Here is a 57,671-nt window from a genome sequence, read left to right on the forward strand (position 1 = left end):
TTAGGGGCCTTTTGGCTTTATTTGATACTAATCTTTTATATAAAGTATCTATAGAGGCTTTTAAGTAAATTGATGTCACATGATCTCCTTTTAATAATTCATGATTATTGGCATAACAAGGAGTTCCTCCTCCTAAACCAATAATTATCTCCTCTGGAAGGTTCAATAATTCGACAAAATGAGTGTGCTCTAATTTTCTAAAATAGATCTCTCCATGGTTCTCGAAAATTTGATTTATGGTCAAATTTGTTTTTTTTTCTATAAATTCATCCAAATCAACATACGGAATTTGAATCTTTCCTGATAGCTTATTGGCAATTGTCGACTTCCCGCAACCCATATACCCTAATAATATGATTTTTTTCATTTGAATAAGCCTCTACAAATTAAGGCGTTAAGATTATTTGATTAAAAAAGACAAATTTATAATAAAAATGCTTGGAAACTTCGAAAAAAAGTCCTTATATTTGCACCCGCATTCAAGGAAAGAATATGACTCGATAGCTCAGTTGGTAGAGCACATCACTTTTAATGATGGGGTCCTGGGTTCGAGCCCCAGTCGGGTCACAATTTTAGTGATCAACACATAATTTTCTTGAAGCATTGACTCGATAGCTCAGTTGGTAGAGCACATCACTTTTAATGATGGGGTCCTGGGTTCGAGCCCCAGTCGGGTCACAAAAGGTCGAGTAATTTATTACTTGACCTTTTTTTTTTAAAGGCCACGTGGAGAAACGGTAGACTTGCCAGCTTGAGGGGCTGGTGCTCGCAAGGGCGTGTGGGTTCAAATCCCACCGTGGTCACTAGATGGGACAAAGAAGAAATATTCTTCTTTGTCCCATTTTTATTTGGGTCTAAACTGTTATTAATTATAGGGTTAACATTTTTTTTTCAGAATCTAGATACTTTTAATAATAATTTGAAGAGTACAATATTACTGGAATAAAAACGTTAATAGTCAAAAATACATTGTGTTGTAAATTTGGTTCTGTCGAAAAAGTAGCCCATGAAAAATTTTGTAAAAACTTCATCTATTAAACTGATTTTATTTTTTTGTTTTAGCTTTTTGTTTTTAGGAATCACAAATGCCAATTCTCAGACTGTGCGTTATGATAGTGTAAGCAAACAAAAATACATACTTGTTGATGTTGACAAAACATACGAACGCATAGTCGATAAAGGATACGAATCCCTTGAATTGTTCGAATCGCTTGGCAATTATTATTATGAAAATAAAAATTTTAAAAAATCAAAGCTCTATTTCGACAAACTTTTCGTTAAATACAAACTTTCCCAAATTTCGAAAAAAAGTATTGAGCGATATCATAGTATAAGTAAATAACATTTTAAACAAGACTTTCAATAAGACTCAATTAACAGTAACCAAATTTCAGTTACTGTTTTTTTTTTTTTTGTAAAAAAAAGCAATACCCAAAATCCTAATTTAAAACCTAGTGTAAAGTTTAAAAATAATAGTAACTTTCAGCTTCTTAATTGCAAAAATCACATTCAAATGATTACACTTATTATCAATAAAAAGAAATACAGTCTCGATGTAGATCCCGATATGCCATTGCTTTGGGCTATTCGAGACAGTATTGGACTTACAGGAACTAAATTTGGATGCGGAATTGGTGCCTGTGGTGCTTGCAAAGTATTGATTGATAATGTGGCGACTTATTCATGTCTGACTCCTGTTTCAACCGTTATTGGGAAAAGCATAACTACTATTGAAGGGACCTCTGAAAATTTACAATTATTGCAAAAAGCGTGGGAAGAATTTAATGTTCCTCAATGCGGCTATTGCCAACCAGGGCAATTGATAACCGCTACTTCTTTACTTAATTCCAATAAAAATCCGTCGGATATAGATATTGACGATGCCATGAGTGGGAATATTTGCCGTTGTGGAACGTACCAACGCATCAAAAGTGCCATTAAGCATACAGTTTCTCTTAAAAAACAACGATAGGCATGGGTGAAATTCAAAACATAAGTAGAAGAACCTTTATAAAAAATGTTGGATTAGCTTCAGGCGGCTTAATCTTAGCTTGTAATTATACTTTATTTTCTAATGAAACCGAAGATGGAAACATAGCTGAATTCAATCCCAATCTATTCGTTCAATTAAATTCGGATGGAAGTCTTTTTATAGTTTGCTCGCGATCCGAGATGGGGAATGGAGTACGAACTTCCATGACATCTATCGTTGCTGATGAAATGGAAGCTGATTGGAAAAGAGTTGTAGTTAAACAAGCAGTCGGAGATGCTAAATATGGAGATCAAAATACAGATGGTTCCAGAAGTGTAACTGATTTTTACGAAACCATGCGTACAATGGGGGCAATGACCCGAATGATGTTGATTACTGCTGCTGCAAAAACATGGCAAGTTCCTGAAAGTGAATGTACCGCCCAAAATCACTTTATTATTCATACTAGTGGAAAAAAAATAGGATTTGGAGAATTAGTAGATTTAGTAAAAACATTACCCGTTCCAACAAATATCACTTACAAAAACCCAAAAGATTTCAAATACATTGGCAAAACCCTAAAAAGTATCGACGTTAAAGAATTTTCAAACGGAAGTGCCATTTACGGTCTTGATAAACGCTTACCCAACATGAAAGTTGTGGCTATTGCCAGATGTCCCGTTACCTTTGGAACCGTCAAATCTTTTAACAAAACTGCTGCCATGAAAATTCGCGGTGTTGAGGATGTAATCGAATTTCCAAGAATCGAAAGACCTTTTGGACCATTAGGAGGTGTTGCTGTAATCGCTTCAAATACTTGGGCAGCATTTAAAGGAAAAGAAGCGCTCGAAATACAATGGAATTACGGCAAAAACGAAAGTTATGATTCGGATGCCTATAGAACCGAATTGACAGAAAGGGTACATAAATCGGGAAAGGTTGAAAAAGAAACGGGGGATATAAGTAAAGCTTTTAAGGAAGCAGCAAAAGTGGTTGAAAGTACTTTTCAATTACCACATCTAGCACATGCACCTATGGAGGTTCCCAATGCTGTGGCGTGGGTGCAAGGAGATACGTGCGAAGTTTGGGCTCCAACCCAATCTCCACAAACAGCAAGAGAAGAAGTTTTTACATATCTAGGAACTACAATTGATAAAGTCACTATAAATGTAACGTTTCTTGGAGGTGGCTTTGGTCGTAAATCAAAACCAGATTATATTGTAGAAGCTGTCATGGTTTCTAAAGCAATTAATGCTCCAGTTCAAGTTGTTTGGACACGGGAAGATGACATAAAACATGGTTACTATCACACAGTGAGTTCTCAATATATGAAAGCATCGCTAGACAATCAAGGTAATGTTACCGGTTGGTTACACCGTTCTGCTTTTCCTTCGATTGCATCAACCTTTCAGCCTGGAACTGAATATCCTGCAGGTTGGGAAATTGCCACAGCTGCAGATGTTCCTTTTGATATAAAAAACATGAAAATTGAATCGGCAAAAGCTCCTGCAATGGTTCGAATTGGCTGGATGCGATCGGTAATCAATATTCTACACGGATTTTCTATCAATGTTTTTGCCGATGAATTGGCACATGCAGCCAAACAAGATCCTTTGGAATTCCGATTGAAATTAATTGGAGCGGATCGTATCGAAGACACTAAAGATCCTATTAAATACAATACGGCTCGCCTCAAAAATGTTTTAAAGAAGGCAGCCAAAAATGCCAACTGGGGAAGACCATTACCCAAAGGACATGCATACGGACTTGCGGTTCAATATAGTTTTTATTCCTACGTTGCCTCGGTAGTCGAAGTTTCTATGATTGATGATAAAGTAAAAGTTCATAACATTTATACGGTTATTGATTGCGGAACGGCTGTCAATAGAGATACCATAAAAGCCCAATTAGAAGGAGCTGCTATCTTTGGGATGTCATTAGCATACTACGGGAAAATTACGGCTAAGGATGGCGCTATCGAACAAAATAGCTATAGTGATTATCGAATGATTCGAATGAACGAAGCCCCCAAAGTACATGTCGAAATTGTTGATAGCACCGAAAAACCAACTGGAGTAGGGGAGCCAGGTGTTCCTGTTATTGCCCCTGCTATAATCAATGCGATATTTAAACTAACAGGAAAACGATATTACAATTTACCGTTAAGCGATTACGATCTAGTTTAATAGGCCTAACCAAAGCAATACTAAATCAATAAAATTAGCCACAGATTAAATCGATTTTCACAGATTCCTTTCTGACACTACAAAAATCTGTGAAATCTGTGAAATCTTTGGCAAAAAATACGGGATAAGTTTTGCGGACAATTCTATTGTTTAATTTAGTTATAAATAAAAAATCCTCAACGAATACCTATTCTTAATGAACAATTGGATTGAACTATTACACGATTTTAAAAGCAAAAAGAAACCCGTTGCACTCGTTACTGTAACCAAAATTTTGGGTTCGGCTCCTTGCAGAGTAGCTTCTAAAATGATTGTTACCCTTCAAAAAGAAATCTATGGAACCATTGGCGGAGGAAAATTAGAATTTCAAGTAATCGATGAAGCGGTTCGTGCTATACAAGAAAATAAAATCTTAGAATGTTCGTATACTTTAGGCCCCGAATTTGAACAATGTTGCGGCGGAAAAGTAGAATTAATTATTGAACCCATGAATCAATCCCCAGAATTATACTTATTTGGTGCAGGTCATATAGGTGTTGCTATTTGCAATGTTCTAAAAGATACGCCATTCTCTATTACACTTCTGGATACTCGAGAAAATTGGAAAAACACCATCGAAATTGATCAAACTGTCACTTACAGTTCAGTTCCTTTCGACCTTTATAAACAAAACATAAACTGGGGATCCAATTGTTATGTGGTTATTTTGACGCACGATCATAAACTCGATTTTGAAATTACGGCTTTGGCTTTGCATCAACCAACCAAATACATTGGATTGATTGGCAGCAAAACCAAGAAAAACAAATTCAATAACTTACTGATCAATGAATTGAATTACAAAGCTGGAATTTCCACAGTTCATTGCCCAATTGGATTGGATTTGGGAGGTAATTCCCCTAAAGAAATCGCCATTAGTGTTGCCTCTGAATTATTGAAAGTCTATTATGGAAAATAATACCGTATTTGTATTGTTGGCTGGTGGAAAATCTGAACGAATGGGTATGGCAAAAGGCTTGCTACTATACAAGGAAAATTTTTGGATTTTGGAACAATTAAACCGAATTGCAATTTCAACTATTACCGAAGTTTTTATAGGGCTTGGGCATAATTACGAAGAATATTTAAACAAAATCCCTTCGTTTTCAGAAGCGAAATTGCATTTTGTTCTTTATAAAAATTTAAAAATAAGAGTTGTAATAAATAAGAAACCAGAACAAGGTTCTTTCTCCACTCTTCAGACTGTTTTACAGCAAATACCCAAAAACAAATCAGTTCTGATTAATCCCATTGATATTCCAATATTGAATCCAGCCGAACTACAAAACATAATCGATGCGCAAAATCAAATTGTTCTTCCTAATTTTAAAGGCAAGAATGGTCATCCGATAAAGCTAGATTCTGAATTTTGGAAACCCTTACTTCTCTTAAACCCAACCGATGAAAGTAGCCGATTGGATTTGGAAATCAAAAAAACAATTCCTTCCCAAATAACAAGAATAGCAGTTACCGATTCCTGTATTCTAAAAAATTTAAACACTCCAAACGATTGGGCAGAGTTTACAAATTCAGATCAAAAATTACCATAAAAAAAGAGCTCCGAAATCAATCGAAACGCTTTTTTAAAATTAAATTCAAACCCAAATATAAATTAACCCAAATACTTTTCTGGTTTGAAGTTTTTCTCCCAAGGGTAAATAGGGTTAAGCTTTTTTCTCGCTAATGCGCTAAGGTCGGACGAATCACTTTGCGCCTTTGCGCCTTTGCGAGAGTTTTAATTTAAAATATATGCGAGAATTTCTGACGCTTATTAATGTATAAGCTTATTGGACTAAAATAGATGTAACTGTTATTACATCATGATTTTGCAAATTCAATCAAAGATTCAATTTTATTTGCATCTGCCAATTTAATAGCCATTATATAATTTAATATTGAATCCGTTTGATTTACTAAATTATTTCCTCCCCAAGAAAAGAAAGAACCAACAAATAATTTCTCCATTATTAAGTCTGCTATAAGTCTAGAATGCCTCCCATTACCATTTGCAAAACAATGGATACTTACCAATCTGTGTTTAAAACGAACTGCTATTTCTTCTTGTTGGTAAACATTATTATCAATCCAAAACAAGCAGTCATCTAATAGTATTCTTAATTCAGTAGCAATTAAATAACTTTTTACTCCAATATTTTTTTCTGATTTTCTAAATTCCCCTGCCCATTTCCAAACATCGCCATACATTTTCTTATGAAGTTCTTTTATGAATTTCTCTGAAAGCAATTGTTCTTTTTTCAATTTCCGACCAAATGTCCATTGAATTGCTTTCTCTATATTTTGTTGCTCAAACTCATTCAACTCTTCACGTATTGTAATGGATTTAATTAAAAGCCCATCTTTTTCGTCCTCATCGAGTTCTGTTTGACCTTGAATGTAGTTAATCTTTAATCCCATAAATACTTTGGCATTTCATTTTTAATCTCAACCGTTTTTTGGGCAATAGCTTTTTTGATGCGTTCCTCAGAATTTTGCTGGTCCTCCAATGTCATGGAATTATTTGTTCGCATTACAATTTCACGAGCAATTTCATTAGCTCTTTTCTCAATCATTTGTTCCAAACTTTCGTGTTTTGACACAAAACCGTAAACCAATTTCATATCCAAAGCACGAGCCACTTGCTGCAAAGAATTAACAGAAATAGTCCCATTTACCTCACGCTCTTCCATTTGTTTAATGTTTTGAGCGGTGAAATTCATTCTATTTCCCAATTGCCGCAATGACATTTTCAAGGCAGTCCGAAAAGTATTAATCCAACCTTTTGGTGGTATAATAACCGATTGAAGCGAACGAAAAGTAATTAATTTTCTATCCGTTTGATCTAATATTAATTGTTGCTTTGTATTTTTCATCAACCTATAGGTTTAAAATATTACAACAAATTTAAACATATAAATTTAAAAATACAACATTTTTTTAAATCTTAAGATTGAAAAAAAATGAAGTGAGTATTGATATGCCATAAAAAAAGCGTCTCGAAATCAATCGAAACGCTTTTTTAAAATTAAATTCAAACCTATTTTTTTATCAATTCCTGCAAGGGTTTCAATTGTTCCAAATCTATTTTGGATTCTTGCAAAACCGAAATCATATTCATAATATTCGTTGGGTTCATATCTTTTCCTAAAACTCTCACGACAGCAAAACCAGCATCTTTTTTATTAGCAAAAAAGACAAATTCATTGATGTGATCGTCTGATCCTACATAACTTACAGAAGCTCCTTCTTTTCCAGAACCAAATTTAATTAATTGTTGATAAACGGTGTCTTTCAGAATCAAATTAACCTTTGCACGTTCTGTTTCAAATTGCGCTTTGTTTTTGTCATTTAATTTGAAAGCCAAAACATTCATTTTGTCAAAAGATCGCAAGGCTTCCTTTTGGGCCACCGTTAATTTTGCTTTGTCAAGATTCAAAATGTTTGAGGAAATATCCAAGGCAATAAAGTCCTTGTTCTCTGTATTTTCTACAAAATATTTTTGCAAAGTAGGCTCCGAGTTGCAACTTCCCAAAATCAAACTGAGTAACAGTGTGATTAAAAATAATAGGATTCTCATTTTACTTTTTACCTTTTGTTGCTTTTTTCAAATCATCACCGCCTGGTATTCTCATTTTATCTGTTAGAACCGAAATTTCATTCAAATCGAAATCTCCCGTCAACGACATCAAAACAGTATCATCTTCTTTTCCGCCTTCTATAAACATCAACAACTCTTTTATTTGGGTGTCTTTGGCTCCAGATTTCACCATGATTTTGATATTTCTGCCTTTGTCATTCACACGCATCAATTCTTCCAAACCTGCAGTTTTAATGTATTTGTCGGCAGTTGCTTTCATTTCGCCTTCAACACGGACACTTTGAGTAGTAAACACTTTCAAATTATCCAATTTCTTGATCAAGTTCATGTATTGTTGCGCCTCTTTATCCGAAGTGTCTACTTTTACTTTACTCATCAATTCGAACATTTTTTTATTTACAACTATTGACGTTACATCATCTTGTCCGTCAAATTTATCAAATGCTCCTTGTGCAAAAAACGGACTTGATACCAATACTACTACTAATGTGATTATTAACTTCTTCATTTTATTTTGATTTAATGATTATTTTTAAAATTTCAATTCAACTTACTCGGCTTGAATGCTCTAGAATCACTCTCGCTTTATTTTTTAATATTTTTATTTTCTTCAACTACTTTTTAAAATCTTTTGGGCGTGTCCCTGCGTAAAAACTTCGGGTCGGGCTGTACATTCCCGCTTTTTTTGAGAGACAAAAAAGTCTCCCAAAAAAGAGCTCCACTGCCATCCCTCACGCAAAAACATAATTGGTGAATGATGACATTTATCCTTTTCATTCAATAAATACTTTTTCTTTAGTTACTTCATAAACTTGAAGATATTGTACACCTTCAATACCAACATTCACATTGTCAGACAACATCGCCAATGCTTTTTGGGTTGCCTGTAAAGCCTCTTCTGGATTATCATAAGTTCCTAATTCCTTACTTTCTTTAGCAATATGCATATTGTTATAGGTGTACGTTCCAATTCCCAGTAACACAACAATAGATGCTGCTATTGCTAGCCAATTTATTTTTCGTTTTCTTGAAACAAAAAGCGGTTTTTTAGTAAGCTTTTGTGCTTTTGAAACTTCAAAATACCCAAATATGGCTTTGTATTGTTCTAAATGAGGCGCTACATTGGCTGATGAAAAATAGTTTTTCAACTCTGTTTCTTCTGCAATACTGGTTTCTCCTTCAAAGTATTTTTCTAAAAGTACTTCTATTTTATTGAACTCCATAACGATGTGTTTTTAACATGTATTCTCTAATTGTTTTTCTTGCTCTTGAAAGTGCTACGCGTACAGCAGTTTCATTCATTTCTAGTATTTTAGCGATTTCTTCAAATTCGCATTGCTCTACATCACGCAATTGTATTATTAACCGCTGTTGTTCAGGCAATTGGTTGATGTATTTTTCTACCCAATCCAAACTATCTGTATCTTCTACTTTTTTTTCTAAACTAGGTTCCCTGTCTGTAAAATTAGTATGCACAATTTTAAGATTACTGGCCCGTTTTGATTTTAATTGATCCAAACAATAATTTTTTGTCATTGTCATTGCCATTGCTTCAACACTGTTGTATGAATCTAAGTTCTCATTTTTACTCCATAATTTCACCAAAATTTCTTGAGTAGCATCTTCTGCTTCCTCTGTGCTCACGAGTAATCGCTTTGCCAATCGAAAGAGCTTATCTTTGAATGGATTGATTAAATGCACAAATTCGTTTTGGTTCATAAAAATGGTTTCATTAACTCGGTTATACAATCAAGACGAGGCACAATTATATTTGTTACAAAAAAAATAAAATTAAACTAAAGTTAGTATTTTTGCGTTGTATACTTACAACCAAAACCAATATGAAGACAACTTTCAAAATTACGCTTTTAGCATTCATAGCTCTCATTACTTTTCAGAGTTGTGAAGACATGGATGATGTAGCACCACCAGCTTCATTAGAAGTGAATGATTTCATTTGGAAAGGTCTTAATTTGTATTATTTGTGGCAAGCTGAGGTGCCAAATTTGGCCGACAAAAGATTTGCTAATCAATCGGAATTAAATACTTTTTTGAGTGGATATCCAAAACCGGAAACATTATTCCAAAGTTTGTTAAACAAGCCAGTAAGTTTATATCCTAAAAAAGGGGAGGCGGTTGACCGTTTCAGTTGGATTGTTAGTGATTATCTAGAACTGGAAGGAATGCTTCAAGGAACTACAAAAAATGACGGAGTAGATTTTGCTCTTTACCGTAAAGAATCAAATCCGGAAGAAATCTATGGTTCAGTACGTTATATTATCTCCAATTCAGATGCATCAACCAAAGCTATTAAGCGTGGTGATATCTTTTATGGTGTAAACGGAACCCAACTTACTGTCAGCAATCGCTACACTTTATTATTAAATGCAGAAAATTACACCTTGAATTTAGCTGATTATGATAATGGTAAAATCACGCCAAACGGAAAATCAGTTCAATTAACAAAAACGGAGCTTGCCGAGAATCCAATATTGGTAAATAGTGTAATAGAAACAGGAGGTCACAAAATAGGGTATTTAATGTACAATGGCTTTTATCCCAATTATGACATTCCACTTAATGATGCTTTTGGTGCATTAAAATCACAAGGTATAACAGACTTTGTTTTAGACCTCAGATACAATTCCGGTGGTTCTGTTCAATCTGCTACACGATTAGCGAGTATGATAACGGGACAATTTACAGACAAAGTATTTTCTAAACAGAGATGGAATAACAAGATCAATGCATTTTATGAGTCAGAAGATCCAGAAGCATTAAAAAATTTGTTTACAAACGCTATTGATGGCATTCCTATAAACAGTTTAAATCGTACTAAAATATACATATTGACTTCCAAAAGTACTGCTTCGGCTAGCGAGTTGGTGATAAACGGTTTGAAACCTTATATAGATGTGGTTCAAATTGGAGATAAAACAACAGGAAAAAATGTGGGATCTATTACTATTTATGATTCGCCAACTTTTGGTAAAACCAAACGTAATCCGAATCATCGATATGCGATGCAACCACTAGTTTTGAAAATAGTAAATGCAAATGATTTTGGGGATTATGTTAATGGCTTAGATCCCGATTATGTACTCCTAGAAAATGTTGCCAATATGGGTGTATTAGGTACTATATCAGATCCATTATTGAGTACAGCCATTGGTAAAATTACAGGAACAGCCAAAATGATTAAAAAGAGTTCAGGTAAAATATTTCCTCATTTTGAAGATTCAAAATCAATAAATGGCGTACAAAATCAAATGTATATTGAAAAAGTGCCAGAAGGGCTTTTAAAATCTTTGGAATAAATAAAACAAATACTAAATAACTCAAAAAAGGCTTTCATCACTGAAAGCCTCTTTTTTTTCATAACTAAAACCTAATACCATCATTAATTTCAAATTAGTTTCACAATCCTAAAACTATCGAGAGATCCAAATGAAAGTTACAACGGCATTATATCAAAACGATCAGCTAAAATATTTAACTAATAGTATCTCAACTTAATCATTAAAATAAAAACCCGCTGGAATAACTCCAACTGTCAATGTTTTTTCTAATGTACCAATTGATGGTGTTGTTAATGCATAAACGTATACTTTTCCATTATGTGTGTAATCGCCTGCGTCACCCACATAAATATGGTTTCCATGAACTGCAAAACTATACACACCATAAACTCCTTGTGCTGTAGTACTAAATGCCGAAGTTATAGGCAATGCAGTTGCTGAAGTACTCATTTTATAAATATCAGAATCGATGGTATAATAGGCATCACTTCCGTTCAATACCAAATTCGATACATGTTTTGTAGCATCCGAATAGGCAATTGTACTTGCAACCTTATTGGTAGACAAATTCACTTTCACAATTTGACCCGCAGTTTCTACCAATGGAGCTTTAACATAACTTGGATTACCAGAGCAAGCAACCCATAATGTGCCATCTTTTATCTCCAAGCTCTCAGGGACATCCCCTACGGTAATAGTGGTAGAAATAGCATTTGTAGTTACATCTATAACCGAAATTTTATTTCCATAACTAAACCCTCCCTTATGAGCAACATATAATTTTCCTGAATTCGAAAGAATCTTCTCAGGCCCCTCTATAACAGGAATAGAACTAGCTACTTTATTTGTTGTTAAATCGATTACAGCTACAAAATCATCGGTAGCAACGCTTCCGTCACCCCAATTGGTAACATATCCTTTGCCATTTGCAAAAGCAATATATCTTGGATTCTTCAATCCTGAATTAATGCTTCCAACACTTTTTAAAGTATAACGATTTACAATTTCTATTTTATTGCTTCCGTTCAAAACGATATAGGCCAACTCATTGTAAAAACCAACAAATTGTCCAGTATCTCCTAAAGTTTTAGCAGGATTTACTACCGAAAAAATATCATTCTGCGCAATTGAAAAATCAGAGGAAACATAAGAAACTGAAGCATCATTATTCAGGAATAATCCTTGATTTAAAATCAAAAGACCATTATCATAACTTCCTAATGGAATATCTTGTTTTGTGTCATCATCGGTACATGATGCAAAAAATATGGAAAAGATTAGCGTTGTTAAAACTAGTTTACTGAATTTCATTTTATTAAAATTTAAAGGTTAGGTTGATTATAAAATTTCTTCCTGGCATATAATGCTGAGAAATACTTTGGTAATTTTGATTAAAAAGGTTCAAAGCCTGAAAACCGATTTTGCAGGTATTTTTAGTTCCCAGATCGTAATAGACTCCCAAATTGGAAACCCAATATTCTTTGACTAAATGGTATTTTTGAGAAGGTGTTGTAACCGCTCCATTAAATAGAAACTGATAGGTTGCTGCTATTTTTTTATAGGAATAAGAAACATTCGAATTGAATTTATGATACGGAACATAAATTAGCTGTTCTCCTGTTGCTACATTTTTGGAAACGGTGAAGGCGTAACTGGCATTAAGCGCTAAATTATTTTTTCCATAAGAACTAGACCACCCCAAATTCGTTTCAGAACCATAACTATTCACACGATCTATATTTTCAGGCGACCAATTACTGCCATCCATAGGTGCCCAACGAATTAAATCACTTATTTTTATGAAATAAACTGTTTCGGATAAAGTGAATTTTTCATACGTAAAAACATTTCCAACCTCAGCCTGATAGGAACTCTCGGGTTTCAAATCGGGATTACCGCCTGTTTCCCAATACAAATCATTAAATGTCGGAATCCTAAAGTTTCTCGATAGATTAATTTTTAGATTGTAAAAAGAATTGAACTTATAAGAGGAACCCAATGAAAATAAGAATGGACTGTCATAATCTGAGCTTACTTCTTTCCTAAAGCCCAATTCATTTTGCCATTTTTCATTATACTTTTCTACCGCTTTAATTGCAATTGCTCCAATTTGTCTCGAATTATCACCAAAACTAGTACCAAAACCTTTCGTACGATTGTAATCCAAAATTCCATTCAGTTTGATGGATTCCGTCACTTTGTAACCCAAATCCATTTTTGCTATAAGCGATTCTGATTTTCCAAAACTAAAATCATCGCTGTCGATATTCTCAAAATATTGATATTGTTCTGTGAGATAAGCTACTTTATAATTGCTATTGAAACGCTCCTTGGTGGTTGAATATTCCAAAAGATTTCGACTAAAAGTGTTGACGTATTTTGTTTTCGAATCCGATTCTGAAATTAAAGAAAGATTTCGATCTGTGTTTGAACTCTGGCTATAAAAGGTAATAATCGAATTAGGATTAATTTTGTATCCTACATTGGCAAACAAATTGGTCGTAGCATATTGCCCATTTTCGTTTTTTCGTTGAATACCATCCCAAGTATATTGGTTGATGTAGGGATAATCATTATCCGAGCTGTTTCTGGAAAACCCAACCTGAGTACTCCATTTTTTGTTGGAAAGAACCATTTTATAATTGACACTAATGGTGTTGAAGCTACCATAGTCCAATCGCAAATCATTTTCGAATTTATTTTTAAAAACCAGATCATTGTTCAAATGAACGGTCCCGCCAATGGCACCACTTCCATAACTTACACTTCCTCCACCGGCTTTGATACTTATCGAATTGAAATCGGGAGCAGTGAATGTGTTGAAATCGGCACTACCATTGAGTTGCGAATTGACATTTATTCCGTTCCAAATCACGGCTGTTTGCGAGGCTGTCGTTCCTCTAAAAGAAACGGTAGACAACATTCCGCGTCCGTATTCCTTGAAATACAACACACTGTTATAGTTTAGTAAACTAGAAAGAGAAGATTGATTTTTGTTTATGACCGAATCATTCAGCACTTGAATCGATTGGGATTTATTGTTTGAATACAATGTGCGGTCGGAAACTATAACCTCTTTTAAATTGGTTATAGAGTCATTTTGTGCCGAAATGAATTGGCACACTAACACGAAAAGGCAAAGTAATAGTTTTCTTAAAGTCATAATTTCTGAACCTTTTTTCCCGAAAGTTCGATATTAGTTAAGAAAAAAGGCAGGTCTCCTGGCTTGCGTCTTGTTGTTCACCTTCCCATTTTAGGTTACAAGTAAGAAGAATGAAGTATTTAACTTCTAACTTCTAATTTCTAACTTCGAAACAGTGGTTTGTAGATAACAACAAGCTTGATAGCTTACAGTTGCGGGAACAGCTTAGGTTTTAAACCTAATTCCCTTTTAATGTGTTTTCTCAAAAAGTAAAACACAACCTTAATTCGGGTGCAAATATAAAGTTAAAAAAATCAAAAAATCAAATTTAAATTAAAATCGATGTTTTTTAACATTCAAAATACTCTTAAACAATGAGTTACAAAATGGAGTTTAACTGTCAATTTTTGAAGCAAAGGCAAAGGGCATTTTTAGGAAGAATGGTTCCCGCTATACCCTATATCTTTTATGCTGAACCCCAGCATAAAAGGATATCGTTTCTATCGGGGCTAAAATAAAAATTTGGCATTTTTGTTATTATTTATGGTTCTACCCTCAATTGTGTGGATTTTATCAAAAAAAGCTTCTACTAAAATAAAGTATTGAAAATAAAATAAAGCATTAAGAAATGAAGATTCATTAAGGTTACAGGCTTAATGAATCTTAATTTCTTAATGGTTTAGAATTTTAAATTTAATCTTAAATTTAAAAACCCCCACAATTCTTGGTAGAAACTTATTTACAAATGGATTTTAGATTTTTATTTTAATTACCACCCCATAATCCAATTGTGTTTTAAAAGCTTCTTGCAAAGGAAGATTATTTATTTTGCACAAAATGCTTCGGATAACTCCTGAGTGTGCAACAATTATAAGCGGTTTGGTATGCATTTTTGCAGTTTCAATTTCTAAAAAATCTCGAACTCTATTGTCCAAATCTATAAACGATTCACCATTAGGAACCGCAACAGAAACAAAATCTTCCATCCAAGGGTCTAAAACTTCACGAGGAATATCGTTCCAACTTTTTAATTCCCAATCCCCAAAATTCATTTCCATCAATCTTGAATCTTCAATAACGGAATCGATTTGAGTATTTTCTTTGATGTGATTTGCCAAAATAGCACAGCGTTGTAATGGACTGGAATACAAAACAGCCTCTTGTGGTAATTGGTTCAGAATGGATTCAAAAACAACATCATAAGGCTCCCGAATTCCGACATCACTCTGACCATAACAGATTCCTTTTTCACAAACCGTTTCGGTATGACGAACTAAATAAACTTCCATATCGCTATAATTGACAGATAAAAAATAACTTCACATACTTGTTGCGTTGCTCCTAAGCAATCTCCCGTATAACCATCAATCCATTTTTGAAAATAACGGGCAAGAAAAAATCGTGCTACAAAAACAGGGAGTAAAACCAACAATAATTGCCATTGAAAAAAAGACAAAATCACCAAAGGTAATAATCCAAAAAAGGAGGCTCCTACCACTTCTTTCCAAGTAAAATTTTGAGCAATCGGTTTGCTTTTGCTCGTTGCATCTTCTCTTGAATAGTGATGGGTAAAAACTATAGAAATAGCAGATAAACGACTGATGGAATGAGCAGAGACAAAAAGGAAAAAAATAGTGATTGGTGAATAGTGATTCGTAATTGCAGTACTCTGAACCAAATTCGATAAAGCTTTGAATTTTAGTAAAAAAAGCAAAACAATGCCAATAGCTCCATAAGCACCAATAGCGCTATCTTTCATTATCAGAAGAATTTTCTCTTTGGTCCAACCACCTCCAAAACCATCACAAACATCGGCAAAACCATCTTCGTGAAAAGCTCCTGTGATTAGAATTCCTGCTATCATCGATAGTATCAAAGCAATTTCAACAGAAAACACAAATGATGCCAGATAATAAATTCCAAAGCAAATTCCGCCAACGATCCAACCAATTAAAGGAAAATAGCGGGATGCTTTGTTTAAATAATCGGGATTGTGGTCGATGTTTTTGGGACATGGAATTCGGGTGTAAAACATCAAAGCGGTAAAAAATATATGTAACTGTTTCTTCATATTTATTTATTTATTGCTGATACCAGCAGATTCAAAACTCGCCATTTCATTTAAAAATGTCACTGCTGATTGAATAATCGGAAACGCAACCGCACAACCTGTACCTTCTCCCAATCGCAAATCGAGTTGCAACAACGCACGAACATCCAAATAATCTAATATTTTTTGATGTCCTTGCTCTGCAGAGGAATGACAGAATATCGCATTTTCCTTAACTGATGGATTCATTTTATAGGCTATTAAAAAAGCAACAGTGCAAATAAAACCATCCACCAAAATGAGCATATTGTTTTCTTTGGCTTGTAGCATTCCGCCTGCCATTTGCATAATTTCGAATCCGCCAAAGTAGGCTAACTTGCTTTGTAAATCATTTGAACCATTATAATTTTCCAGTGCTTTTTTGAGGATGTTTTGTTTCTGAAGTAGCTTTTCGTCAACAACTCCGGTTCCTTTACCCACACAATCTTCTATAGGGATTTCCAAAAGTACAGACATCAACACCGAAGCTGTAGACGTATTTCCAATTCCCATTTCGCCAAAACCAATGCAATTGCAACCTGTTTCAAAAATAGAATTTACAATTATTGCCCCTTTTGAAAAACACAAATCCAATTCGGTTTTACTCATTGCGGGACTTTGCAAAAATGACTGAGTTCCCTTCGCTATTTTCGCCGATACCAAATTGGCATTTGTTGGAAAATCATAATTTACTCCTGCGTCTACAATGGTTAATTCAATATTATTTTGCTTGCAAAAGACATTGATCCCTGCTCCACCTTCCAGAAAATTAGTTACCATTTGTCGTGTCACATCCTGTGGATAAGCACTCACACCATGATTGGCAATTCCGTGATCGGCAGCAAAAACGATTATATTTGGTTTAGTTATTTTGGGTTCTAAAGTCTGAAAAACAGTTCCAATTTGTTTCGCCAGACTTTCCAAAACGCCAAGAGAACCTGTTGGTTTGGTTTTGTTGTCTATTTTTTGTTGAAGAAGCCCCCTAACCCAGCCCCCCAACCCCCGAAGGGGGAGCACTGAGGGAACTTGGAGAATTTGTGAATTTAAAATTTGAGGTGAAATATTAGAATTTAGAGTAATATTACTTTCATTTAAAACCTTAATTTCTTCTATAAAAGGATTTTCTTGCTTTTGTTTCCAATTCAGTTGTTGCAACATGGGTTGGTTGTCGTAATTGGTAGCGGGTTTACCAATACAAAAATACCCCAGAGGTTCTATATTTTCTGGTAATCCCAAAAGCTGTTTGAATTGATAATAGTTTAGAATCGAAACCCAACCCATAGAATAGCCTTGTTCTGTCAATGAAAGCCAAATGTTTTGGGCAGCACAAACGGCACTAAACTTTATCGCTTCATTACTGCCGACAGTTCCAATCGTAAAATTATTCAAAACCGAACGGTCGTAACAAATCACCAATCCGAGTGGCGCTTCCTCGATTGCTTCCAGTTTTAAAGATTTGTATTGTGATTTTTGCCCTTCATCATCGGTTAAGTTTGTTGCCTTTAAATCATAATCTAAAAATAAATCCTTTATCGCTTTTTTAATTTCCGCCGATTTGATCAGGTAATATTTGGTAGCATCCGTCAAACCGACGGAGGGTGCGAAATGTCCTGCTTGTAGTGCTTTTTGAATCACTTGATCTGGAACTTCGTCTGGAGTAAAATGACGGGTGTCGCGACGTGATTTTATAATTTCATCTAATGTCATTGTTGTACTCTGTGTTTGCGTTAGGGATAAAAGCGGCATCTCCCGATCTAGAAAAACAAGGCTTTTTTGCCGTAGTTTTTGTTAATCGGGAATATAGCGGATAGCCCGACCCTTGTGGTAACGCCCATATTTAAAAACTTATTTTTATAAAATCTATCCTTTTATTTTTACTGGAATTCCGGACACCATTAACACAACCGTTTCGGCTTTTTGAGCAATGTATTGATTCATCCAACCTTGAAGTTCTGTAAATTTTCTGCCAATGTGTGTTTCGGCGTGAATACCCATTCCAATTTCGTTGGTTACAATAATAATCGTAGCATTTTCTTGTTGTGCAATGGCATCCAATTCGGCTTTCGCTTGTTCCAAACATAAAGCAACATCATTTTTGGTGTCCACAAAAAAGTTGGTCAACCAAAGCGTCACGCAATCCACAATAGCGACTTTTCCGGAGAAATCAATTTCACTCAAATGCTTTTCCTTTTCTATGTTGACCCAACGTTCATCACGATCTTTTTGATGACGGTCAATGCGTTTCTGGAAATCTTCATCCCACTTTCTGGCTGTGGCCACGTACATTGGTTTTTCAGATAATTCTTTGGCTAAATTTTCGGCATAACTACTCTTTCCGGAGCGTTCTCCACCTGTAATTAGGTATATCATTTTTGTTTCCCTTTCTTTTGTGTTTTCAATGTGTTTTCAATATGTTTTATAAAATCATTTTCTATAGGAGACAATTCATTTTTTGTTAACTCTTTATATTTATCATATTCGGATTTGGCTTTATCCAATGCATCCTGATGACTTACTTTTCCGGAATGTTGTAGTATTTCCTGCCCTGTCATTTTCAAAAAATCATCCAAACGACCAATCCAATCCTTCATATACATTGGTTTTTGATTTAACGCCTGTAATTCTGCTAACTCCAGATAAGCCGTTACTGTTCTGTTCAAGATATTCAATTCTTGCTCGCTGAGGTAATTTTTAGCGATTTCTACCTCTTGAAAAGTTGGTTTTTCTCCTTTAAAATGAGTTAATCCTAGATTAGGCAATCTGGAATCAATCCTACTATAAATAACTTCGGCAGCAGTTTGTCCATGAGCAGCCCAATGCATTTTATTTTGTATCGTCTTGAAAAAAAGTTTTGATTCATCTGTATTTGCATTATAATCAATACTAGTTGCATAAATATCTAACACTTTTCTCCAAAACACTTTTTCAGAAGAACGAATGTCACGAATTCGAGCTAATAATTCATCAAAATAATTACCTCCACCAGCTTGCTTGAGTAATTCGTCATTCATTGTAAAACCTTTTACAATGTATTCTCGCAAACGTTGAGTCGCCCAAATACGAAATTGAGTTCCTCTATTCGACTTTACACGATAACCCACCGAAATGATTACGTCTAAATTGTAAAATTCTATATCTCTTTCAACTTGTCTGTTTCCTTCAATTTGAACTGTTCGGAAATTCCGAACAGTTGAATTAAAATCTAATTCACCTTCTCCAAAAACGTTTTTTATATGTTCGCTAATCGTGGATTTCGACTTTTGAAAAAGTTCACATAGTTGCGCTTGAGTAAGCCAAACTGTTTCCTCAAGAAGACGCGTTTCAATCTTAGTAACTCCATCTTCAGTTTGGTAAATCAGTATATTGGATTGGTTTTCCATAGTGTTAGTTTTGTATTAATACGGACAATGCGTGCAATCGCTTTTGCAACAATATCCGCGTTTGAGATGAAACCAAGGTTTAAAAACATAGTTTCCGTCCTCAAAATAATAATCAATTCCTTCTATAATATTGGCGGTTTCGGGTAATAACGAAGCTTTATTTCCTATGGCGGTTTCTGGAGTTATTGTAGCCAAAAATTCGTCTATTTTGTTTGAACAAGCTTTAGTAAAACAACTTGGACAAAGACAATCTGCACTCTCCAAAGGGGCGAAAAGCGCAGGGAAATTATTGCACCAACATTTCTCTCCTTCCAATGTATCACCACAATTAAAAGGCATTTTACAAGCAGAACAATATTTCTCTTTTACAATATTCATTTGGTAAAGATAACGTTTGTCTTATTTTTTACTGTAAAAATTAAACAAGAAATTTATAAATTAATATACCTTTGCCGTTATTGTAAAAAATATATTATGCGATTTTCATTCTACAAAGTTCTTTTAGTCTGCATTCTCTTTTCTTTTATTGGATGCCAAAAAAATCAAAAAAAGGACACTCTAAATGATACCACTGCTTCAAATAGCATTCAATTTGCTAAAAATTTAGCCATCTATAAACAGGAAGGTTATACAGTAGTAACCGTAAAAAATCCTTGGCCGGATGCGGTAAAAAATTTCACTTACATTCTAAAAGAAAAAAACGGAATCGTTCCAGACAGCCTAAAAAAATATACTCAAATTCAAGTTCCATTGCAATCTATTGTTGTGACTTCGACCACTAATATTCCTTTTTTGGAAATGTTGGGCGTAGAAAAATCACTGATTGGTTTTCCTCATACCGACTATGTTTCATCCGAAAAAACGAGAGCCTTAATCGATGCCGGTTCTGTTAAAAATGTAGGTCAAAACGAAAAACTCAACAACGAACAGCTTATTGATTTGGCTCCGGAACTAATCGTGACTTTTGGTATTGACAACAACAATCCCACTCTTGAGAATTTACAAAAAAGCGGTTTAAAAGTACTCATTCAAGCCGATTGGATGGAGCAATCACCTCTTGGAAAAGCGGAGTGGTTAAAACTGTATGGTGCTTTATTTGGCAAAGAAAAAGAAGCTGATATTTTATTCGAGAATATTGTAAAAGAATACAATAACGCTCTGACTTTGGTTGCCACCAAAAAACCAACTTCAACAGTTTTGTATGGCTCGATGTACCAAGACCAATGGTTTGTAGCCAAAGGCAATAGCTGGGTTGCTCAATTTATGAGAGATGCCAAAGCCAATTATCTTTGGTCATCGCTTGAAGGCACAGGTAGTCTGGGATTGTCTTTTGAAAACATATTGGACAAAGGAAAAACAGCTAATTTTTGGATTGCAACAGGTTCCTTCAAATCATTATCGGAATTGGAAAAAGCAAACCCACATTACAGCCAGTTTGATGCTTTTACAAACAAAACTATTTATACTTTTGAAGGAAAATTGGGAGCTACTGGGGGAACTATTTTTTATGAATTATCACCATCCAGACCTGACTTGGTTTTGAAAGATTATATCAAAATTTTTCATCCTGAATTGCTTCCCGATTATAATTTTACTTTTGCTCAAAAACTGAATTAAATACAAATTGAATAATCCAAAACGAAATACGATCTTATTCTCATTGCTTTTTTTAGGGCTCATTTTTCTGTTTTTTGTCAACATCAGTTTGGGGTCTATTACAATTCCTTTCAAGGAAATTTACACGAGTTTAACAGGTGGTCAAGCCAGTAAATCGACTTGGGAATACATCATTATAAACTACCGTTTACCCAAAGCGATAACGGCAGTTTTGGTTGGAATGGGGTTGTCGATTAGCGGGCTTTTAATGCAAACTTTATTCCGAAATCCGCTTGCTGGTCCTTATGTTTTGGGACTCAGCTCGGGAGCGAGTTTGGGGGTAGCTTTTGTAATATTAGGAGCCAGTGTATTACCTTCCTTTTTGAGTGTTATTTTATTGTCGCCTTACGGAATCGTTTTGGCATCTACGCTTGGCAGCACCACGGTTTTGTTATTGGTGTTATTGGTTTCGCAACAACTACGCGACACTATGGCTATTTTGATTGTTGGGCTGATGTTTGGCAGTTTTACCAGTGCCATTGTGGGCGTTCTTACCTATTTCAGTTCGGCGGAACAATTGCAGAAATTTACTTTTTGGTCAATGGGAAATTTGGGGAATTTGTCTTGGTCATCCATTCTTATTTTAACAATTTGCGTACTATTTGGATTATTCCTCAGCTTGCTCAGCATCAAACCTTTGAACGCACTACTCCTTGGTGAAAATTACGCCAAAAGTATGGGGTTGAATTTCAATAAAGCAAGACTTATTATCATCTTGGCAACGAGTATTTTGGCAGGAAGTATAACGGCTTATGCGGGGCCTATCGCTTTTATTGGATTAGCAGTTCCTCATATCGCCAAATTGGTTTTTCAAACGAGTAATCATACTATTTTATTCTGGAGTACTTTGCTTTTTGGAGCGGCAATTATGTTGGTATGCGATGTGGTTTCTCAAATGCCTGGAATGGAAATTACGTTACCAATTAACGCTATTACCTCGATATTAGGTGCTCCGGTGGTGATTTGGTTGTTGGTTCGAAAGAGGAGTTTTAAGTGATTATACTATTTTTAAACACATAGAGACATAGAATTTATAGTCGCTCGTTAGAGTTAATATAGTCGTTTTACTTTTCACATAGATGGATACTCCAAAAAAAGATTATCCCTTTTTATGATTTAGTATTTTACGGTCAAAGAGTTAGAAAAAATAATTTTGAATACAATCAACATATATTTAAAACAAAAACAGAATTAAATGATTACTCAAAAATATTTAGATGAATTAACATATGAAATAATTGGTTCTGCTATTGAAGTGCAAAAAATTATTGGTAAAGGATTACTTGAAAGCGTATATCATCAATGTATGATAGAAGAACTATCCCAGAGGAAAATAAATTTTCACACAGAGATGAATGTACCAATACTTTATAAAACTAAAGAGCTAACAACTAATTTTAGATGTGATTTATTCATTGAAAATTGTATAGTCGTAGAATTAAAATCTGTATTAGAAATGAATTCTATATTTGAAGCACAACTTCTTACCTATATGCAACTTTTAAAGGCCCCTAAAGGAATAATCATAAATTTTAACTGTTATAATATTTTCAAAGAAGGACAAAAAACATTTGTAAATGATTTTTTTAAGCTTCTTCCAAAATAATAAATCTCTAGGTCCTTATGTGCTTATTTTTTTGTCTTTTAAATTAATTTATTTAAACACATAGAAATACAGAATTATACTACTGTAAATTAGATAATTAAAGAACAAACTTTTATACACATAGCACTATGAAAACTATCTTGAGCGAAGCGTCTTTCATTTTCTATATTAAATCTATGTTCCTATGTGTTTAATTCACTTTTCAATAAGTAAATAATTCATAATAAAGTATGACAACCAACATCCTAATAACACAAAATTTAAGTATTGGCTATTCCTCCAAAAAAGGAACTACAATCATTGCCGAAAACCTCAACTTGAACTTACAAGCAGGGAAACTGATTGCTTTGATTGGGGCAAATGGTATAGGTAAATCTACTTTGTTACGCACCATTACCGGAATCCAGAAACCTTTGCAGGGAACCGTTTTATTAAATGATAAAAAAATATCCAGCTTCGAACCTTTGACATTAGCCCAAAATTTAAGCATGGTTTTGACCGAAAAGTTACCTCCCAGTAATTTAACCGTTTTTGAATTGGTAGCGCTGGGACGTCAACCGTACACCAATTGGATTGGAACTTTATCAGATGCAGACATTCAAATTGTTGAAGAGGCAATTGAGTTGACGCAAATTGGTCACTTGTCCCAAAAAAAACATTACGAAATCAGTGACGGACAGTTGCAAAAGGTTTTGATTGCAAGAGCATTGGCACAAGACACTCCTTTGATTATTTTGGATGAACCTACTACTCATTTGGATTTATTACACAAAGTTTCGTTGCTTAAACTCTTAAAAAAACTGACTCACGAAACCGGAAAATGCATTTTATTTTCGACTCATGATATTGATATGGCCATACAATTAAGTGATGAAATGATTATCATGACACCCGAAACTGTCGTACAAGACGAACCTTGCAACTTAATCAGCAAAGGAAGTTTCAACACTTTATTCAAAGACGAACATATTGTTTTTGACAGCGAAAAAGGGAAGTTTATTATTACCTAAAAATCCCCTAACCCCGGAGGGAAACTAATATCCTTGAAAAAAAAAATAACCGCAAAGGGCGCAAAGATTTACGCAAGGGTCGCAAAACAACAAAATAACTTTATGTTTCTTTGTGGTAAAAAAATTAACCGCAAAGGGTGCATAGGTTTACGAAAAGAACACAAAGTATACTAGCTTATAAAAACTGAAACACTAACAACTGCAAACTGCCGACTAAAATTTAGCAACTGAAATCTGTCTCTTTGCTTCTCCAACCACAAAAGCAACCGAATTGGCAATATTAAAACTCCTGATTAATGGAGACATTGGGATTGTTAATTGATTATTAGAGTCGAACAAATCCAAAACAGCATCGCTCAATCCGACACTTTCTTTACCAAAAACCAACCAATCTCCGTCTTGGAATTGATTTTCCAAATACGATCTTTCGGCATGGGAACTCATCAGGAAAACTCTCGATTGGTCAGGGATTTGCGATATCCATTCGGCTACATTTTGATACTCTGTAACGTCAAGGTGTACCCAATAATCTAATCCAGAACGTTTTAAATTTTTATCATTAATCACAAATCCAAAAGGGTGAATTAAGTGCAAACGGCTTTCGGTGCCTACACACAAGCGACCAATATTTCCAGTATTATTAGGGATTTCGGGTTCTACGAGAACGATATTTAGCATAAAATAAGGTTAGAGGTTAGAAATTAGAGGTTAGAAGTTAGAGGTTAGAAGTTAGAGGTTAGAAATTAGAGGTTAGAAATTAGAGGTTGGAAAAAAAGCATCAACTTCTTTGACTTCACCAGCTTGCAAATCATTCAAATGTATATTTCCTATTCGTACACGTATTAATCGTAAGGTAGGGAAACCAACTGCTGCTGTCATTTTTCGCACTTGTCGAAACTTACCTTCATTGACCGTTATAGAAGCCCAAGAAGTGGGTCCGTGGCGTTCGTCCCTTATCTTTTTGCCCCTTACTCCAAAATTAGGAATTTCATTTACTATAAAAGCCTCGCAAGGTTTGGTTGTGTATTTTGTACCATTAAAACCAATTTCTACACCATTTTTCAATTTTTCTATAGCTTCTTGAGTTATAATCCCATCGACTTGTACGTAATATTCTTTATCGACTTTTTTGCTTCGAATGATTTCACTCATTTTGCCATCGGTTGTCAACAATAGCAAACCTTCAGAATCTTCGTCTAAGCGACCTATTGCCATCGTTCCTGCAGGAAAATCATAGAGTTCTCCTAAAAGGCGTTTTTTTCTTTTTAACTCATAAATGAATTGGCTTAAAAATCCGTAGGGCTTATTAAGTAGAAAATGATGGTGCATATTTTTTTGTTTTTCAAAAGCAAATATAGTTGGTTATTAAGTTTTAAAAAAAAGATACCATTTAATAAAAACCTTCATTATGACATATTTTTCTTATTTCGTAACATCAAATGGCTTCATTGTACCATTTTAATTATAGTTCAATTATTCTTCAACTAACTTTGGTATAGGTAATTAAGGTGATGATAACTTGATTTACAGCCCTCTATATCTATTAAATAAAATATTAACCTATAAAAATTAAAAAATCATGGATGACGAATTAATAGGAGCTATTAAACTTTTTGCAGGCAATTTTGCACCTATAGGCTATTTTACCTGTGAGGGGCAAACTTTAGCGGTCAATCAATACACCGCTTTATTTGCTATTCTGGGAACAACTTATGGTGGAAATGGAACAAACACATTCAAACTTCCCGACTTGCGAGGAGCATTTCCAACACAATGTACAAATATCTCTGGTTCGCATCCAGGAGGAACTTATACATTAGGACAAGTTGGAGGCTTACAAGCAACCCCAATTACAGCTGCGAATATGCCTCCTCATACGCATACAATAGTAAAAGGATCAGGATCGAACCTAACAGGTACAGTGTCAGTAAACACGGTACTACAAGCTAGCACAGGTTCGGGAGCTAATTCGACTCCTTCAGCAACCAATAATGCTTTGGGAAAAACAGTTGATACCAGTGGCGCTGGAGACCCTAATCTTTACACCAATACCGCACCAAATCAAAATTTAATAGGAGTTACTTCAACGGTAAACAATACTTTGAATTTTGACCCAACAGGTTTACAATTGACACCTTGGGGATCTGGACCAGCACCCTTGCCAACCGTACCGCCATTTGTTGCTATGCAATACATAATCTGCTATCAGGGAATCTTTCCTTCTAGACCGTAACGATTAAAATAAAAATGGACTATTGCAAAGTAGTCCATTTTTATTTTTATAACTTTTATAATAAATGTATTATGAAAATAAAATTACTATTAATCGGTTGTTTTTTTAGTCTAATATTTACTTTAAATGCTCAAACTACGTTATCACCTGGTGACATTGCTATTATTGGAGTAAATTATGATACTTCTCCTTACTATGAACTTACTATAGTGACTCTTGCTCCCATTGCCGCTAACACACAAATTAGAATTAGTGATTATTGGTATAATGAAAACACCCCAGACAAACTGACCAACGTTCAAGCTAGTTCAGGTAACGCAGTTCTGACATCAGAAGGGTCTATTTTATGGCAACCTCTCTCCGCTATTCCAGCAGGTACTGTATACAAAATAAGCATTTTGCAAGGGGGTAATACAGTTATCGGTTTACCAGGTAACGTTTCTGTGACTGGTTGGTCAACAGCTGCTGTTACTCCTTCATCTAGTGGAGGTGATAACTGGTTCATCTTTCAGGGCACTAGCGTAACAGATGTTACTACTTTTGTTTTTCTTTGGGGTAATGGTTCTAATGCTATAATAAATAATACTGCTATCGTTCCTGGCCAATTTGTAACTCCAGGAAGTACCAGTTCACTATGGGGAACTAGCGATTTAAGTAATAATAATGTCACTTATCTACCTCCAAGTTTAACATTAGGGACCAATGCCATTGCATTGACAGTTGATCCAAATATTAATGGTGGTATTGGTTTTCATGCAGACAACAATATCTACACAGGGATAAAATCAGGTACAAAAGCAGCATTACTATCTGCAATTTGTGATAAAGCTAATTGGGATAGCAATGAGACTACAACTTATGACATCGGTCCAGGGGGAGCAAACTTCTCTGGAATTAATCCAATATTCACTGTAACAGATGCCAATAGTGCTCCAACCGATTTAGCACTTTCGGCTTCGTCCATTAACGAAAATGTGGCTTCCAATTCAACTGTCGGAACTTTGTCTGCTACAGATGCAGATGCCGCCAACACCTTTACGTACACGCTTGTTGCAGGTACAGGAAGCACGGACAACGCTTCTTTTAATATCAGCGGTTCGAATTTGAGAATTACTGCTAGTCCTGATTTTGAAACTAAATCTTCGTATTCGGTTCGAATAAGAACCACTGATCAAGGGGCATTGTTTTTTGAAAAAGCATTTACCATCACCATCAATAATGTTAATGAAACGCCAACAGATCTAGCACTTTCGGCTTCGTCCATTAACGAAAATGTGGCTTCCAATTCAACTGTCGGAACTTTGTCTGCTACAGATGTCGATGCTGCCAACACCTTTACGTACACGCTTGTTGCAGGTACAGGTAGCACGGACAATGCTTCTTTCAATATTAGCGGTGGAAACTTACAAATCACCTCTAGCCCTGATTTTGAAACCAAATCTTCGTATTCCGTTCGAATAAGAACCACTGACCAAGGGGCATTGTTCTTTGAAAAAGCATTTACCATCACCATCAATAATGTTAATGAAACGCCAACAGACATAGCACTTTCGGCTACGTCCATTAACGAAAATGTGGCTTCCAATTCAACTGTCGGAACTTTGTCTGCTACAGATGTCGATGCTGCCAACACCTTTACGTACACGCTTGTTGCAGGTACTGGAAGCACGGACAACGCTTCTTTTAATATCAGCGGTGGAAACTTACAAATCACCTCTAGCCCTGATTTTGAAACTAAATCTTCGTATTCAGTTCGTATAAGAACAACCGACCAAGGTAGTTTATTCTTTGAAAAAGCATTTACCATTAGCATCAATGACTTGAATGAAACGCCAACAGATATAGTACTTTCGGCTTCTTCGATTAATGAAAATGTGGCGGGTAATTCAACTGTCGGAACTTTGTCTGCTACAGATGTCGATGCCGCCAACACCTTTACGTACACGCTTGTTGCAGGTACAGGTAGCACGGACAACGCATCATTTAATATCAGCGGTTCGAATTTGAGAATTACTGCTAGTCCTGATTTTGAAACTAAATCTTCGTATTCGGTTCGAATAAGAACCACTGATCAAGGGGCATTGTTCTTTGAAAAAGCATTTACCATCACCATCAATAATGTTAATGAAACGCCAACAGACATAGCACTTTCGGCTTCGTCCATTAACGAAAATGTGGCTTCCAATTCAACTGTCGGAACTTTGTCTGCTACAGATGTCGATGCTGCCAACACCTTTACGTACACGCTTGTTGCAGGTACTGGAAGCACGGACAACGCTTCTTTCAATATCAGCGGTGGAAACTTACAAATCACCTCTAGCCCTGATTTTGAAACTAAATCTTCGTATTCGGTTCGAATAAGAACCACTGATCAAGGGGCATTGTTCTTTGAAAAAGCATTTACCATCACCATCAATAATGTTAATGAAACGCCAACAGACATAGCACTTTCGGCTTCGTCCATTAACGAAAATGTGGCTTCCAATTCAACTGTCGGAACTTTGTCTGCTACAGATGCCGCCAACACCTTTACTTACACGCTTGTTGCAGGTACAGGAAGCACGGACAACGCATCATTTAATATCAGCGGTGGAAACTTACAAATCACCTCTAGTCCTGATTTTGAAACCAAATCTTCGTATTCAGTTCGTATAAGAACAACCGACCAAGGTAGTTTATTCTTTGAAAAAGCATTTACCATCACCATCAATGATGTTAATGAATCACCAACAGACATAGCACTTTCGGCTTCGTCCATTAACGAAAATGTGGCGGGTAATTCAACTGTCGGAACTTTGTCTGCTACAGATGCCGATGCCGCCAACACCTTTACGTACACGCTTGTTGCAGGTACAGGAAGCACGGACAACGCATCATTTAATATCAGCGGTTCGAATTTGAGAATTACTGCTAGTCCTGATTTTGAAACCAAATCTTCGTATTCGGTTCGTGTGAGTACTTCGGATGGAAGTTTAACTTTCGAAAAACAATTCACCATTACTATTAATGATGTAAATGAAACACCAACCAATATAGCGCTTTCGGCTTCTTCGATTAATGAAAATGTGGTGGGTAATTCAACTGTCGGAACTTTGTCTGCTACAGATGCCGATGCTGCCAACACCTTTACTTACACGCTTGTTGCAGGTACAGGAAGTACGGACAACGCTTCTTTCAATATCAGCGGTGGAAACTTACAAATCACCTCTAGTCCTGATTTTGAAACTAAATCTTCGTATTCGGTTCGTGTGAGTACTTCGGATGGAAGTTTAACTTTCGAAAAACAATTCACCATTACTATTAATGATGTAAATGAAACACCAACCGATATAGCGCTTTCGGCTTCTTCGATTAATGAAAATGTAGTTGCCAATTCCACTGAGGGAACATTGTCTTCTATCGATCCTGATTCGGGAAGTTCATATACTTATTCCTTAGTAGCGGGAGCGGGTGATACCGATAATGTTTCGTTTTCTATTTCTGGAAATGATTTAACTATCAATTCGAGTCCTGATTTTGAATCCAAATCTTCGTATTCTGTTCTAATTCGCACAACAGATCAAGGCGGGCTGTTTTTTGAAAAAGCATTTACTATTGCTATTAATGATTTGTGTGATTTAGACAATACTGTAACACAGGTATCTGGAACTCTAACTGCAACTCAAACTGGTGCAAATTATCAATGGTATAAATGTTCTGATAATTCACCTATTGGAACTAATAGCAATACTTTTGCACCAACCCAAACTGGTGATTACAAAGTAGAAATAACAATTGGAGCTTGTATGGTAACATCAAACTGTATATCGGTAACAACTTTAGGAATTGAGAACTTTCAAACTAATTCTGGTATATTGATTTATCCAAATCCAAGTCAAGGAATTATCAATATAAAATCTATTTCAAACAGTGATTTTCAAGTTGTAAATATGTTAGGGCAAGTTCTAAAGACATTCAAAACGGAAGCGAATGTTACAACGACTATAGATTTACAAAACTTAAGTGAGAATATTTACTTCATTAAAGAAAATAATGATTCTAAAAATAAAACACACAAAATTTTAATAAAAAAATAGTTTGAAGAACTATCAAAAGATAGCTGTCCGGAAATTGATTTTCGGACAGCTTTTTTTGTAATTTATGTCAATTTAAACCTTGATATTCCCTGCTTTCAAAATATTTAAAAAAATGTGTGCAAAAAGTATAAAATTCTTAAATTAAAAAAATAACAACTCATTTCGCTAAAAAAAATAGAAAGTGAAATTTTAAAAAATATATATAAAAAACTTACTATAACTTTTTGATTTCATAATATCCAGTTAATGTAAGCGGATGTAAATTTGTTTTCTAAAAACTCAATTTTTTAAACAAATGAAACACATCTACCCCAATCGTTTTTTAATGGCTTTTTTAATGCTATTTTGTTGCTTTTCTTTTTCACTTTTAGCACAAACACAACCAACACCACAAACTTTACCCTACACACAGGACTTTAGTACACTAGTAGCCAATGCAATTGCTTACCCATTAGGTTTTCAAGGATGGACAACAAGTATCGCCCCAGGTTCTTCCTATAATACCAATGCAACTATAGTGGCAGACAGAAGCTTAACCGCGAGTAGCACCGCAGCTACCAATAGTGGTAATGTTCATAATTATGATGGAAAAATAGGCTTTCAAAACTCTTCTTCTCTAGATTTAACTATAAGTCTTGCTTTAGAAACTACTGGAAAAACAGGAATAACTGTGCAATATGATGCTATGGTAATCCGTAATATGTATGATGGCACATCCAATACCCGCATATCCGAAATGGCTTTGCAATATAGAGTAGGTACAACTGCCGCTTTTACAACTCTTGCATCAACCGCCTATTTGAGCAATACCACCAAACAAATCACTGCAGTTACAACACCCGTGAATCCTCAAACTATAAAAGTTACATTACCTGTTGAATGCGAAAATCAAAGTATTGTTCAAATCAGGTGGATTTCTAAGCAAAATTCAGGATCAGGTGGTCGTCCTTCTTTTGCCATTGATAATATTAGTGTACAAAATGACATTATCGCTCCTATAAACATAACGGGCTTTCCAAAAATAGATAATGTACTTTCTAATGGATTTGACTTTTCAACTCAAATAAACGAAATAGGAAAAACATATTATGTTCTTTTGGCAGGAGGAAGTGCTAAACCAAGTGTTGCACAAATTAAAGCTGGTTTGGATGCTAACGGAAACTCTGCATTGCAAGCTGATGTGATTAACATTACTGATGCATCTTTAGTTTATACAAAAAATATTATTGGCCTTAATCTAAATACAAACTATACCCTTTACTCCATTGCTGAAGATACTTATGGAAATAGTCAAGCAGATAGCAATCAACTTGATGTTAGGACTGCCAATGTACTGGTTCCTTCAATAAACACAACAATCAGCTCCTTGGAATTAGGTTTTTCTGAGCAAAATTTTGATTCAAATACCCTAAGTTATCAAATACAAGCATCTAATCTTTCAAGTGGTGTAACTCTTACTTCAGCTGGAAATTTCACCATTTCGAAAGACGCAAATGCTAATTTTCAAACCTCATTAACTTTTGCTTCAACAGATTTTGATGCTAATAATACACCAAGTGTTTATGTGCGTTTTACTCCCAACACAACTGGCAGTTTCACAGGACAAATAACGCACCAATCAACAGGAGCCTCGGATAAAATAGTTTCTTTGTCAGGTATTGGTATCTATCCTTATGTTCAAGATTTTAATGATGTAAATGTTTTATCAAACAGTGGCTGGACAGCTTACAGTGTAGCTGGAAATAATATTAAATGGACAAGTACTAGCAGTCGTTTTAATAGTTCACCAGCAGCAATCCAAATAAATGGTTATACCGAAGTTGGGGCCAGTAAGGATTGGTTAATCTCACCTAAATTGCGTTTAGATACCTTTTCTAAATTCCCAATTGTGTCATTTTACTCCCGTAAATTTTATGCTGGTTCTACTTTAAAATTAATGGTTTCTGTAGATTATGATGGAATAAGTAGCCCAGAAACTGCTACCTGGACACCACTAGAAGGAGATTTTCCAACCACAACAGGTGTTTTTAAACAATCCAATTACATTAATCTGGAAGGGTATAAAACAAACCATACCTATTTGGCTTGGGTTTATGAAACAATTACAAATGATTCAAATAATGCTGCAGAATGGACCATTGACGATATTAGCATTACCAATGAAACTACTTTTTTAGCTTCAAACCCCAATTTAAATTTTGGTGATACGGCTCCTAACACAACCTCTGTTAGTCAGTCTTTTGTGTTTAAAGCTGGAGGATATGGTGATGTTACAATTACAGCTCCTGCTAATTTTGAACTATCTGCAGACAATCTTACTTTTCAGTCTAATGTATTAGTTTCTGAAGCTGAAGCATTACTTGGCAAAACCATTTATGCTCGATTTGCACCTTTAACTAAATCTTTAAGCCTATCGGGTACTTTGACGGTTACTGCTACAGGGCTGAACCAACAAATAGGATCTTTTTCTGGTTCTTCTTGGCCAAAATCAGAAACTTTTGATATCGTTTCTTATAACCTAGAATTTTTTGGAAGTGATGTGAAAAACACAAGCAACGTTGAATTTGGCCCAACAGACGATGCTTTACAAATTGACAATGTTGCCAAAGTAATGAACAAATTAAATGCAGATGTTTACGTTGTTCAAGAAGTTTCAGACGAACCTTCACTGGATATTTTAATTCAAAAATTGAATATCAATGGTAAAACTTTTGACAAATCAATTTCACCTGCATGGTCGTATTCATTCAGTACACCAGATCCTAATTTTCCTCCACAAAAACTAGTGGTACTTTATAATACCCAAACTACAAAAGTTAAAAAATCAAGAGTGATGTTTACTGAATTATACGATAACATTCGTGCAGGAAACACAACTTTGGCTAATTATCCAGGTGGTAATAGTAGTAGCTTTTTTGCTTCAGGACGTTTGCCTTATATGGTGGATATTGAAACTAATATAGCTGGTGTAAAAAAAGACATTACAATTATCGACCTTCATGCCCGTGCCAACAGCGGAACTGACATCTCAAAATACAATATGAGAAAGTATGATGTCGAGTTCTTAAAAGACAGTTTGGATGTCAATTATCCGAATACCAATTTCATGATTTTAGGAGATTATAATGATGATGTAAAAGCTTCTGTAATTGCTGGAAATCCTTCTTCATACCAAAAATTAGTAGAAGATACTGATCGCTATAGTGCATTGACTTTAGATATTAGCAAAGCGGGTTCTTATAGTTTTTTAAGTTCAGGAGGTTTTCTAGATCATATTATTACTTCGAATGAATTAAATGATGAATATGTTCCAAATTCAATAGCCGTTTATGACCCGCGAACTGATATTTCAAACTATGTAAACACTACTTCCGATCACGGTCCAGTAATTGCTCGTTTTGAGTTAAAAAAATCAGAACAAACTATTGTATTTGATGCTTTAGCAACAAAAACGTACGGTGACCTTCCGATTGAATTAACGTCAAATTCAACTTCTAACTTAGTCGTTTCTTTTAGTAGTTCAGATGAAACTGTAGTAAAAATAATTGACGGAAAGTTAAAAATTATAGGAGCTGGAACGGCTTCAATAACGGCTTCACAAACCGGAAATGACTTTTATTTAGCAGCTCAAAATGTTTCTCAAAGCATTACAATTAATAAAGCTCAGTTGACAATTAATGCTGATAATAAAACAAAAAAATACAAAGAAGTAAATCCAGAATTGACAGCTTCCTATAATGGTTTTGTATATGAAGATACCGCTCAGTCGTTGACTGCTTTGCCTACAATAAGTACTCTAGCCGATGCTAATTCTATTGCAGGTGAATATGCAATCACTATTGCCGATGCTATTTCGATAAACTATAGCATCACTTATGTAAATGGGAAATTGACTGTAGAAAAACTAAATGCTTTCCCAATAGTTAAACAAGCAATTGCAACACAATCGATCATCATTTCTAATCAAAAAGAATTCAATCTACTAGATGTATTTTCGGATGCTGATCTTGATGTATTAGCGTATTCCGTAGACATAGCTGACGGAACTATTGCTGATGTTTCCCTTTCTGGAACAACCTTAACAGTTTTAGCAAAAAAAGCAGGTTCAACGTTGATTACCGTTAGTGCCAATGATGGTTTTGGAGGTATCGTAAGCTCTTCATTTACGGCAAATATCAATTCCAATTTATCGACTATAGATTTTGATTTATCAAAAGGATTTTCAGCAATGGCCTATCCAAATCCTGCAAATGATTTTGTTAATATAGCTGTTAAATCAAATAGCGAAAATAATATTCAATTGAAACTTTACGATATAAACGGTAGATTAATTGGATCTCCTATTGAATTCAAAGGAGATTCGAATGATAACATCGTTAAAATACAAGTTGGTAATTTACAATCGGGCTTTTATTTTTACACTTTAAGTGTTGAAAATAAAGTAGTATTCAAAAACAAACTAATAATTAGATAAATAAAAAAATGTTAAGGCTTAACATGTTTGTCGGTTTTATTATTTTGAAAAGACAAGCAGAATTTTTTCGGTAGATAAAATATGTTTATCGAAAAAATATAGAAACTTAAATTTTTGCAAAAAAAAATCCCATCTCAGTTTATATGAGATGGGATTTTATATTTATAAGCAAAAATTATTTTCTTTTGATCACTCTTTCTACAGCCTCAACAATCGCTTGATTGTTCAATTTGTATTTTTCCATTAATTGTTCTGGAGTTCCAGATTCTCCAAAGCTATCATTAACAGCTACAAATTCTTGTGGAGCTGGTTGGTTTAATGTCAATACTCTAGAAACACTTTCTCCAAGACCTCCAAGAATGTTATGCTCTTCGGCAGTAACGATACATTTGGTTTTTGCCAATGATTTTAGAATCGCTTCTTCATCTAGTGGTTTAATGGTGTGAATGTTGATTACTTCGGCAGAAATTCCTTTTGCTTCCAAAGCTTCAGCGGCAATAAGAGCTTCCCAAACCAAATGTCCAGTAGCAACGATTGTTACATCTGTACCTTCGCTCAAAAGAATTGCTTTTCCAATTACGAATGGTTCATCAGCTGGCATAAAGTTAGGCACAACTGGACGCCCAAAACGCAAATAGGCTGGTCCATGATGATCTGCAAGAGCTAATGTAGCTGCTTTAGTCTGATTGTAATCACAAGTGTTGATTACGGTCATTCCAGGTAACATTTTCATTAATCCGATATCTTCCAATATTTGGTGAGTAGCTCCGTCTTCTCCAAGAGTTAATCCTGCGTGAGAAGCGCAGATTTTCACATTTTTATCTGAATAGGCTACTGATTGGCGAATTTGATCGTAAACTCTTCCTGTAGAAAAGTTAGCAAAAGTTCCAGTAAATGGAATTTTTCCTCCAATGGTTAATCCAGCTGCAATTCCAATCATGTTTGCTTCTGCAATTCCAATTTGGAAAAAACGCTCTGGGTGATTTTTTTTAAAATCATCAAATTTTAATGATCCAATTAAATCGGCACAAAGAGCCACAACATTTTCATTCTTTTGACCCAATTCGGTCATTCCCGCTCCAAAACCCGAACGCGTATCTTTACTTCCTGTATTTGTATATTTTTTCATGTATTTTAAATTCAAAGATTTAAAAATTTAAAAATTGAAAGATTTTGAAGTCGAATTCAAAATTTACAATTCAAAATTTAAAATTATTTAATAATCTGCTAAAATGGATGTGTTTTGACCCAAAGCATTTTCTAGTTGTGCATCATTAGGCGCTTTTCCGTGCCAAGCATGACTGTACATCATAAAATCTACTCCATTACCCATTTCAGTATGCAATAATACACAAACTGGTTTTCCTTTTCCTGTTCTAGATTTAGCCTCTGTCATTCCGGCAATAATAGCCTCGATGTTGTTTCCTTCTTTTATTTCAAGAACGTCCCAATCAAATGCTTCAAATTTAGCTTTTAGGCTTCCCATACACAAAACTTCATCTGTAGTTCCGTCAATTTGTTTTCCGTTAAGGTCGATAGTCGCAATTACATTGTCTACTTTCTTTGCAGAAGCATACATGATGGCTTCCCAGTTTTGACCTTCTTGTAGTTCACCATCACCGTGAAGTGTATAAACGATATGATTGTCACCGTTTAGTTTTTTTGCTTGAGCCGCACCAATTGCTACAGATAATCCTTGTCCCAATGAACCAGATGCAATACGTACTCCAGGTAAACTGTCATGGGTAGTTGGGTGTCCTTGTAATCTAGTGTTGATCAATCGGAAAGTCGCTAATTCCGATACTGGAAAATAACCGCTTCTTGCCAAAACGCTGTAAAATACAGGCGAAATATGTCCGTTTGAAAGGAAGAAAACATCTTCTCCAATACCGTCCATGTCAAATCCTTCTTTACGATCCATTAGATTTTGGTACAAGGTTACAAGAAATTCTGCACATCCTAGAGAACCTCCTGGGTGACCTGAATTGACAGCATGAACCATTCGAAGAATATCTCTTCTTACTTGGATAGTTAAATCGTTTAATTGTTGTGTGTTAGGCTTCATTTTGTGTGTAAAAGTTAAACTGCTGCAAAAGTAATTTTTATTTTGCTGTAAGTCAAATGATTTTTAGAATACTTGACAAAGAAAAGAGTAGAAATGCCTAAAGCCTCATAAGAGGCTTTAGTTCTGCATTCAATTGTAATTTAAAATTGGATTGTAGGAATCAATATGATTTTTGATTTTATGGAATTGGATACTAAACAAGCAGCTTCCGATTTTTGTAAAACTCTTTCGGCTCTATCTTTATCAGATTCTTTTGTGATTATTAGTGTAGGTTCGAGGATTACTTCGGTTATTAAAAATTTACCGTCTATTTGTTCCAGTTTGCCTTTTGATTTACAATTAAAACTAATGAATTCTAATTTTGAATTTTCGGCAATAGCCAAAAAAGTAGTCATAAAGCAACTATTTACGGCAGCAGTCAATAAATGTTCTGGTGACCAAATGCCTTCTATTCCTTTTGGAAATTCTGGAGGCGTGGCCACTTCAATAGTTTGTTGGAGTTCCGGAGATGAAATTACTCCTTTTCTATCGGCTATCCAATTTAGATCTACGTTATAATAGTGTGCTTCCATTTTTTTTAGATTTTATTTTTTAGGCTACTCCATCCACCACCATTATGGACATCAGTAAATCCATGGGTTTTCAAGATGCTTTTTGCTGATGCGCTTCGCATTCCAGAGGCACAACAGGTAATGATGGTTTTGTTTTTGTCTTTCAATTGAGTCAAATTGTTTTTTAAAACATCTACAGGAATGTTTATGGAACCTTTGATGTGTCCGCCGGCATATTCGCCTTTGCTTCTAACGTCAAGGATAATGGCGCCTTTTTTGACAAGATCAGCATAGTCTACAGTTGCTCCGAAACCGAATAATTTTTGAAGTGTCTTAATCATTTTATGTTTTATTTTATTTGGATTGATAATAGTTTACGTCTAACCACGAACCGCCATTATAACAGTCAATTCCTTTTTGGGATAGATAATGTTGTGCTTGTCCGCTACGGTTTCCAGAAGCGCAACAAAGTACAAGAGGAGCTTTTAGGTTTTGAATTTCTTCCAATCGGTTTTGAATTTCGCCCAAAGGAATATTGATGGAATCAGCAACATGGCCTCCCATAAATTCTTCATGAGTTCGCACATCTACGATAGTGCCTTTTTTTTCTTTGATTATATTTTCTAGTGTCATAGTTTATAATGCTAATGATTTTTGATAAAGCAAAAGTACAACAGGAATTAAGCCCATACTGTAACTTTTGTTACATAGCTTTTTTTTTGCTAAGATTTTGAGTGTGTACCACTGTCAAAGTTGTAATCAATGGTAAGTGAACATAAAGCCGAATTAACAAAACAAACGTATTGAAGTTCTTAAGGTATTCTCGGAAAAAGGCGGGAGATTTTTGTCATGTTCATGGCTTTTATTAAATTAAAAAAAGCTCAAAGTTGGGATCCGTTGCAGGCAGTGCTTTATTTTGATGCTTTAGACTTCTTAATGTTCAATGTTTTCTGCTTTATCCATTGAATTGAAATATCAACAGGTGTTCTATCATTGTCAGAAGAAGTATTGTGTCCTAATTTAGAAAACAAAGTATATTCGAAAGGTTTGCCTTGAGCTTTCAATGTGTTTAATTGCTCCATACACAACTGTACTGGAATCTGTATGTCTTTTTCGCCAAAAAGCCAAAGCCCTGGAATTGAAAGGGTATTCAGAGAATTTTTTGGGTCAGTTGCTACGAATTGATACCTGTCTGGGTCATTTTTAGTATGTTCACGAGCATCTGATTCTGTGTGATTTTTCCAAAAATCATTGTTGCCATTCGTATAAAACTGAAATCGAAGTTGTTCTAGAGTTGTAATTGTAGGGCAACTAAATAAAACCATAAATTCTATTTGTGGATTTTTGCTTGCAGCAATTGGGATTATCCATCCTGCTTGACTGAAGCCCACTAATCCAATTGGTGTTTTTTTATCTTTCAAATAGGTTCGAAATGTATTTACTGCTGAATTTGCATCGTGAGATAATAAATTAAGATTCGTAGTGTCAATATTATTCGTACCAACAGATGGTCCTACATACACACCACCAGATTCTCCAACTCCACGTTTATCATAGGTCAATACAGCAATACCTTCTTTGGCAAGACGTATTGCAAAGTCCATTTCTCTTTTTACAGGATCAGACCCGTGAACAATTACAACTGCTGCAAACGGTTTTTTAGGCGTTAAAATGGACCCTTTCAGCGTGACGCCCTGACTTTCAAATTTTACATCTTGAATGGTAAAGTCGGCCGATTGACAAAATACAGTTTCTGGTAAAGTTATGAATGATAACCAAAGCAATAAGGTAGAAAAAAAGGTAATGTTCATTTTGGTTTACTTTAAAAAATGTTTCTCGTTGTCTGTGTTCGCATGCCTACAACATTCTGGTACTAAATTAAGCCCATTATTCGGATTTACTAAGTCATCCCAAATACAAAACCATTTTTCCATTAAGCCCAATGCCCAAATCCGTTGTAGCTGTTAGCAACAGTAATTATTTCACAATGTATTTCGTTTTGTTCAGATTTCCAACACTTTCCAACATGTTTAATTCGATTCCCTTTTTCAAATCTCTACTCGCAGTTGCAGAAGAAAGGTCTTTGAAAATATTCATATAATCTTTTCTAGTAAATTCTTTTATGCCAAGTTTTAGAAAGTATTCTAATCTGTCTAAGTCTTTTAAAATTCTATTATTGTAATTAAGTAAACTGCCTAAAGATTTATCAATTACATCAAGCATGTATTCTATAAAATATGTTGATTTTCCTGATTTATCACTTAACGACAAAGATTTATAATAATCATCTTGGGTTTGGCTAATTAATGTTTCAAATGGCAAAAACTCAAAAATTGGATATTCAGACATTAAAATTAAAGTTTGCCATAATCTTCCCATTCTTCCATTGCCATCTAAAAAAGGATGTATGAATTCCATTTCATAATGAAAAACACAACTTTTTATTAATGTCAATTCATCAGAGTCTTTAAGATATTTAAATAAGTCTTTCATTAGATGCGGAACATTTTCATGAGGAGGGGCAATGTGTTCTACTTTTGTTCCTTTAACTATTCCCACACCTTGTTTTCTATATTTTCCTGCACTCTCAATTAGACCATTCATTAACTCAAGATGTGCTTTTAAAAAGTTTTTATCAGATGAAAACTTATATTCTTCAAGTTTGTCATAAACCATAATTGCATTTAATACTTCTAAGACATCTTTTTTTGGACCAATTACTCTTTTGTTTTCAATCAATGCAGTAATTTGTTCCTCGGTTAATGTATTACCTTCAATCTGTAAAGATGAGTGTATAGTTTTGATTCTATTTTGTTTACGAAGTTGTGGCGATTGCTTATTTAGATAATTAGCATTTACTTCTCCAATTTTTTCGGAAATAGAACTTATCAATTTTAAAATTTTAAGCGTTATGTCGTATGGCGGTTTCATTGATACTATCATTTGATATTATCAAAAGTAGTTTTTTTTCTGTAATCGTCCAAAATTATTGTTGCTAATACGTCCCTGCGCTACAAGCAGTTTGGTACTAAATTAAGCCCTATTTTCGGATTTGCCAAATCTTCCAAATACAAACCAATTTTTCCATTAAGCCAAATCCCCAAATTGCTTGTAGCGTTTGTTGTGTGCTGTTTTTTTTACTAATCAGGAAAAACATAATATCCTCCATTTTTTCTTGTTTCACGTTTTATATAACGTTTTGCTTGTCGGGACTTGGGACGTGTGTATGGTTTTAAAATAACTTCATAATAATTTATGGAATCGATAATGATTTCCCTATCTTCCATACCAACAAAACTAATAAGCAAAACTTCTCCTTTTTTTGTCTCTATTTCAAATTTTCCATCAAAATCACTTATTGTTTTTTTTGTTTTAGAACCTTTTACATTTATATTAGCACCTGGAACTGGTTGTTTATCTGATTCGTAAAACACAAAACCTGTGATTATTTTAGTTTTTGTAACTACAGTTGTTTTATGTGATGAACAAGATGACAAAACTGAGAAAAACAAAAATGATATGTAGAGATTCCTTTTCATTGGCTGTATTTAGTACTTAGATTGATGTATTTTGATATAAAATTCTTTTTTTACTTGAGGGAGCAGTTACTAAATGAACTAATTATTTACGAGGTATGACATCTGGTATTGACATCTTACTTTTTTATTGTTTAAAATAGCAGGATTCCATTTAGGTGAAATTTTTAAAATACGAATGAGTTCTTTTCCCGTTCCATATCCAAGATCTCGGAGAATTTTTAAATTAGATAAACTACCATCTATCTCGACTATAAAAGACACATGAATTCTCCCTTCTAATTCTTTTTCTTCTACTTTGAAGTTTTGATTTAGAAAATCATACAATTTATCTATTCCACCAGGAAATTCAGGTTTATTATCAACAAGTGCTATGCTGTACGCGGTAGCAATTTCTTCTAGGTCATTATTAGGATTCTCTTTTTCATATATTAGGTCCCATTTGTGATTGTATACTTTTCCTAAAAAATTATAGGTTATGACATTAGAAAGTTTTACAATCCAATAACCCTTATTATTTCTAAATAGGTAATACTCTACATACGAATTATTGCTAGTGTCATTTCCAGAAATAGCTTCTTTATAAAATTTATAACTCGAAACTAATTTAAAACCTTGACTTCCAATTGTTTTTACAGTTTTAAGGTATAAGTATTTATTGTCTACCAAAAAATTTTCAACAATGCGGGATGAATTTACATTGATATTTGGGATTTCTTGTAATCCTAGGTTTCCATCGTAATAGTAAACATTAAAATTGTTTTTAAAATATTTGTAACCCTCCATCGCGTGAAATTCATTACCCTCAATATTGGTTAATTCACCTTGACAATAAACACGATTATTCTTTTTATAAAATTGATAATAATAATTATCTGCATCAGGTATGTAAATGTAATCCTCAGTTCCACAGATTAGATCATATGATTCTACATATTTGCGCTTGGTATAATTTTCTGGAATTTTTAAAGTCTTATCAATTATTGCAAAATTATTCTTTTTGTTTTGACCGATCGCCAATGTGATAAAAGTCAAAAATACTAAAATTACTATTTTCATGATTTCTTTGAATAACGTTATTTTGATTTAAAAAGTTAATCTATTAAGTTTTTTGATATGGAAATTATTTGACATTTAAATTAGTGTTTTATATCTATATTTTTTACATTATTTGATGTGATTTGGGCCGATTTGCGGTAAAATAGCACACAACTTACATATATGCCTGACAAAATCACACATATCCACCCTAATCTAGGCAGCTTAGCTCTTAACAAACGTAGCGTTTATTTTTCTTTAAATCAATTCTAATACCGTTTATTACTTCCGGATTAATTCCTTCATTGTCTCCAATTGGATTTCCATTTTTTGTATGATGGCTTCTTTTTCGGCCAGTTGTTCCAGTAGTGCCTTTTCTCTAATGGTTTCAAAACGGTAGGGTAAATATTCCCCCAACTGGGCAATAAAATTGTGTTTCAATACCATGCTAAGTTTCCATAAAATAGCAAATTGCAGGGAATCTCTCTTGAAATAATCGTTCAATCCAGTAGGAATAATGCCCAATTCCCGTGCCACGTCTGCTTTCTTAATTTTGTTGTGAACAATGTGGTAATGAATAAAATTACCAATCAAAGGGTATCGTTCGCCAAGATCTTTCTTGTATTTCTTGCTGCTGTTTATCATTTTTATATGTTTTATTCTATAAAAATAATTATTTTTATCAATAAAATGGTGATAATGACTAATAATGTTGGTTTTAATTGCCTCTGTTATTGGTTGATAGTACCAGTATTGTTGGTTTTTAATACCAGTGTTGTTGGTTGTAAGTGCCAGTATTATTGGTTTTTAGTACCAGTATTGTTGGTTGTAAGTGCCAGTATTGTTGGTTTTTAGTACCGGTATTGTTGGTTATAAGCACTAGTATTATTGGTGTTAATGCCTAATTTATAAAGATAATCGGAGATTATGGCTGGATTGTAACTTTTGTTACACGAACCATTTTTACTTTGGTTTCATTTTTAAAAACTCCAGCGACCTCTTATATAAAAAGCATTTACCAAGTTATCGTATGAATTGGACTGATCTTGAAAAAAGGATTGCAAAATGAAATCGATATCAAAATTGTTGGCGACATTCCACGAGTATGTAGGGACAAGTATTAACGTGGTTTTTTCTGGAGAATAAATAAAAGAAAAATTAAAAGTGCTAATAGGGGAAATTGTTTTTACAATAGTGAAATAAAAATTATAGCGAAATGGGAAAAGGGATTTTGCCGAAATGTTTGGGCTATACAAAGATCCATTGGTTAAGAGAACATTCGAAGGATTGCTGTTGTATAAGGTCGCCACAGAAACATACCAATTGTCCGAGAAAGTGAGGTCAGACAGTAACGATAAATTGAAAGTGTTTGCGGAGTCTACAGCATTTTTTTTGGGGTGAAAATAACTCATTTCTCCCTTGAAACCCGCTTTTTTGATGTTGCCTGCCCAACCGGCACCAACCACATAATCCGTCTGGTATAATCCTCCCAAGAATTGAAAATCATAATTCCATTTGTTGTATTTGTATAAAAAAGCGGTGGTGGGAGTGTCTTTGTCCTCTTCGAATTTATAGGCGAATTCAATAGAAGAATCATCGCTCAAGTTGCGATGAATACTTACGGCATCGCTACCCGGACGCTCTTCGTAATCAAATTCCAGAAAATTATAGGCATTAAAAATATCATTGGTATTCCAAATATTGGTGATGCCCCAATTAATGCGTTGTCGACCAATAATGACATCCCATTTTTCATCGGAATACTCGAGCAACATTCTGTCGATTACGGATTGAGCCACAATTGATTTTTCATCAATCCATAAAAAGGAAAGATCCAATAAACCGTTTTCCTGATCAATTGATTGGCCAAATTCTGGGGTTTGTTTTATTATTTCCCCATAAAATATTCGATTGCGGATTTCCAAACGACCCGTAAATTTTGGAGTCATATTGACTTTAAAGTTTAATCGATTGTGGATTAAATTTGCAGATGCATTCGAATCTATTTTCTGAATAAAATAAGTGCTTTGCATATCTTTTATATATCCTTTGAGTTCTATCAACGGTATTTTTGTTTCCTCAGTTTGTGCAGTGGCTGTCAAGAAGAGAAAACATAAAATTTCGATTAAGATGTAGCTATGAAATTTCACAATTGCCTATTTTATTTCAATAATTATTCATGAATAATGGTTGTCGGGTCTGTATCTGCAACAATTTTTCCGTCCTCAAGAGTGATAACTCTTCGGGCTCTATTGATGACTCTTTGGTCATGTGTAGAAAATACAAAAGTCATATTTTCTTCCTGATTGAGTTGGAGCATCATGTCCAGTAAATTTTCTGCCGAAACAGAATCGAGATTTGCTGTGGGTTCATCGGCCAAAATAAATTGAGGTTTTGGTGCCAAAGCTCTTGCCACCGCAACACGCTGTTGTTGCCCGCCTGATAATTCTCTTGGTCTTTTATTGATTTTATCTTCTAGTCCTATTTGTTTGAGTAATTCTGAAACACGTTGTTCTGTTTCTTTTTTGGAACGCTTTTGCAAAAGCATAATGAACTCAATATTTTCTTTGGTCGTAAGCACTGGAATTAAATTATAAGATTGAAAAACAAAACCAATATTGTTCAGTCGAAAGTCAATCAACTCATTTCCTTTGAGTTTTGTGATATTGGTTCCGTTGATTTCAACAAAACCCTCCGATGGAATGTCCAATCCTCCAATCATGTTTAATAAAGTCGTTTTTCCGGAACCCGAAGGTCCTTTTATAGCTGTAAATTCTCCTCGGGAAATGTGGAGATGCACTTTGTTTAAAGCATATACCGGAATGGTTTTTTCATCGTATATCTTCGATAGGTTGTGTGCATCGATAACTGTTTTTTGCATGGCGATTATTTTTTTAAAGATTCCGCTGGATTCAATTGTAATGCTCTTCTTGCGGGTAATAAAGCTGAGAATATGGCTGTTATCACAACCAAAAACATAATGATTTCAAACTGTCTTGTCGTTAAACTCGGGTAGATTATGGAGCTGTAACCAAAACTGGAATATACTTCTGAAAAATTGCTTAAATCAATTCCCGTTTTCTGACTTATCAAAATAGAGAGGAAGCCAAGTAGTATTCCTATTGGGCAACCAGCCAATATGAGGAAAAAAGTTTCCAGAAGGATCATCATAAATATTTTGAATTTATTCATGCCCAAGGCAAGTAACATTCCTATTTCCCGCGTTCTTTCCAATACCGCCATCATCATGGTGTTGACGATTCCAAAAGCCAATGCCAAAAGAATTATTCCCATAAAGATAAATACCATTTGGTCCCCCACAGAAACCGTTAATCTTAGTTCAGGGGCAATTTCCATCCAATTCATAATTTCGATTCCAGTAAATTTTTGTTTCAAATCGCTTTGGGTTTCATTCAATGATTTACTGGATTGGAGCAGCACGGCAATTTCATTCACTTCATTGGGAATTCCTGCTAGTGAGTCTATATCGTTAATTTTGACAAAAACATTGGCATCATCATAAGGGGCGTTAATGGTTTTATAAATTGCTTGTATTCTAAATGCTGCCGAAGCCAAATTGCCATTTTTATCCTGAAAAGTTAGAATGGTTTTTTTGTTGAGGTTGAGGTTGAGTTTTTTTCGAAGTTTTTCACTCAATATAATTTCATTATTTTTTTTGGGATTAAAATAATTTCCTTTAATGATTTTTCCCTTGAGGTTCGTCAGTTGTTGTTCGAGTTCCGGGATTATGCCATTAATTGTGATGCCGCTACTTCCCGAAGGCGAAGCAATCATTCCTTTGATGATGATACGGGCTGAAGCGGCTTTTACTTTATTGTCTTTGCGTATAATTTCAAGCATTTTTTTACCCTTCGGCAAATGATATTTTATATCGTACTCTTTTCTGAACTCGCGATTGTGCAGCTGTATATGGGATAATTCGCTGGTGATGGCGCTATTTACCCGTTGTTCAATCATGCCATTGTAAAAAGCCATCATAAAAATTCCAGCCCATAAACCAATACTTACCGCTGTGATTATAATGAGGCTTCTTTTTTTGCTTCTCCAAATGTTTCTACTGGCGATCTTTGTCAACATGATAGTTTTATTTTTTATTTTTTCATCGCTTCAACAGGATTTAAACTGTTTACATGCCAAAGAGGATACAAACCAATAAGGACAGCCATTGCCAAAACAATTAACGATTGGTTGATAAAGATGTTTTTGTCAACAGCAGTAGGGAAGAGGGCTTCAAAGCCAAATTGCTCATAGACTTTGGCTATTTCACCTCCAAAACGAATAGGTTTTTCTTTTAAATATATAACTATTGGCAAACTCAACACAAAACCCAAAAGAACCCCAAACAAAGTGATCAGGATGGTTTCTCCGAATAAAATCAATTCTAATTCGGATTTTTTCATACCAATGGCAATGAGCATTCCAAACTCATATTTGCGTTCGGTGGTCATCATTAATACCGTTCCAAACAACCCGAAACCAATGATGATGTATAATATTCCCGAAAAAATGTAAAATGAAAATCCGTCAGCTTTAATGTGATTGGCTATTTTTGGCATCATTTCCTGCCAAGGCATTACCTCGTATTTATTACCTATTTTAGTTTTTAAATTTTGCACGATAACATCAGTGTTTTCAGGGTTGTCAATTCCGAAAGAGATTGAAGTAAGTCGGTTTTCGGCGCTCAATAAATATTGGGTGGCACGCAGCGGTAAATAGACAAAAGAGTCATTCATGGCCGGTGAAGCAAGGTGTACTATGCCTTTTATTTTGTATTTGCCAGCGGCCAGTACCCCTTGAAATCCTTGGCCAAAAAGCACAATGGTGTCATTGATATTTGCGTCCAATCGGTTGGCTAGGCCTTCTGCAAGGAGTATGTTTTCTTCGGTGTTTTCAAAATAGTTGCCTTTGATTATTTTCTTTTTTAATTGGGTCAGATTATTTTCTTCTATAGCATCAGTTCCAACCAAGAGGCATCCTTTGGTGCTATTTCCTTTAGATGCCAAAATAAAAGTTTCGAGACGAGGAGCAATTTTCTTTATTTGAGTATTTTGTTGAAGTTGTAAGGTTAAAGCATTTTTTAATTCAAAGCTGTTGTCTAAAACCTGTTCGTCCCAATAGCCCTTTTGATGAATTTGAATATATCCTGAATAATATCCAACTACGTTTTTGATTAAATTATTAAAAACGCCATTTTGAAATGATTTCATCAAAACCGCAAACAAAACCGCAAATGCTATTGAAGCCATTGTTATTAATGTTCGTCGGCTGTTGCGCCAAAGGTTTCTCCAAATTAATTTGAGTATCATTTTGCCTTGGTTATGTTTTGGGTGGTAAAAAAGGAATCGTCTAAAGGAGTGTCAAATACCAAGGAATTGTAAATTAAAACGGTCTTATTCCCTTTTTTGTTAGCAGGTATCATTTCCATTTTTCCGGGTAATAATCGATCGCCCAATAGTTTTATATCCGAACAATGCATGGTGTTGATCAGCATGCCGTCTTCATCATAATATTCTACATAGAGCATCATAAAATCTTTTTTATCAATATCCATAATCACTTTTCCCCAAACAACAGCCGATTTTGGTTTGGGTAGGAGTTGAATTTTATAACAGCTTCTTCCATCTACTATGACATCTTCCAAAAAAGAATGATTGTAGTCTTCCAGAATTGAGGCTTCTTTGACCAAATCATCATTTGTAAAATCAGTTCCCATCCAACTTTGACTCATCATCGAAGGTGGCATTTTGATGGTTCGTTCTATAGAGGGAATCCAATTCCAAACTTCCTTTTTTCGTTTCAGGAATACGACTCCTTTTTCTTTGGCTGGAGCCAAAACCAATATAAAACTTAAATCATTGCCTTTTGTCCATGCTTTTACGGTCATTTCTCGTGTCCAAGTTGGCCGGATTGTTTGAATGGTAATATTAGCGATAGAGGTTTTACCTTTGGATTTTTCTTCTGCATTTTTTACAATATCTTTTGCTTCTTGCGCCAAAGCAATGATTGATAAATGAAAAAATAAAAGGACTAATATTTTTTTCATGTCAAAAGCTATTTTGAACGAATAGGCAATTGGTATTCAAGATTCCTATTCTTGGGTTTTATAAACAAGATAGTCGCATGTTGCGATTTTGGAGTAAAATCGATTTTAATAGTTTAATAAAAGTAGGTTTTATGAAAAGATAAGAAGCTTAATTGTTGAAAAATCAAATGAATTTATGTTCTAAATTTAGTACGTTATTTATTGATTTATCATTGGTATAATCAGTGTTTTTTAGTCAAAACGGATCAGATAATAGGTGACTCAAAGATAGCAATTTTTTCCTTTTGTGAGGCTTTAAATTAATGATTTATTTATTATTAAGTATTTGTTTTGTAGTATTTTATGGGAATAATAAATTGTTTTTGGGATCATTGGTTTTTATTGATTTTTTGGTTTTGAAGAAGAATCCAGATATAGTAGATTGGGCTATTTTATAAACAGTAATGGTATAAGTTTAGAAATTGTCTGTTTTTATTGTGAAAAGGATTTGAATTTTGGTAGTTAAGAATCTATTTTTCATTTCTTGGCAAGGAAAATATTTTTTTGATGTAGGTTTCAAATTAACCTATCTTTGCGCACTGATAAAAAGCCTATATGAAGTTTGACTTATTAAAAACAGATCCGCAATCGAAAGCTCGTGCGGGAAGTATTACTACAGATCACGGTGTTATTGAAACGCCAATTTTTATGCCTGTTGGAACCGTAGCTTCGGTAAAAGGAGTGCATCAACGGGAATTGAAAGAGGAAATAAACCCTGATATTATTCTTGGAAATACCTATCATTTATACTTGCGTCCACAAACCGAAATTCTTGAAAAAGCGGGTGGATTGCATAAATTTATGAATTGGGATCGTAATATTTTGACCGATTCAGGAGGATATCAAGTGTATTCGTTATCTGCAAATAGAAAGATTAAAGAAGAAGGAGTGAAGTTTAAATCACATATTGATGGTTCGTATCATTTTTTTACACCAGAGAATGTGATGGAAATTCAACGTACCATTGGGGCCGATATCATAATGGCTTTTGATGAATGTACGCCTTATCCTTGTGATTTTCGTTATGCCCAACGCTCCATGCACATGACACACCGTTGGTTGGATCGTTGTATCAATCACTTGGAGAAAGTGCCTGTGAAATATGGTTATGAGCAAACTTTTTTTCCAATTGTTCAAGGAAGTACGTATAAAGATTTAAGACGTCAATCGGCTGAATATATTGCCAATTCGAACCAACAAGGAAATGCGATAGGCGGACTTTCGGTAGGAGAACCAGCCGAAGAAATGTACGCCATGACCGAAGTAGTCTGTGAAATCCTTCCCGAAGATAAACCTCGTTATTTGATGGGAGTAGGAACTCCAATTAATATACTGGAAAATATCGCGCTTGGAATTGATATGTTCGATTGTGTGATGCCTACACGTAATGCCAGAAATGGAATGTTGTTTACGGCAAATGGTACGATTAATATCAAAAATAAAAAATGGGAAGCCGATTTTTCTCCAATTGATGAAATGGGGCATACTTTTGTAGATATAGAATATACAAAGGCTTATTTACGTCATTTGTTTGCTGCCAATGAATATTTGGGAAAACAAATTGCTACGATACACAATCTGGGATTCTATATGTGGTTGGTTCGTGAAGCTAGAAAACATATCTTAGCAGGCGATTTTAAACCATGGAAAGAAATGATGGTGAAAAATATGAGCCAAAGATTGTAAAAGCCCCCTAACCCCTGAAGGGGGAATTATTAATGGGTAAAAAAATATTGATATGATTAAAACGACATTTGACAAGTTCTCCCTTCGGGGGTTCGGGGGCTTGACAATAATAGACAAATACATTTTAAAAAGATATTTAGGCACTTTTGCAGTGATGCTTTTGTTATTTGCACCTATTGGAATGATTATTGACATATCGGAGAAAATCAATAAAATGATTGAGAATAAGGTGCCGGTTTTAAAAATCGCCATTTATTATTATCATTTTACGATTTATTTTATGAATAACCTTTTCCCGATATTCTTGTTTATATCCGTGATTTGGTTTACCTCAAAATTGGCAAATGACACCGAAATTATTGCCATTTTGAGTTCAGGAATTTCGTTTACACGTTTCATGAGGCCTTATATTATAGGTGCTTCAATTATATCTTTTATTGTTTTGCTTATGGGATTTTGGGTTATTCCTGTGTCCAGTGAAGGCTACAATAATTTCCGGTACACTTATCTCAGGAATAATGGAAAGGAATTGATGCGGGGAGACAATACTGATGTATACAGGCAAATTAGTGAAAAAGAGTTTATCTATGTGAACAGCTTTAATAATGAGTCAAAAATGGCTTTTAATTTTTCGTTGGAACACTTTGAAAAAGAAAAATTAGAATATAAAATTACAGCTAGCAGAATCAAGTGGAATCCAAAAGATAAAACGTATTCTTTGTATGATTATACCAAAAGAATTGTTGGTACAGAAGGTGATGTGATAGAAAAATCGCCTGAAAAAAAGATGAAATTTAATTTTGATTTGGAGGATTTGGCGCCTGTAGTTTACATTGCAGAAACCTTAAGTCTAGGCGATTTGAATTCATTTATCGACAAAGAAAGAAAACGAGGCTCCTCTAATATTAATGTGTATTTAGTTGTTTTGTATAAAAAATACAGTGTGCCTATTTCTGCATTTATATTGACCATTATTGCCGTTTCAGTTTCAGCTATGAAGAGAAGAGGAGGGATGGGTGCTAGTTTGGCTATAGGAATAGCTGTGGCATTTTCATTTGTTTTTATTGATAAAATATTTGGAGTATTAGCTGAAAAATCATCTTTTTCACCACTTTTAGCGGTTTGGTTACCTAACATAGTTTTTGGAATATTAGCTGTTTACTTATTACGAAATGCGAAACGATAATTTAAGAAGTTACCTAAGTTTACATTTTATTGTCTTTATCTGGGGTTTTACAGCTATTTTGGGGGCATTAATAACCATTCAATCAGAATTTTTGGTATGGTATCGAATGTTGTTCGCTGCCGTATTTTTATTTGCTTTTATTGGTTTTAAAAAGAAGTCATTAAAAGTTGTTCCCAAATCTTTGTTTCAGTTCATTATAGTTGGTCTTTTAATCGCTTTACATTGGATTTTCTTCTTTGAAGCTATAAAAGTTTCAACAGTTTCCATAACCTTGTCTGTTTTTTCTCTTGGAGCATTTTTTGCATCATTATTGGAACCTTTGTTTTATGGTCGAAAAGTACTCTGGTATGAAGTATTTTTTGGATTAATCATTATTGGGGGACTAGGATTGATTATGCAAGTAGAGATTAATTATTGGAACGGAATGCTTTTGGCATTGGTTTCGATACTTTTAGGTGTACTATTTACCTTGATGAACGGAAAGTTGATAGCGAATCATGATCCATCGGTAATTTCATTTTATGAATTTTTGGCCGGCTTTATTTTTATATCAATCTATTTTATATTTCATGGAGCGTTCACTAAGAGCTTTTTTGTATTGTCTCCAAAAAATTGGATTTTGATTTTAATTTTAGCCTCTATTTGTACCGCTTATGCTTTTACGGCTTCTGTAAAAGTAATGCGACAATTGTCTCCTTATACGGTAATGTTAACCACTAATTTAGAGCCTGTTTATGGCATTATTTTGGCATTTTTTATCATTGGAGGAAAAGAAAAAATGAGTACAGAATTTTATATTGGAGCAGTAGTTATTGTAATTACAGTGCTTTTAAATGGCGTTATAAAACATTATAGAAAAGAAGATCATCTGTAATTGTTTTTACTCGTAAAACATATTTTTTTCTTCTTGAATAAAAAATAAGGGTAAAACAATATTAAATTTTATATTTGCAGTTCCAAATCGAAAAATTAAAAACAAAAATAAATACGCACAAATCCTATGGAATATTTAGATTTTGAGCTTCCAATAAAAGAACTTGAAGAACAATTAGATAAATGTGTTGTTATTGGTTTAGAATCGGATGTTGATGTTACCAATACGTGTAAACAAATCAACAAAAAATTAGAAGATACCAAAAAACAAATTTATAAAAACTTAACTGCTTGGCAACGTGTACAGTTATCCAGACATCCAAGCAGACCTTATACTTTAGATCACATAAGAGGACTTTGCGGAGATACTTTTCTAGAGCTACATGGAGATAGAGGGTTTAAAGATGATAAAGCCATGATTGGTGGTTTGGGTAAAATTGGTGGGCAATCTTTTATGATTGTTGGTCAACAAAAAGGATTCAATACTAAGACACGTCAGTATAGAAATTTTGGTATGGCTAATCCAGAAGGATATAGAAAAGCATTGCGATTAATGAAAATGGCAGAGAAATTCGGTATTCCAGTTGTTACTTTAATTGATACTCCTGGTGCTTATCCAGGTTTAGAGGCTGAAGAACGTGGTCAAGGAGAAGCTATTGCAAGAAATATTTTTGAAATGGTACGATTAAAAGTACCTATTATAACAGTAATTGTTGGTGAAGGTGCTTCTGGTGGTGCATTAGGAATTGGTGTTGGAGATAGAGTTTATATGCTTGAAAACACTTGGTATTCTGTAATTTCACCGGAGTCTTGCTCTTCTATTTTATGGAAAAGTTGGGATTATAAAGAACAAGCGGCCGAAGCTTTGAAATTGACTTCTGCTGATATGAAAAAACAAAAATTAGTTGATGATATCATACCAGAACCTCTTGGTGGAGCTCATTATGATAGAGAGACTACTTTTACTACAGTGGAACAATATATTATGAAAGGATATAATGAACTCAAAGATTTATCAACAGAAGAATTAATCGCTCAAAGAATGGATAAATACTGTAAAATGGGGGAATATAAAGAATAGTATCTCATTTTCAATAACTTAATCCGAAGCCTTATAGTTTCGGATTTTTTTTTGGTTATAAACAAAAAACAAGTACTTATAAACAATTTTTAGTAATAACTCAATAGTGTTTTTTTTAGAATTTTAGTTACTTTCGCTATATGGAAAATTTCAAGAATATCAGCCCAATTAAGGTAGATAAAACAACAATAATTAATCTAGAAAAAGGAAAATTACCCCCACAAGCATTAGAATTAGAAGAGGCTGTGCTCGGGGCAATGATGATTGACAAAAAAGGAGTAGATGAGGTTATTGATATCCTACAACCGGATGCATTTTATAAAGATGCACACAAATATATTTTTGAAGCCATAGTTCAATTATTTACGGATACACAACCTATCGATTTATTGACCGTTTCGGCTCAATTAAGGAAAAATGCGAAATTGGATCTCGCTGGTGGAGATTTTTATTTAATTCAACTTACCCAAAAAATTTCTTCTTCGGCTCATATTGAATTTCATTCCAGAATTATACTGCAAAAATTTATTCAAAGAAGTTTGATCCGAATTTCGTCTGAAATTATCGAAGATTCTTATGACGAGACTGCTGATGTTTTTGATTTGTTGGACAAAGCAGAATCTAAATTGTATGAAGTAACACAAGGAAATATTAAGCGAAGTTCTGAAACTGCTCAAAGTTTAGTATTACAAGCCAAAAAACGTATCGAAGAAATTGCTGGACAAGAAGGACTTTCTGGCGTAGCTACAGGTTTTGATAAATTAGATAAACTTACTTCAGGCTGGCAACCAAGTGACTTAATTATCATTGCAGCGAGACCTGCGATGGGAAAAACTGCTTTTGTATTATCTATGGCCAGAAATATTGCTATAGATTTTGGACATCCCGTAGCTTTGTTTTCACTAGAGATGGCATCAGTCCAATTGATAACCCGATTAATTTCTTCTGAAACTGGATTATCATCTGAAAAGTTGCGTACTGGGAAATTAGAAAAACACGAGTGGGAGCAACTAAGTACAAAAGTTAAGAATTTAGAAAAAGCACCACTTTATATTGACGATACTCCTTCGTTATCTATTTTTGATTTAAGAGCAAAAGCCAGACGTTTGGTTTCGCAACACGGAATAAAAATAATTATTGTCGACTATTTGCAATTGATGACTGCTGGAGGAAACGGTAAAGGAGGAGGAAACAGAGAACAAGAGATTTCTACGATATCCCGAAATTTAAAAGCTTTGGCTAAGGAATTGAATGTTCCTGTAATTGCTCTATCTCAATTATCGCGTGCTGTTGAAACTCGTGGATCCAGTAAAAGACCTTTGCTTTCGGATCTTCGTGAATCGGGTGCGATTGAGCAAGATGCTGATATTGTTTCGTTTTTATACCGTCCAGAATATTACAAAATTGACGAATGGGATGATGACGAAGCCTCACCAACTGCTGGTCAAGCCGAAATTATGATAGCTAAACACCGAAATGGTGGAATCGAAAATGTTCGTTTGAAGTTTATTGGACACCTAGGACGATTTGATAATTTAGAGGATTATAGTGGAGGATATGATGATTTACCTTCGAGCATGAATCATGATGAAAGTTCCTTTATTACTAAAAATCTCCCTTCGGCAAATGAGGCTTTTGGAAGTAATTTTAATAATCATGACGATGATGATGGAGATGTTCCATTTTAATTAAATATAGATTTTATTTCAAAAAAATGTATCTTAGAAGAGATTGTCCCAAAAAAGGATAATCTCTTTTTTTTTAATTTAATTTTATATAAAACTGATATTCAGTTATTTAATGACTTTTATTCTGCTCTGAAGGAATTTTTTTATTATGTTTGTTGTATTAAAAAATAATCTTTAAAATTATTAAGAAAATGGCTAAATATAATTATATTTGTCGTTTAAAGTTTTAAAAATCCGATAAAATGCATATATTTGGATTAAACAGGAGAATTTTAATTCATAAATATACAGGAGCTAACTTTATTTATTGTTTCAATAATAGGTTTATGAAATTATTTTAGTCATACTTGTAATAAAATAAATATGGAAATGAAATTAGAATTAGATAATTTAGATATTTTTCTGAAAAATAGTCAGTTGTCTGCTGTAATTCAAACACTTGAATCAGATAGAAAGCGTATAGCCCAAGAAATGCATGATGATATTTGTTCAAAATTAAATGTCATTTCCCTAAATTGCCATTTGCTAAAAATTCCAAACCTACCACAAAAGGATATTGAAGAAATTACCAAAAATATAATTGAATATACCTCAAAAGTATTAAACAGTTCAAAGAAAATATCACATAGCTTGCTTCCTCCTGTTTTAGAAAAATTTGGTCTTCATGCTGGTATTGAGGAATTGTGTTCTGAATGGAATGCTGAGTCGATAGTTAAAATAGAATATGTAAATAACCTTAAATTTGATTTTAATGAAAATAGAAATCATATTCATGTTTTTAGAATTTTGCAGGAGTTAATATCAAATTCAATTCAGCATGGATGCGCTTCTACAATTTCCATATTATTTGATGAAGTGAATGGAAAACAAACCTGTAGATATACCGATAATGGTAAGGGTTTCAATTTAGATCAACTAAATAATAGTGAAGGAATTGGGATGAAAAATATTGCCAGTAGAATAGCTGTTTTGGATGGAAAGCTATCAATTGAATCGAAAAAGGATAATGGAATTTTGGTCGTTTTTAATTTCTAGAGTATGATGAATAAAATTAAAATAGTTTTGGCCGATGATGAAATTTTATTTCGAAAAGGCATTTCTTTTTTATTGGATAGAGAAGAAAATATTGATGTTATTTTTGAAGCTTCTGATGGAGTTGAATTGATAGACTTTCTAAAAGGGAATAATCCAAAGCCTGATATTATAATCATGGATTTGAAAATGCCTTTGTTAAACGGTATTGAGGCTACAAAGATTATTCACAGAGACTTTTCGGATATAAAAATAATTGCTTTGACAAGTTATGATTCTAAATCATTTATTGCGAACATGATAGATGTTGGTGCCGTTTCTTATTTGGTTAAAAATGCAACTCCCCAAGAGTTATTTGAAACTATTAATGAAGTGGCAACCAAAGGTTTTTATTACTCCGATAGTGTTATGAATAGTATTCAAAATGATTTAATTACAAATAAAAAATCAAAAAGTAGTTTAGATGCTGGTTTTATAACTTCAAGAGAATTAGAAGTTTTGCAACTCATTTGTAAACAAAAAAGTACTGTTGAAATTGGAGAGAAATTATTTATTAGCCCAAGAACTGTTGAAGGTCATCGAAATAATTTGTTGCTAAAAACCGAATCAAAGAATATTGCTGGACTTGTAGTTTATGCCATTCAAAACGCAATAGTATCTTTAGATATTTAAAAGAATTTTATAAAAAAAGAGTACTTTGCAAGATTATAAAAGAGAAAAGAGATTCTTCCTATTATCTTTGCTTTAAAATAGTCTCAAAATGAAACGTAAAAGTCTACTTTTTTTAGTTGTTTTTCTACTATCTTTTTCGTCTAAGGCTTCCTTTATTTTGTTGCCAATGGATGAAACCACTCAGCAAAATCATCTAAAAGCGTACGGAATTACCTATTGGTGTTTGGCCAAAAATTACAAAGCCAGCTGGTTACTCAATTACCGTGGGGGTTCTTTTTTGTTGCCAGATACTGAGGATATTCGAAAAGAATGCCAAATCCGTGGAGTGAGTTTTGAAGTACTTTCGGATGCTGAAGAAACGGCTATTCTAAATGAAATTTCAAGTCCATCTCAAAATATGGAAACCGTAATTCTAGAGAAAGCCCCCAAAGTTGCCGTTTATACTCCCAAAGGCAAACAACCTTGGGATGATGCTGTAACCTTGGTTTTGACTTATGCTGAAATCCCTTTTACACCTATATATGACGAAGAGGTTTTGAGTGATCAATTGCTGTTGTATGATTGGTTGCACTTGCATCATGAAGATTATACAGGACAATATGGTAAATTTTATGGAGCTTATAAAAATGTGCCTTGGTACATAGATCAAAAAAGAGAAGCCGAAGAATTAGCCAAAAAATTGGGCTACGAGAAAGTATCACAGGAGAAAGGGGCTGTAGCTAAAAAAATACGTGATTTTGTAATAGGAGGCGGATTCTTATTTGCCATGTGTTCTGCCACAGATAGTTTTGATATTGCTTTGGCGGCAGATGGAGTTGATATATGCGAATCTATGTTTGATGGAGATCCTAGCGAAGCTAATTATCAATCCAAGTTGAATTTTAATAGCACTTTTGCTTTCAAGAATTTTACTTTGGAGCGAAGACCGGAACAATATGAATTTTCGGATATTGATATGACATTAAAAAGAAAAATACCAATGGATAAAGATTATTTCACCTTGATGGAATTTTCGGCCAAATGGGATTTTATTCCAAGTATGTTATGTCAAAATCATACTCAGTTGGTCAAAGGATTTATGGGACAAACCACTGCTTTTGACTCGGAATTAGTAAAGTCAAATGTGTTGATTATGGGGGCTTGTGAAATCAACGGTGAAGCACGCTACATTCATGGTGAAAAAGGGAAAGGAATGTTCACCTTTTATGGAGGTCATGATCCCGAAGATTTTCAACACCAAGTTGGCGATCCCGCAACTGTCTTGGATTTGCATCCCAATTCTCCCGGTTATCGATTGATTTTGAATAATGTTCTGTTTCCCGCGGCTAGAAAGAAAAAACAGAAAACATAGAATATAAATTCAAATCTTCTAATTGCATTTCAGATTCTAAATTTTTTAACGC

General features: G+C 34.3%; 53 protein-coding genes, 3 tRNA genes and 1 riboswitch (1 of these 57 cut by a window edge). Of the genes, 24 read left to right on the forward strand and 32 right to left on the reverse strand.

Annotated elements, in window-relative coordinates; all coding sequences use genetic code 11:
* Positions 1–367, reverse strand: partial view of a shikimate kinase gene (locus OYT91_RS00560; RefSeq protein WP_281239073.1) — the 5' portion only. It extends 152 nt beyond the left edge of the window; 367 of the gene's 519 nt are visible here — the first part of the coding sequence; it begins with the start codon at positions 365–367; its stop codon lies off the left edge, out of view.
* 127 nt (positions 368–494) lie between these two features.
* On the opposite strand from OYT91_RS00560, the gene OYT91_RS00565 reads away from it, so the two are divergent.
* The 8 genes from OYT91_RS00565 to OYT91_RS00600 all read left to right on the forward strand — a co-directional run bounded on the left by OYT91_RS00565 (position 495) and on the right by OYT91_RS00600 (position 5,747).
* A tRNA-Lys gene (locus OYT91_RS00565) sits at positions 495–567 on the forward strand.
* A 38-nt stretch (positions 568–605) separates the two neighbouring features.
* Positions 606–678, forward strand: a tRNA-Lys gene (locus OYT91_RS00570).
* A 42-nt stretch (positions 679–720) separates the two neighbouring features.
* Positions 721–803: transfer RNA gene (locus OYT91_RS00575), tRNA-Leu, on the forward strand.
* A gap of 203 nt (positions 804–1,006) precedes the next feature.
* Positions 1,007–1,342 carry a hypothetical protein gene (locus OYT91_RS00580; protein WP_281239074.1) on the forward strand — a complete coding sequence of 112 codons (336 nt, stop codon included), beginning with the start codon at positions 1,007–1,009 and terminating at the stop codon, positions 1,340–1,342.
* 171 nt (positions 1,343–1,513) lie between these two features.
* Positions 1,514–1,972, forward strand: coding sequence for a (2Fe-2S)-binding protein (locus OYT91_RS00585; RefSeq protein ID WP_281239075.1), 459 nt, complete (start codon positions 1,514–1,516; stop codon positions 1,970–1,972).
* Positions 1,973–1,974: 2 nt separating this feature from the next.
* Positions 1,975–4,158 carry a xanthine dehydrogenase family protein molybdopterin-binding subunit gene (locus tag OYT91_RS00590; protein WP_281239076.1) on the forward strand — a complete coding sequence of 728 codons (2,184 nt, stop codon included), beginning with the start codon at positions 1,975–1,977 and terminating at the stop codon, positions 4,156–4,158.
* A 196-nt stretch (positions 4,159–4,354) separates the two neighbouring features.
* Positions 4,355–5,116, forward strand: a complete 762-nt coding sequence (gene xdhC / locus OYT91_RS00595; protein WP_281239077.1) for a xanthine dehydrogenase accessory protein XdhC — start codon at positions 4,355–4,357, stop codon at positions 5,114–5,116.
* A complete protein-coding gene (locus tag OYT91_RS00600; RefSeq protein WP_281239078.1) occupies positions 5,106–5,747 on the forward strand; it encodes a nucleotidyltransferase family protein in 642 nt (213 codons plus the stop codon). The genes xdhC and OYT91_RS00600 overlap by 11 nt, the downstream gene beginning before the upstream one ends.
* 268 nt (positions 5,748–6,015) lie before the next feature.
* Here the strand turns inward: OYT91_RS00600 and OYT91_RS00605 are convergent, their stop codons facing one another.
* From OYT91_RS00605 to OYT91_RS00630, 6 genes are all read right to left on the reverse strand, one after another.
* A complete protein-coding gene (locus tag OYT91_RS00605) occupies positions 6,016–6,612 on the reverse strand; it encodes a mobile mystery protein B (RefSeq protein WP_281239079.1) in 597 nt (198 codons plus the stop codon).
* Positions 6,603–7,067, reverse strand: coding sequence for a mobile mystery protein A (locus OYT91_RS00610; RefSeq protein ID WP_281239080.1), 465 nt, complete (start codon positions 7,065–7,067; stop codon positions 6,603–6,605). The genes OYT91_RS00605 and OYT91_RS00610 overlap by 10 nt, the downstream gene beginning before the upstream one ends.
* 164 nt (positions 7,068–7,231) lie before the next feature.
* The gene (locus OYT91_RS00615; protein WP_281239081.1) at positions 7,232–7,771 is read right to left on the reverse strand and encodes a GFO_1091 family lipoprotein; all 540 of its coding nucleotides are present in this window, start codon (positions 7,769–7,771) and stop codon (positions 7,232–7,234) included.
* Between the two features lies 1 nt (position 7,772).
* The gene (locus OYT91_RS00620) at positions 7,773–8,300 is read right to left on the reverse strand and encodes a GFO_1090 family protein (protein WP_281239082.1); all 528 of its coding nucleotides are present in this window, start codon (positions 8,298–8,300) and stop codon (positions 7,773–7,775) included.
* Positions 8,301–8,565: 265 nt separating this feature from the next.
* Positions 8,566–9,015 (reverse strand): PG0215 family putative anti-sigma factor, encoded by a 450-nt coding sequence (locus OYT91_RS00625; RefSeq protein WP_281239083.1) that lies wholly within the window; start codon positions 9,013–9,015, stop codon positions 8,566–8,568.
* Positions 9,002–9,511 carry a GFO_1088 family ECF-type sigma factor gene (locus OYT91_RS00630; protein WP_281239084.1) on the reverse strand — a complete coding sequence of 170 codons (510 nt, stop codon included), beginning with the start codon at positions 9,509–9,511 and terminating at the stop codon, positions 9,002–9,004. The genes OYT91_RS00625 and OYT91_RS00630 overlap by 14 nt, the downstream gene beginning before the upstream one ends.
* A gap of 122 nt (positions 9,512–9,633) precedes the next feature.
* On the opposite strand from OYT91_RS00630, the gene OYT91_RS00635 reads away from it, so the two are divergent.
* Positions 9,634–11,109 (forward strand): GFO_1087 family putative carboxy terminal peptidase, encoded by a 1,476-nt coding sequence (locus tag OYT91_RS00635; RefSeq protein WP_281239085.1) that lies wholly within the window; start codon positions 9,634–9,636, stop codon positions 11,107–11,109.
* A gap of 195 nt (positions 11,110–11,304) precedes the next feature.
* Here OYT91_RS00635 and OYT91_RS00640 read toward each other — a convergent pair whose 3' ends face one another.
* The 8 genes from OYT91_RS00640 to OYT91_RS00675 all read right to left on the reverse strand — a co-directional run bounded on the left by OYT91_RS00640 (position 11,305) and on the right by OYT91_RS00675 (position 20,080).
* On the reverse strand, positions 11,305–12,402 hold the full coding sequence (locus OYT91_RS00640; RefSeq protein WP_281239086.1) for a DUF5074 domain-containing protein: 1,098 nt from the start codon (positions 12,400–12,402) through the stop codon (positions 11,305–11,307).
* A gap of 4 nt (positions 12,403–12,406) precedes the next feature.
* Positions 12,407–14,254: a TonB-dependent receptor plug domain-containing protein gene (locus OYT91_RS00645; RefSeq protein ID WP_281239087.1), complete on the reverse strand. Its 1,848-nt coding sequence runs from the start codon at positions 14,252–14,254 to the stop codon at positions 12,407–12,409.
* Positions 14,255–14,285: 31 nt separating this feature from the next.
* Positions 14,286–14,533, reverse strand: a riboswitch (cobalamin riboswitch).
* A 452-nt stretch (positions 14,534–14,985) separates the two neighbouring features.
* Positions 14,986–15,522 (reverse strand): alpha-ribazole phosphatase, encoded by a 537-nt coding sequence (cobC, locus tag OYT91_RS00650; RefSeq protein WP_281239088.1) that lies wholly within the window; start codon positions 15,520–15,522, stop codon positions 14,986–14,988.
* The gene (locus OYT91_RS00655; protein ID WP_281239089.1) at positions 15,507–16,304 is read right to left on the reverse strand and encodes an adenosylcobinamide-GDP ribazoletransferase; all 798 of its coding nucleotides are present in this window, start codon (positions 16,302–16,304) and stop codon (positions 15,507–15,509) included. The genes cobC and OYT91_RS00655 overlap by 16 nt, the downstream gene beginning before the upstream one ends.
* Before the next feature lie 6 nt (positions 16,305–16,310).
* Positions 16,311–18,029, reverse strand: a complete 1,719-nt coding sequence (gene cobT / locus OYT91_RS00660) for a nicotinate-nucleotide--dimethylbenzimidazole phosphoribosyltransferase (RefSeq protein ID WP_281239090.1) — start codon at positions 18,027–18,029, stop codon at positions 16,311–16,313.
* Between the two features lie 153 nt (positions 18,030–18,182).
* Positions 18,183–18,692 (reverse strand): bifunctional adenosylcobinamide kinase/adenosylcobinamide-phosphate guanylyltransferase, encoded by a 510-nt coding sequence (cobU, locus tag OYT91_RS00665; RefSeq protein ID WP_281239091.1) that lies wholly within the window; start codon positions 18,690–18,692, stop codon positions 18,183–18,185.
* On the reverse strand, positions 18,689–19,702 hold the full coding sequence (locus OYT91_RS00670) for a virulence RhuM family protein (RefSeq protein ID WP_281239092.1): 1,014 nt from the start codon (positions 19,700–19,702) through the stop codon (positions 18,689–18,691). The genes cobU and OYT91_RS00670 overlap by 4 nt, the downstream gene beginning before the upstream one ends.
* Positions 19,703–19,717: 15 nt before the next feature.
* A complete protein-coding gene (locus OYT91_RS00675; RefSeq protein WP_281239093.1) occupies positions 19,718–20,080 on the reverse strand; it encodes a DUF5522 domain-containing protein in 363 nt (120 codons plus the stop codon).
* Between the two features lie 96 nt (positions 20,081–20,176).
* On the opposite strand from OYT91_RS00675, the gene OYT91_RS00680 reads away from it, so the two are divergent.
* The 4 genes from OYT91_RS00680 to OYT91_RS00695 all read left to right on the forward strand — a co-directional run bounded on the left by OYT91_RS00680 (position 20,177) and on the right by OYT91_RS00695 (position 23,974).
* The gene (locus tag OYT91_RS00680; RefSeq protein ID WP_281239094.1) at positions 20,177–21,319 is read left to right on the forward strand and encodes an ABC transporter substrate-binding protein; all 1,143 of its coding nucleotides are present in this window, start codon (positions 20,177–20,179) and stop codon (positions 21,317–21,319) included.
* A gap of 7 nt (positions 21,320–21,326) precedes the next feature.
* Positions 21,327–22,355, forward strand: a complete 1,029-nt coding sequence (locus OYT91_RS00685; RefSeq protein WP_281239095.1) for an iron chelate uptake ABC transporter family permease subunit — start codon at positions 21,327–21,329, stop codon at positions 22,353–22,355.
* 198 nt (positions 22,356–22,553) lie between these two features.
* The gene (locus tag OYT91_RS00690; protein WP_269223524.1) at positions 22,554–22,964 is read left to right on the forward strand and encodes a GxxExxY protein; all 411 of its coding nucleotides are present in this window, start codon (positions 22,554–22,556) and stop codon (positions 22,962–22,964) included.
* 230 nt (positions 22,965–23,194) lie between these two features.
* On the forward strand, positions 23,195–23,974 hold the full coding sequence (locus tag OYT91_RS00695; protein WP_281239096.1) for an ABC transporter ATP-binding protein: 780 nt from the start codon (positions 23,195–23,197) through the stop codon (positions 23,972–23,974).
* A 213-nt stretch (positions 23,975–24,187) separates the two neighbouring features.
* Here OYT91_RS00695 and OYT91_RS00700 read toward each other — a convergent pair whose 3' ends face one another.
* Both OYT91_RS00700 and OYT91_RS00705 read right to left on the reverse strand, forming a co-directional pair.
* Complete coding sequence (locus tag OYT91_RS00700) at positions 24,188–24,652, reverse strand: tRNA (cytidine(34)-2'-O)-methyltransferase (RefSeq protein WP_281239097.1); 465 nt, start codon at positions 24,650–24,652, stop codon at positions 24,188–24,190.
* A 72-nt stretch (positions 24,653–24,724) separates the two neighbouring features.
* On the reverse strand, positions 24,725–25,303 hold the full coding sequence (locus tag OYT91_RS00705; protein WP_281239098.1) for a pseudouridine synthase: 579 nt from the start codon (positions 25,301–25,303) through the stop codon (positions 24,725–24,727).
* A 250-nt stretch (positions 25,304–25,553) separates the two neighbouring features.
* Between OYT91_RS00705 and OYT91_RS00710 the strand changes: the two genes are divergently transcribed.
* From OYT91_RS00710 to OYT91_RS00720, 3 genes are all read left to right on the forward strand, one after another.
* Entirely contained in the window at positions 25,554–26,207 is a 654-nt protein-coding gene (locus OYT91_RS00710) for a phage tail protein (protein WP_281239099.1), read from the forward strand.
* Between the two features lie 71 nt (positions 26,208–26,278).
* Positions 26,279–30,283, forward strand: a complete 4,005-nt coding sequence (locus OYT91_RS00715; RefSeq protein WP_281239100.1) for a beta strand repeat-containing protein — start codon at positions 26,279–26,281, stop codon at positions 30,281–30,283.
* Positions 30,284–30,578: 295 nt separating this feature from the next.
* Positions 30,579–34,757, forward strand: a complete 4,179-nt coding sequence (locus OYT91_RS00720) for an MBG domain-containing protein (protein WP_281239101.1) — start codon at positions 30,579–30,581, stop codon at positions 34,755–34,757.
* Positions 34,758–34,932: 175 nt separating this feature from the next.
* Here OYT91_RS00720 and OYT91_RS00725 read toward each other — a convergent pair whose 3' ends face one another.
* The 15 genes from OYT91_RS00725 to OYT91_RS00795 all read right to left on the reverse strand — a co-directional run bounded on the left by OYT91_RS00725 (position 34,933) and on the right by OYT91_RS00795 (position 48,011).
* The gene (locus tag OYT91_RS00725) at positions 34,933–35,886 is read right to left on the reverse strand and encodes a transketolase family protein (RefSeq protein WP_281239102.1); all 954 of its coding nucleotides are present in this window, start codon (positions 35,884–35,886) and stop codon (positions 34,933–34,935) included.
* Positions 35,887–35,973: 87 nt separating this feature from the next.
* Positions 35,974–36,822, reverse strand: a complete 849-nt coding sequence (locus OYT91_RS00730) for a transketolase (RefSeq protein WP_269223518.1) — start codon at positions 36,820–36,822, stop codon at positions 35,974–35,976.
* A gap of 140 nt (positions 36,823–36,962) precedes the next feature.
* Positions 36,963–37,394, reverse strand: coding sequence for an OsmC family protein (locus tag OYT91_RS00735; protein WP_281239103.1), 432 nt, complete (start codon positions 37,392–37,394; stop codon positions 36,963–36,965).
* A 5-nt stretch (positions 37,395–37,399) separates the two neighbouring features.
* Positions 37,400–37,714, reverse strand: a complete 315-nt coding sequence (locus OYT91_RS00740) for a rhodanese-like domain-containing protein (protein WP_269223516.1) — start codon at positions 37,712–37,714, stop codon at positions 37,400–37,402.
* Between the two features lie 13 nt (positions 37,715–37,727).
* Positions 37,728–38,006, reverse strand: a complete 279-nt coding sequence (locus OYT91_RS00745; protein ID WP_281239104.1) for a rhodanese-like domain-containing protein — start codon at positions 38,004–38,006, stop codon at positions 37,728–37,730.
* A 278-nt stretch (positions 38,007–38,284) separates the two neighbouring features.
* Positions 38,285–39,184, reverse strand: coding sequence for an alpha/beta hydrolase family protein (locus OYT91_RS00750; RefSeq protein ID WP_281239105.1), 900 nt, complete (start codon positions 39,182–39,184; stop codon positions 38,285–38,287).
* Between the two features lie 166 nt (positions 39,185–39,350).
* Complete coding sequence (locus OYT91_RS00755) at positions 39,351–40,304, reverse strand: Fic family protein (RefSeq protein WP_281239106.1); 954 nt, start codon at positions 40,302–40,304, stop codon at positions 39,351–39,353.
* 209 nt (positions 40,305–40,513) lie between these two features.
* Entirely contained in the window at positions 40,514–40,912 is a 399-nt protein-coding gene (locus tag OYT91_RS00760) for a carboxypeptidase-like regulatory domain-containing protein (RefSeq protein WP_281239107.1), read from the reverse strand.
* 78 nt (positions 40,913–40,990) lie between these two features.
* Positions 40,991–41,968 carry an energy transducer TonB gene (locus OYT91_RS00765; RefSeq protein WP_281239108.1) on the reverse strand — a complete coding sequence of 326 codons (978 nt, stop codon included), beginning with the start codon at positions 41,966–41,968 and terminating at the stop codon, positions 40,991–40,993.
* Between the two features lie 261 nt (positions 41,969–42,229).
* Complete coding sequence (locus OYT91_RS00770; protein WP_281239109.1) at positions 42,230–42,592, reverse strand: transcriptional regulator; 363 nt, start codon at positions 42,590–42,592, stop codon at positions 42,230–42,232.
* Positions 42,593–42,927: 335 nt separating this feature from the next.
* Positions 42,928–44,097 carry a hypothetical protein gene (locus tag OYT91_RS00775; RefSeq protein WP_281239110.1) on the reverse strand — a complete coding sequence of 390 codons (1,170 nt, stop codon included), beginning with the start codon at positions 44,095–44,097 and terminating at the stop codon, positions 42,928–42,930.
* A 23-nt stretch (positions 44,098–44,120) separates the two neighbouring features.
* Positions 44,121–44,828 carry an ABC transporter ATP-binding protein gene (locus OYT91_RS00780; protein ID WP_281239111.1) on the reverse strand — a complete coding sequence of 236 codons (708 nt, stop codon included), beginning with the start codon at positions 44,826–44,828 and terminating at the stop codon, positions 44,121–44,123.
* A 5-nt stretch (positions 44,829–44,833) separates the two neighbouring features.
* Positions 44,834–46,045: an ABC transporter permease gene (locus OYT91_RS00785; RefSeq protein ID WP_281239112.1), complete on the reverse strand. Its 1,212-nt coding sequence runs from the start codon at positions 46,043–46,045 to the stop codon at positions 44,834–44,836.
* Positions 46,046–46,059: 14 nt separating this feature from the next.
* On the reverse strand, positions 46,060–47,274 hold the full coding sequence (locus OYT91_RS00790) for an ABC transporter permease (RefSeq protein WP_281239113.1): 1,215 nt from the start codon (positions 47,272–47,274) through the stop codon (positions 46,060–46,062).
* Positions 47,271–48,011 (reverse strand): outer membrane lipoprotein-sorting protein, encoded by a 741-nt coding sequence (locus OYT91_RS00795; RefSeq protein ID WP_281239114.1) that lies wholly within the window; start codon positions 48,009–48,011, stop codon positions 47,271–47,273. Before OYT91_RS00795 ends, OYT91_RS00790 begins: the two co-directional genes overlap by 4 nt.
* A 594-nt stretch (positions 48,012–48,605) precedes the next feature.
* On the opposite strand from OYT91_RS00795, the gene tgt reads away from it, so the two are divergent.
* From tgt to OYT91_RS00835, 8 genes are all read left to right on the forward strand, one after another.
* Positions 48,606–49,736 (forward strand): tRNA guanosine(34) transglycosylase Tgt, encoded by a 1,131-nt coding sequence (gene tgt, locus OYT91_RS00800; RefSeq protein ID WP_269223509.1) that lies wholly within the window; start codon positions 48,606–48,608, stop codon positions 49,734–49,736.
* 52 nt (positions 49,737–49,788) lie between these two features.
* Complete coding sequence (locus OYT91_RS00805) at positions 49,789–50,922, forward strand: LptF/LptG family permease (protein ID WP_281239115.1); 1,134 nt, start codon at positions 49,789–49,791, stop codon at positions 50,920–50,922.
* Positions 50,909–51,796, forward strand: a complete 888-nt coding sequence (locus OYT91_RS00810; protein WP_269223508.1) for a DMT family transporter — start codon at positions 50,909–50,911, stop codon at positions 51,794–51,796. Before OYT91_RS00805 ends, OYT91_RS00810 begins: the two co-directional genes overlap by 14 nt.
* A gap of 126 nt (positions 51,797–51,922) precedes the next feature.
* Positions 51,923–52,876: an acetyl-CoA carboxylase carboxyltransferase subunit alpha gene (locus tag OYT91_RS00815; RefSeq protein WP_281239116.1), complete on the forward strand. Its 954-nt coding sequence runs from the start codon at positions 51,923–51,925 to the stop codon at positions 52,874–52,876.
* A gap of 140 nt (positions 52,877–53,016) precedes the next feature.
* On the forward strand, positions 53,017–54,564 hold the full coding sequence (gene dnaB, locus OYT91_RS00820) for a replicative DNA helicase (RefSeq protein ID WP_269223507.1): 1,548 nt from the start codon (positions 53,017–53,019) through the stop codon (positions 54,562–54,564).
* A gap of 369 nt (positions 54,565–54,933) precedes the next feature.
* Positions 54,934–55,599, forward strand: coding sequence for a sensor histidine kinase (locus OYT91_RS00825; protein ID WP_281239117.1), 666 nt, complete (start codon positions 54,934–54,936; stop codon positions 55,597–55,599).
* Positions 55,600–55,602: 3 nt separating this feature from the next.
* Positions 55,603–56,268, forward strand: coding sequence for a response regulator transcription factor (locus OYT91_RS00830; RefSeq protein WP_269223505.1), 666 nt, complete (start codon positions 55,603–55,605; stop codon positions 56,266–56,268).
* A gap of 88 nt (positions 56,269–56,356) precedes the next feature.
* Positions 56,357–57,619 (forward strand): asparagine synthetase B, encoded by a 1,263-nt coding sequence (locus tag OYT91_RS00835; RefSeq protein ID WP_281239118.1) that lies wholly within the window; start codon positions 56,357–56,359, stop codon positions 57,617–57,619.
* The last annotated feature ends 52 nt before the right edge of the window (positions 57,620–57,671 follow it).

It is taken from the genome of Flavobacterium praedii, assembly GCF_026810365.1.
In the GTDB taxonomy this organism is placed as follows: Bacteria; Bacteroidota; Bacteroidia; order Flavobacteriales; family Flavobacteriaceae; genus Flavobacterium; species Flavobacterium praedii.

Excerpts from the sequence above, each read along its gene's own strand:
- OYT91_RS00690 (WP_269223524.1), top strand. The coding sequence starts at position 22,554 with ATGATTACTCAAAAATATTTAGATGAATTAACATATGAAATAATTGGT.
- OYT91_RS00715 (WP_281239100.1), top strand. The coding sequence starts at position 26,279 with ATGAAAATAAAATTACTATTAATCGGTTGTTTTTTTAGTCTAATATTT.
- OYT91_RS00725 (WP_281239102.1), bottom strand. The coding sequence starts at position 35,886 with ATGAAAAAATATACAAATACAGGAAGTAAAGATACGCGTTCGGGTTTT.
- OYT91_RS00805 (WP_281239115.1), top strand. The coding sequence starts at position 49,789 with ATGATTAAAACGACATTTGACAAGTTCTCCCTTCGGGGGTTCGGGGGC.
- OYT91_RS00785 (WP_281239112.1), bottom strand. The coding sequence starts at position 46,045 with ATGTTGACAAAGATCGCCAGTAGAAACATTTGGAGAAGCAAAAAAAGA.
- OYT91_RS00815 (WP_281239116.1), top strand. The coding sequence starts at position 51,923 with ATGGAATATTTAGATTTTGAGCTTCCAATAAAAGAACTTGAAGAACAA.
- OYT91_RS00675 (WP_281239093.1), bottom strand. The coding sequence starts at position 20,080 with ATGAATATTGTAAAAGAGAAATATTGTTCTGCTTGTAAAATGCCTTTT.
- OYT91_RS00610 (WP_281239080.1), bottom strand. The coding sequence starts at position 7,067 with ATGAAAAATACAAAGCAACAATTAATATTAGATCAAACGGATAGAAAA.
- OYT91_RS00790 (WP_281239113.1), bottom strand. The coding sequence starts at position 47,274 with ATGATACTCAAATTAATTTGGAGAAACCTTTGGCGCAACAGCCGACGA.
- OYT91_RS00700 (WP_281239097.1), bottom strand. The coding sequence starts at position 24,652 with ATGCTAAATATCGTTCTCGTAGAACCCGAAATCCCTAATAATACTGGA.
- tgt (WP_269223509.1), top strand. The coding sequence starts at position 48,606 with ATGAAGTTTGACTTATTAAAAACAGATCCGCAATCGAAAGCTCGTGCG.
- OYT91_RS00590 (WP_281239076.1), top strand. The coding sequence starts at position 1,975 with ATGGGTGAAATTCAAAACATAAGTAGAAGAACCTTTATAAAAAATGTT.
- OYT91_RS00615 (WP_281239081.1), bottom strand. The coding sequence starts at position 7,771 with ATGAGAATCCTATTATTTTTAATCACACTGTTACTCAGTTTGATTTTG.
- OYT91_RS00755 (WP_281239106.1), bottom strand. The coding sequence starts at position 40,304 with ATGAAACCGCCATACGACATAACGCTTAAAATTTTAAAATTGATAAGT.
- OYT91_RS00710 (WP_281239099.1), top strand. The coding sequence starts at position 25,554 with ATGGATGACGAATTAATAGGAGCTATTAAACTTTTTGCAGGCAATTTT.
- cobC (WP_281239088.1), bottom strand. The coding sequence starts at position 15,522 with ATGGAAGTTTATTTAGTTCGTCATACCGAAACGGTTTGTGAAAAAGGA.
- xdhC (WP_281239077.1), top strand. The coding sequence starts at position 4,355 with ATGAACAATTGGATTGAACTATTACACGATTTTAAAAGCAAAAAGAAA.
- OYT91_RS00765 (WP_281239108.1), bottom strand. The coding sequence starts at position 41,968 with ATGAAAATAGTAATTTTAGTATTTTTGACTTTTATCACATTGGCGATC.
- OYT91_RS00760 (WP_281239107.1), bottom strand. The coding sequence starts at position 40,912 with ATGAAAAGGAATCTCTACATATCATTTTTGTTTTTCTCAGTTTTGTCA.
- OYT91_RS00770 (WP_281239109.1), bottom strand. The coding sequence starts at position 42,592 with ATGATAAACAGCAGCAAGAAATACAAGAAAGATCTTGGCGAACGATAC.
- OYT91_RS00620 (WP_281239082.1), bottom strand. The coding sequence starts at position 8,300 with ATGAAGAAGTTAATAATCACATTAGTAGTAGTATTGGTATCAAGTCCG.
- OYT91_RS00695 (WP_281239096.1), top strand. The coding sequence starts at position 23,195 with ATGACAACCAACATCCTAATAACACAAAATTTAAGTATTGGCTATTCC.
- OYT91_RS00810 (WP_269223508.1), top strand. The coding sequence starts at position 50,909 with ATGCGAAACGATAATTTAAGAAGTTACCTAAGTTTACATTTTATTGTC.
- OYT91_RS00730 (WP_269223518.1), bottom strand. The coding sequence starts at position 36,822 with ATGAAGCCTAACACACAACAATTAAACGATTTAACTATCCAAGTAAGA.
- OYT91_RS00830 (WP_269223505.1), top strand. The coding sequence starts at position 55,603 with ATGATGAATAAAATTAAAATAGTTTTGGCCGATGATGAAATTTTATTT.
- OYT91_RS00655 (WP_281239089.1), bottom strand. The coding sequence starts at position 16,304 with ATGAAGAAACAGTTACATATATTTTTTACCGCTTTGATGTTTTACACC.
- OYT91_RS00605 (WP_281239079.1), bottom strand. The coding sequence starts at position 6,612 with ATGGGATTAAAGATTAACTACATTCAAGGTCAAACAGAACTCGATGAG.
- OYT91_RS00680 (WP_281239094.1), top strand. The coding sequence starts at position 20,177 with ATGCGATTTTCATTCTACAAAGTTCTTTTAGTCTGCATTCTCTTTTCT.
- OYT91_RS00735 (WP_281239103.1), bottom strand. The coding sequence starts at position 37,394 with ATGGAAGCACACTATTATAACGTAGATCTAAATTGGATAGCCGATAGA.
- OYT91_RS00670 (WP_281239092.1), bottom strand. The coding sequence starts at position 19,702 with ATGGAAAACCAATCCAATATACTGATTTACCAAACTGAAGATGGAGTT.
- OYT91_RS00740 (WP_269223516.1), bottom strand. The coding sequence starts at position 37,714 with ATGATTAAGACACTTCAAAAATTATTCGGTTTCGGAGCAACTGTAGAC.
- OYT91_RS00640 (WP_281239086.1), bottom strand. The coding sequence starts at position 12,402 with ATGAAATTCAGTAAACTAGTTTTAACAACGCTAATCTTTTCCATATTT.
- OYT91_RS00780 (WP_281239111.1), bottom strand. The coding sequence starts at position 44,828 with ATGCAAAAAACAGTTATCGATGCACACAACCTATCGAAGATATACGAT.
- OYT91_RS00825 (WP_281239117.1), top strand. The coding sequence starts at position 54,934 with ATGAAATTAGAATTAGATAATTTAGATATTTTTCTGAAAAATAGTCAG.
- OYT91_RS00745 (WP_281239104.1), bottom strand. The coding sequence starts at position 38,006 with ATGACACTAGAAAATATAATCAAAGAAAAAAAAGGCACTATCGTAGAT.
- OYT91_RS00580 (WP_281239074.1), top strand. The coding sequence starts at position 1,007 with ATGAAAAATTTTGTAAAAACTTCATCTATTAAACTGATTTTATTTTTT.
- OYT91_RS00600 (WP_281239078.1), top strand. The coding sequence starts at position 5,106 with ATGGAAAATAATACCGTATTTGTATTGTTGGCTGGTGGAAAATCTGAA.
- OYT91_RS00630 (WP_281239084.1), bottom strand. The coding sequence starts at position 9,511 with ATGAACCAAAACGAATTTGTGCATTTAATCAATCCATTCAAAGATAAG.
- OYT91_RS00625 (WP_281239083.1), bottom strand. The coding sequence starts at position 9,015 with ATGGAGTTCAATAAAATAGAAGTACTTTTAGAAAAATACTTTGAAGGA.
- OYT91_RS00645 (WP_281239087.1), bottom strand. The coding sequence starts at position 14,254 with ATGACTTTAAGAAAACTATTACTTTGCCTTTTCGTGTTAGTGTGCCAA.
- cobT (WP_281239090.1), bottom strand. The coding sequence starts at position 18,029 with ATGACATTAGATGAAATTATAAAATCACGTCGCGACACCCGTCATTTT.
- OYT91_RS00720 (WP_281239101.1), top strand. The coding sequence starts at position 30,579 with ATGAAACACATCTACCCCAATCGTTTTTTAATGGCTTTTTTAATGCTA.
- OYT91_RS00795 (WP_281239114.1), bottom strand. The coding sequence starts at position 48,011 with ATGAAAAAAATATTAGTCCTTTTATTTTTTCATTTATCAATCATTGCT.
- OYT91_RS00635 (WP_281239085.1), top strand. The coding sequence starts at position 9,634 with ATGAAGACAACTTTCAAAATTACGCTTTTAGCATTCATAGCTCTCATT.
- cobU (WP_281239091.1), bottom strand. The coding sequence starts at position 18,692 with ATGATATACCTAATTACAGGTGGAGAACGCTCCGGAAAGAGTAGTTAT.
- OYT91_RS00585 (WP_281239075.1), top strand. The coding sequence starts at position 1,514 with ATGATTACACTTATTATCAATAAAAAGAAATACAGTCTCGATGTAGAT.
- dnaB (WP_269223507.1), top strand. The coding sequence starts at position 53,017 with ATGGAAAATTTCAAGAATATCAGCCCAATTAAGGTAGATAAAACAACA.
- OYT91_RS00750 (WP_281239105.1), bottom strand. The coding sequence starts at position 39,184 with ATGAACATTACCTTTTTTTCTACCTTATTGCTTTGGTTATCATTCATA.
- OYT91_RS00705 (WP_281239098.1), bottom strand. The coding sequence starts at position 25,303 with ATGCACCATCATTTTCTACTTAATAAGCCCTACGGATTTTTAAGCCAA.
- OYT91_RS00835 (WP_281239118.1), top strand. The coding sequence starts at position 56,357 with ATGAAACGTAAAAGTCTACTTTTTTTAGTTGTTTTTCTACTATCTTTT.